This is a genomic window from Thiopseudomonas sp. SA1F2-1K (genome assembly GCF_057443035.1).
Window position 1 is genome coordinate 236629 of record NZ_CM172014.1, and the last position, 57671, is coordinate 294299.

General features: G+C 47.1%; 49 protein-coding genes and 1 tRNA gene (2 of these 50 only partly in view). 26 read left to right on the forward strand and 24 right to left on the reverse strand.

Annotated features, from left to right (window positions below; all coding sequences use genetic code 11):
• Positions 1-811, forward strand: the 3' portion of a protein-coding gene (gene mscK, locus AC2T15_RS01170) for a mechanosensitive channel MscK (RefSeq protein WP_486778514.1). 2582 nt of this gene lie to the left of the window's left edge; 811 of the gene's 3393 nt are visible here — the last part of the coding sequence; the start codon falls outside the window, past its left edge; its stop codon occupies positions 809-811.
• Here mscK and AC2T15_RS01175 read toward each other — a convergent pair.
• The 3 genes from AC2T15_RS01175 to AC2T15_RS01185 form a co-directional block, all read right to left on the reverse strand.
• Positions 808-1713: a D-hexose-6-phosphate mutarotase gene (locus tag AC2T15_RS01175; RefSeq protein ID WP_486778515.1), complete on the reverse strand. Its 906-nt coding sequence runs from the start codon at positions 1711-1713 to the stop codon at positions 808-810. The genes mscK and AC2T15_RS01175 overlap by 4 nt on opposite strands.
• A 94-nt stretch (positions 1714-1807) precedes the next feature.
• Positions 1808-3184, reverse strand: a complete 1377-nt coding sequence (locus AC2T15_RS01180) for a TRAP transporter large permease (RefSeq protein ID WP_053101013.1) — start codon at positions 3182-3184, stop codon at positions 1808-1810.
• Positions 3177-3722: a TRAP transporter small permease subunit gene (locus AC2T15_RS01185; protein ID WP_486778516.1), complete on the reverse strand. Its 546-nt coding sequence runs from the start codon at positions 3720-3722 to the stop codon at positions 3177-3179. The genes AC2T15_RS01180 and AC2T15_RS01185 overlap by 8 nt, the downstream gene beginning before the upstream one ends.
• Before the next feature lie 1018 nt (positions 3723-4740).
• Between AC2T15_RS01185 and AC2T15_RS01190 the strand changes: the two genes are divergently transcribed.
• The 3 genes from AC2T15_RS01190 to AC2T15_RS01200 all read left to right on the forward strand — a co-directional run bounded on the left by AC2T15_RS01190 (position 4741) and on the right by AC2T15_RS01200 (position 7629).
• Entirely contained in the window at positions 4741-5505 is a 765-nt protein-coding gene (locus AC2T15_RS01190) for an MBL fold metallo-hydrolase (RefSeq protein WP_486778996.1), read from the forward strand.
• A 101-nt stretch (positions 5506-5606) separates the two neighbouring features.
• Positions 5607-6110 carry a PaaI family thioesterase gene (locus tag AC2T15_RS01195; protein WP_486778517.1) on the forward strand — a complete coding sequence of 168 codons (504 nt, stop codon included), beginning with the start codon at positions 5607-5609 and terminating at the stop codon, positions 6108-6110.
• A 43-nt stretch (positions 6111-6153) separates the two neighbouring features.
• Positions 6154-7629 (forward strand): protein adenylyltransferase SelO, encoded by a 1476-nt coding sequence (locus AC2T15_RS01200; RefSeq protein WP_486778518.1) that lies wholly within the window; start codon positions 6154-6156, stop codon positions 7627-7629.
• Between the two features lie 33 nt (positions 7630-7662).
• Here AC2T15_RS01200 and AC2T15_RS01205 read toward each other — a convergent pair whose 3' ends face one another.
• The 3 genes from AC2T15_RS01205 to AC2T15_RS01215 form a co-directional block, all read right to left on the reverse strand.
• Positions 7663-8373 (reverse strand): 3'-5' exonuclease, encoded by a 711-nt coding sequence (locus AC2T15_RS01205; protein ID WP_486778519.1) that lies wholly within the window; start codon positions 8371-8373, stop codon positions 7663-7665.
• Complete coding sequence (locus tag AC2T15_RS01210) at positions 8370-10325, reverse strand: putative nucleotidyltransferase substrate binding domain-containing protein (RefSeq protein ID WP_486778520.1); 1956 nt, start codon at positions 10323-10325, stop codon at positions 8370-8372. The genes AC2T15_RS01205 and AC2T15_RS01210 overlap by 4 nt, the downstream gene beginning before the upstream one ends.
• A gap of 145 nt (positions 10326-10470) precedes the next feature.
• Positions 10471-12648, reverse strand: coding sequence for a malate synthase G (locus AC2T15_RS01215; protein WP_053103353.1), 2178 nt, complete (start codon positions 12646-12648; stop codon positions 10471-10473).
• A 429-nt stretch (positions 12649-13077) separates the two neighbouring features.
• Between AC2T15_RS01215 and AC2T15_RS01220 the strand changes: the two genes are divergently transcribed.
• From AC2T15_RS01220 to AC2T15_RS01250, 7 genes are all read left to right on the forward strand, one after another.
• Positions 13078-13701 carry a DUF937 domain-containing protein gene (locus AC2T15_RS01220; protein WP_486778521.1) on the forward strand — a complete coding sequence of 208 codons (624 nt, stop codon included), beginning with the start codon at positions 13078-13080 and terminating at the stop codon, positions 13699-13701.
• Between the two features lie 143 nt (positions 13702-13844).
• Complete coding sequence (locus AC2T15_RS01225; protein WP_486778522.1) at positions 13845-14321, forward strand: GspH/FimT family pseudopilin; 477 nt, start codon at positions 13845-13847, stop codon at positions 14319-14321.
• Positions 14322-14324: 3 nt separating this feature from the next.
• Positions 14325-14807 (forward strand): type IV pilus modification protein PilV, encoded by a 483-nt coding sequence (gene pilV / locus AC2T15_RS01230; protein ID WP_486778523.1) that lies wholly within the window; start codon positions 14325-14327, stop codon positions 14805-14807.
• The gene (locus AC2T15_RS01235) at positions 14804-15865 is read left to right on the forward strand and encodes a PilW family protein (RefSeq protein WP_486778524.1); all 1062 of its coding nucleotides are present in this window, start codon (positions 14804-14806) and stop codon (positions 15863-15865) included. The genes pilV and AC2T15_RS01235 overlap by 4 nt, the downstream gene beginning before the upstream one ends.
• Positions 15862-16350, forward strand: coding sequence for a pilus assembly PilX family protein (locus tag AC2T15_RS01240; protein WP_486778525.1), 489 nt, complete (start codon positions 15862-15864; stop codon positions 16348-16350). Before AC2T15_RS01235 ends, AC2T15_RS01240 begins: the two co-directional genes overlap by 4 nt.
• A 3-nt stretch (positions 16351-16353) precedes the next feature.
• Positions 16354-19986, forward strand: coding sequence for a pilus assembly protein (locus AC2T15_RS01245; RefSeq protein ID WP_486778526.1), 3633 nt, complete (start codon positions 16354-16356; stop codon positions 19984-19986).
• Position 19987: 1 nt separating this feature from the next.
• Positions 19988-20377: a type IV pilin protein gene (locus AC2T15_RS01250; protein WP_486778527.1), complete on the forward strand. Its 390-nt coding sequence runs from the start codon at positions 19988-19990 to the stop codon at positions 20375-20377.
• A gap of 64 nt (positions 20378-20441) precedes the next feature.
• Here the strand turns inward: AC2T15_RS01250 and AC2T15_RS01255 are convergent, their stop codons facing one another.
• The 5 genes from AC2T15_RS01255 to AC2T15_RS01275 all read right to left on the reverse strand — a co-directional run bounded on the left by AC2T15_RS01255 (position 20442) and on the right by AC2T15_RS01275 (position 25991).
• Positions 20442-21368 (reverse strand): ParB/Srx family N-terminal domain-containing protein, encoded by a 927-nt coding sequence (locus tag AC2T15_RS01255; protein ID WP_486778528.1) that lies wholly within the window; start codon positions 21366-21368, stop codon positions 20442-20444.
• 27 nt (positions 21369-21395) lie between these two features.
• Positions 21396-22655, reverse strand: a complete 1260-nt coding sequence (locus AC2T15_RS01260; RefSeq protein WP_486778529.1) for an OprO/OprP family phosphate-selective porin — start codon at positions 22653-22655, stop codon at positions 21396-21398.
• A gap of 154 nt (positions 22656-22809) precedes the next feature.
• Positions 22810-22941 carry a putative transporter small subunit gene (locus AC2T15_RS01265; protein WP_231692541.1) on the reverse strand — a complete coding sequence of 44 codons (132 nt, stop codon included), beginning with the start codon at positions 22939-22941 and terminating at the stop codon, positions 22810-22812.
• Positions 22942-22953: 12 nt separating this feature from the next.
• Positions 22954-24588, reverse strand: coding sequence for a sodium:solute symporter family transporter (locus AC2T15_RS01270; RefSeq protein WP_486778530.1), 1635 nt, complete (start codon positions 24586-24588; stop codon positions 22954-22956).
• Between the two features lie 521 nt (positions 24589-25109).
• Positions 25110-25991 carry a DMT family transporter gene (locus tag AC2T15_RS01275; RefSeq protein ID WP_486778531.1) on the reverse strand — a complete coding sequence of 294 codons (882 nt, stop codon included), beginning with the start codon at positions 25989-25991 and terminating at the stop codon, positions 25110-25112.
• 103 nt (positions 25992-26094) lie between these two features.
• Between AC2T15_RS01275 and AC2T15_RS01280 the strand changes: the two genes are divergently transcribed.
• Both AC2T15_RS01280 and hemB read left to right on the forward strand, forming a co-directional pair.
• Positions 26095-26874, forward strand: a complete 780-nt coding sequence (locus AC2T15_RS01280) for an AraC family transcriptional regulator (protein ID WP_486778532.1) — start codon at positions 26095-26097, stop codon at positions 26872-26874.
• 100 nt (positions 26875-26974) lie between these two features.
• Positions 26975-27958 carry a porphobilinogen synthase gene (hemB, locus tag AC2T15_RS01285; protein ID WP_053101026.1) on the forward strand — a complete coding sequence of 328 codons (984 nt, stop codon included), beginning with the start codon at positions 26975-26977 and terminating at the stop codon, positions 27956-27958.
• Positions 27959-28025: 67 nt separating this feature from the next.
• Here the strand turns inward: hemB and AC2T15_RS01290 are convergent, their stop codons facing one another.
• The 6 genes from AC2T15_RS01290 to AC2T15_RS01315 all read right to left on the reverse strand — a co-directional run bounded on the left by AC2T15_RS01290 (position 28026) and on the right by AC2T15_RS01315 (position 36345).
• Positions 28026-28655 carry a 7-cyano-7-deazaguanine/7-aminomethyl-7-deazaguanine transporter gene (locus AC2T15_RS01290; protein ID WP_486778533.1) on the reverse strand — a complete coding sequence of 210 codons (630 nt, stop codon included), beginning with the start codon at positions 28653-28655 and terminating at the stop codon, positions 28026-28028.
• 488 nt (positions 28656-29143) lie between these two features.
• Positions 29144-30562, reverse strand: coding sequence for an aspartate ammonia-lyase (locus tag AC2T15_RS01295; RefSeq protein ID WP_286593086.1), 1419 nt, complete (start codon positions 30560-30562; stop codon positions 29144-29146).
• Between the two features lie 182 nt (positions 30563-30744).
• Positions 30745-31290: a hydrolase gene (locus tag AC2T15_RS01300; protein ID WP_053105060.1), complete on the reverse strand. Its 546-nt coding sequence runs from the start codon at positions 31288-31290 to the stop codon at positions 30745-30747.
• A gap of 106 nt (positions 31291-31396) precedes the next feature.
• Positions 31397-33169, reverse strand: a complete 1773-nt coding sequence (locus tag AC2T15_RS01305; protein WP_053103361.1) for an acyl-CoA dehydrogenase C-terminal domain-containing protein — start codon at positions 33167-33169, stop codon at positions 31397-31399.
• An 83-nt stretch (positions 33170-33252) separates the two neighbouring features.
• The gene (locus tag AC2T15_RS01310; protein WP_053103362.1) at positions 33253-34626 is read right to left on the reverse strand and encodes a solute carrier family 23 protein; all 1374 of its coding nucleotides are present in this window, start codon (positions 34624-34626) and stop codon (positions 33253-33255) included.
• Positions 34627-34722: 96 nt separating this feature from the next.
• Positions 34723-36345, reverse strand: coding sequence for an acyl-CoA synthetase (locus AC2T15_RS01315; protein WP_053101032.1), 1623 nt, complete (start codon positions 36343-36345; stop codon positions 34723-34725).
• Between the two features lie 193 nt (positions 36346-36538).
• Between AC2T15_RS01315 and AC2T15_RS01320 the strand changes: the two genes are divergently transcribed.
• On the forward strand, positions 36539-38809 hold the full coding sequence (locus AC2T15_RS01320; RefSeq protein ID WP_486778534.1) for a PAS domain-containing sensor histidine kinase: 2271 nt from the start codon (positions 36539-36541) through the stop codon (positions 38807-38809).
• A 116-nt stretch (positions 38810-38925) separates the two neighbouring features.
• Positions 38926-39555 (forward strand): response regulator transcription factor, encoded by a 630-nt coding sequence (locus AC2T15_RS01325; protein WP_053103363.1) that lies wholly within the window; start codon positions 38926-38928, stop codon positions 39553-39555.
• Here the strand turns inward: AC2T15_RS01325 and AC2T15_RS01330 are convergent.
• The gene (locus AC2T15_RS01330) at positions 39552-40784 is read right to left on the reverse strand and encodes a multifunctional CCA addition/repair protein (RefSeq protein ID WP_486778535.1); all 1233 of its coding nucleotides are present in this window, start codon (positions 40782-40784) and stop codon (positions 39552-39554) included. The genes AC2T15_RS01325 and AC2T15_RS01330 overlap by 4 nt on opposite strands.
• A 239-nt stretch (positions 40785-41023) precedes the next feature.
• Here AC2T15_RS01330 and ahpC point away from each other — a divergent pair, with 239 nt between their 5' ends.
• The gene (gene ahpC / locus AC2T15_RS01335) at positions 41024-41587 is read left to right on the forward strand and encodes an alkyl hydroperoxide reductase subunit C (protein WP_053101035.1); all 564 of its coding nucleotides are present in this window, start codon (positions 41024-41026) and stop codon (positions 41585-41587) included.
• Between the two features lie 134 nt (positions 41588-41721).
• Positions 41722-43275, forward strand: coding sequence for an alkyl hydroperoxide reductase subunit F (ahpF, locus tag AC2T15_RS01340; RefSeq protein WP_286593079.1), 1554 nt, complete (start codon positions 41722-41724; stop codon positions 43273-43275).
• Positions 43276-43346: 71 nt separating this feature from the next.
• On the opposite strand, the gene AC2T15_RS01345 is transcribed toward ahpF, so the two are convergent.
• The 5 genes from AC2T15_RS01345 to rpsU all read right to left on the reverse strand — a co-directional run bounded on the left by AC2T15_RS01345 (position 43347) and on the right by rpsU (position 48852).
• Entirely contained in the window at positions 43347-44147 is an 801-nt protein-coding gene (locus tag AC2T15_RS01345) for a thioesterase family protein (RefSeq protein ID WP_486778536.1), read from the reverse strand.
• Between the two features lie 218 nt (positions 44148-44365).
• A tRNA-Ile gene (locus AC2T15_RS01350) sits at positions 44366-44442 on the reverse strand.
• A 130-nt stretch (positions 44443-44572) separates the two neighbouring features.
• On the reverse strand, positions 44573-46426 hold the full coding sequence (rpoD, locus tag AC2T15_RS01355) for an RNA polymerase sigma factor RpoD (RefSeq protein WP_486778537.1): 1854 nt from the start codon (positions 46424-46426) through the stop codon (positions 44573-44575).
• 61 nt (positions 46427-46487) lie between these two features.
• Entirely contained in the window at positions 46488-48407 is a 1920-nt protein-coding gene (gene dnaG / locus AC2T15_RS01360) for a DNA primase (RefSeq protein WP_286638609.1), read from the reverse strand.
• A gap of 229 nt (positions 48408-48636) precedes the next feature.
• Entirely contained in the window at positions 48637-48852 is a 216-nt protein-coding gene (rpsU, locus tag AC2T15_RS01365) for a 30S ribosomal protein S21 (protein WP_053101040.1), read from the reverse strand.
• Between the two features lie 199 nt (positions 48853-49051).
• Between rpsU and tsaD the strand changes: the two genes are divergently transcribed.
• On the forward strand, positions 49052-50077 hold the full coding sequence (gene tsaD, locus AC2T15_RS01370) for a tRNA (adenosine(37)-N6)-threonylcarbamoyltransferase complex transferase subunit TsaD (protein WP_486778538.1): 1026 nt from the start codon (positions 49052-49054) through the stop codon (positions 50075-50077).
• Here tsaD and plsY read toward each other — a convergent pair.
• Positions 50074-50643, reverse strand: a complete 570-nt coding sequence (gene plsY, locus AC2T15_RS01375; protein WP_053101042.1) for a glycerol-3-phosphate 1-O-acyltransferase PlsY — start codon at positions 50641-50643, stop codon at positions 50074-50076. The two genes, tsaD and plsY, sit on opposite strands and share 4 nt — an antisense overlap.
• 64 nt (positions 50644-50707) lie before the next feature.
• On the opposite strand from plsY, the gene folB reads away from it, so the two are divergent.
• From folB to AC2T15_RS01415, 8 genes are all read left to right on the forward strand, one after another.
• The gene (gene folB / locus AC2T15_RS01380; protein ID WP_053101043.1) at positions 50708-51061 is read left to right on the forward strand and encodes a dihydroneopterin aldolase; all 354 of its coding nucleotides are present in this window, start codon (positions 50708-50710) and stop codon (positions 51059-51061) included.
• Complete coding sequence (gene folK / locus AC2T15_RS01385; RefSeq protein WP_486778539.1) at positions 51052-51603, forward strand: 2-amino-4-hydroxy-6-hydroxymethyldihydropteridine diphosphokinase; 552 nt, start codon at positions 51052-51054, stop codon at positions 51601-51603. Before folB ends, folK begins: the two co-directional genes overlap by 10 nt.
• Before the next feature lie 14 nt (positions 51604-51617).
• Positions 51618-51989 carry a CidA/LrgA family protein gene (locus AC2T15_RS01390; protein WP_053101045.1) on the forward strand — a complete coding sequence of 124 codons (372 nt, stop codon included), beginning with the start codon at positions 51618-51620 and terminating at the stop codon, positions 51987-51989.
• On the forward strand, positions 51979-52695 hold the full coding sequence (locus AC2T15_RS01395) for an LrgB family protein (RefSeq protein WP_286638613.1): 717 nt from the start codon (positions 51979-51981) through the stop codon (positions 52693-52695). The genes AC2T15_RS01390 and AC2T15_RS01395 overlap by 11 nt, the downstream gene beginning before the upstream one ends.
• A gap of 32 nt (positions 52696-52727) precedes the next feature.
• Positions 52728-54149 carry a bifunctional D-glycero-beta-D-manno-heptose-7-phosphate kinase/D-glycero-beta-D-manno-heptose 1-phosphate adenylyltransferase HldE gene (gene hldE, locus AC2T15_RS01400; protein WP_486778540.1) on the forward strand — a complete coding sequence of 474 codons (1422 nt, stop codon included), beginning with the start codon at positions 52728-52730 and terminating at the stop codon, positions 54147-54149.
• A 483-nt stretch (positions 54150-54632) separates the two neighbouring features.
• On the forward strand, positions 54633-56021 hold the full coding sequence (locus AC2T15_RS01405; protein ID WP_286593072.1) for a GntP family permease: 1389 nt from the start codon (positions 54633-54635) through the stop codon (positions 56019-56021).
• Between the two features lie 37 nt (positions 56022-56058).
• Positions 56059-57219, forward strand: coding sequence for an iron-containing alcohol dehydrogenase (locus AC2T15_RS01410; protein WP_053101049.1), 1161 nt, complete (start codon positions 56059-56061; stop codon positions 57217-57219).
• A 30-nt stretch (positions 57220-57249) separates the two neighbouring features.
• Positions 57250-57671: the 5' end (the start) of a CoA-acylating methylmalonate-semialdehyde dehydrogenase gene (locus tag AC2T15_RS01415; protein ID WP_486778541.1), read on the forward strand. 1075 nt of this gene lie beyond the right edge of the window; the window shows 422 of its 1497 coding nt (coding positions 1-422); the start codon lies at positions 57250-57252; the stop codon falls past the right edge of the window.

The window sequence follows — 57671 nt, forward strand, 5'->3', positions numbered from 1 at the left end:
CTTGCCCGGTTTATTAGAAGTTATGCTGTTATCGCGGATGAAACTGGCCCAGGGCAGCTCCTATGCCACTACCACCTTACTGTCTTACTGTATTGTGGCCACCGGTACGGTAGCCACCTTAGCCTCTTTAGGCGTGAGCTGGGATAAGCTGCAATGGTTGGTAGCGGCTTTATCCTTAGGTTTGGGCTTTGGTTTACAAGAAATTTTTGCCAACTTTGTCTCGGGGATCATTATTTTATTCGAGCGTCCGGTACGTATTGGCGATTTGGTGACCATCCGTAATATTTCAGGCACGGTGAGTCGGATTCGGATTCGCGCCACCACCATTACCGACTTTGATCGCAAAGAGCTGATTATTCCCAACAAGGTGTTTGTGACTGACCAGCTGATGAACTGGTCATTAAGCGATACCGTGACCCGACTGGTGGTAAAAATTGGCTTGGCCTATGAAACAGACCTGGTGCTGGCGCGTAAGCTAATGCAGCAGGTGCTGCAAGAAAATCAGCGCGTATTACGCGACCCAGAGCCAGGAATTTATTTTACCGGGATTAGCGCCAGCACCTTTGATTATGAGCTGCGTTACTATGTGCGTGACCTAGGTGATCGTAGCTCGTCAATGGATGAAATTCTGACCCGTCTGGTATTAGCCTTTCGCGATAATAATATCGATATGGCATTTAATCAGCTGGATGTTTTTATTAAAAATCAGCACAGCGAGACAGAAACCCATCTTGCTAGCACCCAGCTAGCAACTGACGCCGCAGGTTCGCCTGCTAGCAAGCAGCCGAGAACCGGTCAGAGCAGGGCTTAGTTGGTGGCGGAGAGTGACTGGCACTCAATGATTAAGTCCAAGCTATGGCTGGCGCCGGGTGCCAGGCTTAGGCAATCGTCCCAGATATTAGCGGTTTCAATGCACAGCATCTGCGGCCAAGCCGCCGGATCAAATTGTGACAGCTGTTGTGCTTTATCGGGTCCTGGATTCCACACCACGGCCGAGTGACTATGCTGGCTATGCAGTCGAATACGGCGCTGCCATAACTTATCCACAATTTGTAGGGTGCTGGCGGGCTGTAAGTAAATGCGATCAGTTTCGCCATCTAAACGTAATACCCCTGTTTGCTGGCGGGTTTGCCAGTGCGCTAAGGTTTCAATGTAGTGGCAGTTTTCTAAGCCAGTAACTTCTACCTGCTGAATCGCACTGACCGCAAAATAGCTATGCAGCGCTTGGCTAAGGTGTAGTTGCTTTGGCCCTAGGTTATCGGTAGTGAGCTGCAGATTTAATTGCTCGGCAGTTAATATTACTTCTAGGGTTAAGCGTGCGGCGTGCGGCCAGTCGGTTAAGGGCGTAGCTTGGGTATCTAACTGCAACACTAAGCAGGCGCTATCTGCGGTGGTGGCTTGGCTGAGCAGTTGCCAGCGTTGCAAACGGGCTAAGCCATGAAACGGCGCTTGGGCATGGGTCATCTGTTGTACGGCTTGTGGATTGCGCTCAATAGCACCAAACCATGGCCAGCAGATCGGAATACCGCCGCGGGCACTGCTATTGGAGTGAAACTCGGCTAAATCACTTAGCCAAATAATCGGCGCTTGCTCGGCTAGTTGATAGGTTAAAATCTGTGCACCCTGTGCACTAATTTGTAGCCGGGCCGGGCCCACACTTAACTGCCAGCCAGGCTGCTGGGCAAAGTGGGTTGGGATTATGCGTGGGCTCATTCGCGAGTACTCATCAAACTGAATGGGGGGGGTGGATAAAAAAGCCGCAAACCCAAGGCTGGATTTACGGCTGTTAGTTAGCAAAGTTGAGGGCTTAAGAGCCGTACACTTTTTCTGGTAACCAGGTAATGATTTCAGGCCAAATATAGGCCACCACTAGCATGGTCAGCTGAATGGCAATAAAGGGTAAAACCCCTTTGTACATTTGAATGGTGGGTACTGAAGCAGGGGTTACTCCACGCAGATAGAACAGTGAAAAGCCAAACGGCGGGGTTAAGAAGGAGGTTTGCAGGTTCATTGCAATCATTACCCCCAGCCACACAGGATCTAGCCCCATGCCAAGCAATACTGGGCCGACAATCGGAATGACCACAAAGGTAATTTCAATAAAGTCGAGAATAAAGCCCAGTAAGAAAATCACCAGCATCACCAATAAGAAGGCGCCGAGCACACCACCAGGTAGGCTATTGAAAATATCGTGGATAATATCTTCACCGCCAAAGCCACGAAATACCAGCGAGAACAGCGAAGCACCAATCAGAATCAAGAACACCATGGCGCTGATTTCAGCGGTGCTAAAGCACACTTCTTTAATTCGCTCGAGGGATAAGCGGCGTTTCGCTAGGGCAAGTAAAATCGCTCCAATCGCACCCACTGAGGCTGCCTCAGTGGGCGTAGCAACACCGGCTAGAATCGAGCCTAATACCGCCACCATCAGGACCAGCGGGGGCAGTAAGGCTTTAAATAACTTGCCCCAGTCTAGGTGGCCCAACTCTTCTTGGCTGAGTGCCGGTAGTTTTTTCGGCTGAAAAATCGCCACCCCAATTAAGTACAGAATATACAGCGCAACCAGTAAAAAACCGGGAATTAACGAACCAATAAACAGATCACCCACCGACACTGTTTTCGGCGAGAAAATACCCATGTTGGTCTGTGCTTGTTGATAGGCGTTACCTAAGACATCGCCTAACAGCACTAAAATAATCGACGGTGGGATAATTTGCCCTAGGGTACCGGTGGCCGCGAGGGTACCGGTCGCGACCGCTGGATCATAGCCGCGGCGGAGCATGGTAGGTAACGCCAGTAAGCCCAAAGTGACCACGGTTGCCCCGACCACACCAGTACTGGCGGCGAGCAATGCGCCGACCACGCACACCGAAATCGCTAGACCACCGCGTAGGGTGCCAAATAAGCGCGACATTGATTCCAGTAAATCTTCGGCTACCCGAGACTTTTCCAACATCACACCCATAAACACAAACAAGGGTACCGCCAGCAGCGTTTGGTTATTCATGATGCCGTATAAACGACTAGGTAATGAGCCCATAAAGCCCATATCAAAAATACCCATCAGCATGCCAAGCATGGCAAACAATAGGGACACGCCGCCCAGCACGAAGGCTACGGGATAACCCGCCATCAGGGTTAAACAGATAGCAATAAATAACAGCAGCGCCATTAACTCAGTCATGTTGCACCTGCGCAAATGGCACGCGGCCAAAGAGTTGGAAAAGGTAACGAATAAAATCAGCTAAGCTTTGTAAAATCAGTGAGCTAACCAGCAAAATAATGATCGACTTTTGCAGGTAAACATAAGCAAGACCGCCCGCTTCGCCAGATTTTTCCATAATTGCCCAAGAGTGCACCACATACGACCAACTGTTCCAGGCTAAAAATAAGCACACCGGTAGCAGCAACAATAGATTACCGAGGGCATCAATGGTGGCCTTTTTACGGGGTGAAAAGTTTTGGTAAAAAATATCCACCCGCACGTGGGCATTACGTTGCAAAGCCCAGGCAGCTGTGCCCATAAAGGTGAGGGCATGGGCATACATCACCGCCTCTTGTAACGCGGTAGCGCCGATGCCAAAGGCATAGCGCAGCAACACCACAGTGGCGATGCCAAACACTAAAAACAATACAAGCCAAGCACAGGCTTGGCCTAGCCGGCGATTAAGCGCGGTGATTAGCTCGGAAATTGCGAGCAACCAGTGAGAAGGGGAACTCATAGTCAACCTTGTTCTAAATAACGACAAATAAGTCGACAATTCTAAGCTGTGTGGCAAAAAATAACCATGCTCAGACAAAATATCCGCAAAATAACTGCATCAGCCTGTGTATAAGCTGAGGATTTATTGGCTAAGCTCACTATTTTATGCGTTATAGCGAAATGGTTAAAAAATAGTCAGTCACTTTAATTGATACCCAATAATCGCTAATCAAGATGTGGATAACTTGGGAGCAAAATCAGCTAAGGCTGATACTATGTGGCTTTGTGTTCAGTGGTTAAAAAATCAGCAAAAGTGCCCCAGCGTTGCGGTCAAGCATCATCGCCAGTGGCTGCTTTAACCCTGGCGCAGACTATGCCCATTTTTTTGGCATCAAGGTGTGAATAAGATGGGGGAGAATGGCGCTAGCTTAGGTTTATCAAGGGCTACAGGCTATCGCTTAAAAAATGAGCAGAGGCTTAAATTGATGCCCAATTGCGCGGTATCAGCCTGTGTATAAGCTGCGGATACTGGGCGCAAAGCTAGAATAATACAGGTGTTGCTGCGTTTGTATAAATTTTAACCAGTTAACCTAACTCAGCTAGCAGCTTTGGATTGGGCTAAAACAGCTTGCCAAGTTTTACCCAATTGGCGGGGAAGCCTGTGTGGAAGCGGTGTGGATAAAGTGGGGGCAGTTAGCGCTAGCCCACAGCCAGTCTGGCGGCTAGCTAATTTGTTTATAAAATAGTCAATCACCGCTGGTCGCGTCTCATAACTTAGGAGCGCAGTGCATAGTGCAAAAGGGTTTAGGCGAGTGCTGGTGTCTGGCTAAACTTTCTTGCAGCCTAGGAATCCGAGCTTAAATCATTAGCTTATTGTTTATGGGGATGCCTAAATGCAAATTTTTTCTCAGGTTATTCAACAACTAAAATTGACTGGGGCTGCTTTAGTGGTGGCAGGCTCGGCTATGGCATTGACCGATGCGTTAGCTGCTTAACCTATCCAGTTAGAAACCTATAAGCCCACTGCTGCAGAGACGATTTTTCCCGTCACTAGTAATTTAATCTGGGCTGAAAATGAGGTGTTATTAATTGATGCTCAGTTTGCTGCGCGGGATGCTCAGGCCCTGGTGAAAAAAATTAAAGACAGCGGAAAATCGCTCAACACTATTTATATCAGCCACGGCGATCCAGACTTTTATTTTGGTCTGGCGGTGATTACTGATGCATTCCCTGAGGCTAAGGTAGTGGCCACCCCAGCAGTAGTGCAGCATATCCAGCAAACCCAAGCCGCTAAATTAGCCCATTGGGGGCCAGAATTAGGCACCCAAGCACCTGTACGAATTGTTACGCCAGAGCCCTTAACCGAAGATCATCTGCAGTTTGCCGGTCACCGCATTGATATTATTGGCTTAACTAGTGCTACTCCAGAGCGTACTAGTCTATGGTTGCCCGAGTTAAAAACCGTGCTGGGTGGGGTGCTGGTTGATGCTGGTGAACATGTTTGGCTGGCCGATACCCAAACCCTAGAGTCACGCAAAACCTGGGTACAATTATTAGATCAGCTACTGGCCTTGCAACCCGAGCAAGTGATTCCTGGGCATTACAGCGGCACTTTACCCCAAGGCGATGCCGCCTTACGCTTCACTAAAGAATATTTGACCACCTTTGAGCAAGAGCTGAGCCAAGCAAGCAATGCCGATCAATTAATCCAAGTAATGCAGCAGCATTATCCACAGCTACCTGGAACAGAGGCATTAGCGTTAAGCGCCAAGGTATTAAAAGGGGAGATGGAGTGGGAGTGATTTAGGCTTTGGTGGCTGAACTGCGACTATTTAACAGCTAGTAAAAAAGAGCAATCTGCTTTAGAAGGGATGCTCTTTTTTTATTGGTCGGAGAAATAACCATGAGTGAGTCAGCGGTAAACCAAGATAATGCAAAAACCGAACAGCTAGCCTTCCAAGACTGTTATGCCGAGGATTTTAGTCATTGTTATGGTTGTGGGCGCAATAATAGTGCTGGGCACCAGCTTAAAAGTTATTGGGATGGTGAAACCACTGTGGCCTACTTTACGCCTAAGCCTTATCACACAGGCGGTGTGCCAGATAAAGCCTATGGCGGATTAATTGCTTCGTTACTGGATTGCCACGGCACTGCCTCGGCGGCCGCCGCCGCTTATCGAGCAGAAGGGCGCGATATGCACAGCCTACCGGCTATGCGTTTTGTTACGGGTAACTTGAATGTTAGCTTTGTCGCGCCGACGCCTTTAGATACGCAGCTGGAAATACGGGGTGAAATTGTTGAGATCAAACCGCGTAAAGTAATTGTCGATTTAACCTTAAGTGCACAAGGCAAAGTCTGTGCTAAAGGCCAGATGATTGCCGTTAAGCTGCCTGATGGCGCTTGGTAACTGTTAAGCTGGCAGGGTTTTTTGACTAAAGGCGGCGATGGCTATGCGCGATGATCCAATATTAAACCTGAACTTGACCCAGCGTTATGCCCAGTTGGGCAGTCAGTTTTATGCTGAGCAGCCGCCTAAGCCGCTGGCTGATCCACAGCTGGTGGTTGCCAGTGAGTCGGCGTTAGCTTTATTAGGGCTAACTGTAGCCGAGGCCCAAACCCCAGCATTTTTAGCGCTGACAGCTGGACAGTGGTTGCCTAGTAATGCGCGCCCCTTAGCGATGGTTTACGCCGGGCATCAGTTTGGTGGTTACTCACCAAGATTGGGGGATGGGCGTGGATTATTGCTCGGTGAGATAGAACACCCCGCCGGCGAGGTGTGGGAGCTGCATTTAAAAGGTGCAGGGCTTACGCCGTTTTCCCGGATGGGCGATGGTCGTGCTGTGCTGCGCAGCTCAATTCGGGAGTTTTTAGCTAGTGAGTATTTATTTGCTTTAGCTATTCCCACTAGCCGCGCTGCGAGCGTCACCGCTTCAGCCACTCGGGTGTGGCGCGAACAACAAGAAACCGCAGCCACCCTGTTACGCCTAGCCCCAAGCCATATTCGCTTTGGTCACTTTGAGTATTTTTACTACACCCGGCAACTGGATGAATTGCAGCAGCTGCTGGATTTTACGATCCAGCAGCATTTTGCCGAGTGTTTAGCTGTTGATAATCCAGTGGCGGCCTTTTTTTCGGAGGTGGTGGTATCCACTGCGCGGCTGATCGCCGAGTGGCAGGCTTATGGCTTTTGTCATGGGGTGATGAATACCGATAACATGTCGATTCTCGGCTTGACCTTTGATTACGGGCCTTATGCCTTTTTAGAGCAGTATCGGCCTGAGTACATTTGTAATGCCTCTGATCATCAGGGCCGTTATCGCTTCAGCCAACAACCGGCGATTGCCGAGTGGAACCTGACCGCGTTAGCTGAAACCTTAACCGGACATATTCCATTAGCTACCTTGCGTCAGGAGTTAGCGCGCTTTATGCCGCTGCAGCAAGAGTTTTACCTGCAGCGGATGCGTCAACGCTTGGGCTGGCAGGGCGAGCAAGCGCAAGACAGTGCCCGTATTGAACAATTACTAGGGCTATTGGCGAAAACCGAGCTGGATTATTCTCGGTTTTTCCGCGCTTTAAGTGAGCAGCCTGCGGCGACTTATTTGGCCGACTTACAGAGACAGCTGGCGGCTAATCTGGGTTTTGATGTGGCGGGCTTTAGCCAGTGGTGCGATTACTATTTACAGCGCACCGCAACAGTTGATGAGCAGCAGCGCCAAGCCCAGATGCAGGCGGTTAATCCGTTGTATGTATTGCGTAATTATTTGGCCCAGTTAGCGATCGAAGCAGCAGAACAGGGAGACTATCAGCCAACTCAGCGGCTGCATCAGCTCTTAACCCAACCCTTTGTTCAGCAAGCAAATGCTGATGCCTATGCAGCACCGGCGCCTGCCTGGGGCCGAGCGTTGTCTATTAGTTGCTCGTCATAACGGCTAAACGCAAGTAGCGTCAGCAAGCTGGCGCTAAAAAGAAAAGTGTTGTTGCTGGCGCTGCTTAAGGCCACGGTACAGTCGGTCCCAATCGGCCAGGGTGTGGATCCCTTGTTGCTCAGCAAGATGCAGTAAAATCAAGCTGAGTTCGGCGGTGGCTAAGGCATCGGCACTGGCATTGTGGCGCTGTAAAATATTTAACTTAAAGTGGCTTAGGCACTGATCAAGACTGCATGGGTTGGCTTCTAACTGCGGGCTTAGCGCCGGCGCGAGTAACGCCAGATCATAAAATACATGTTCTAACTTATAGTTGAGCAGTTGTTTGGCTTCGCGCACCAAGAGCCGCTGATCAAAATCGGCATGAAAGGCTAAGATTGGGCTATCGCCAACAAACTCTAAAAAGCGCAGGACAGCGGTCGCAGGGGCGATCCCCTTGGCCAGTTTACTAGGCGCTAACTGGTGGATTAGCACACTTTCGGTTACCTGTTGATCAGCCCGTTGGAGAGTACAGGCAAACTGCTTGCCTAACGGAATCCCACCTTGCTCAATGGCTACTGCCCCAATTGATAAAATACAATCTTTTAAGGTGTTGAGGCCGCTGGCTTCTAAGTCAACAATCACCCAGCGTTGTTGTTTAAGTGGCGTTTGGTCAATGGCTTTGCCAGGAGTCAAATTGGCCACGCGCCGCTGTTTGGCAAGCGACAGTTCGACTTGGGTTTTGCGCCAGGGATTCCACCAACTCACAACTTATACCTAAAGGTTAGGCTGCTTTGCAGACGCTGCGCTTGGCGAAAGGATTCGCGTAAAATTCGCCGATCTAAATGGTTAAGTTCGTCAGGATAAATACGATTAGAGTAGGGCAATTGATGGCGCGATTGTTGCTGATGCTGCTGCATCCTAATCAGTTGAATAAAATGATAGGCCTCGGCGTAGGCATCGCCATCTAAGCGCTCTATGACTCGCTTTTGTACCAGCTCGCGAATCCGCTCGAGGGTATTGGCTGTTTCAATACCGTGGCTTAAGGCTAGCACCCGAATGCCATCGACAAAGGGCGTGAGCCCTTTGGTTTTTAAGTCGAGGGTATCTTTTTCAGCACCTCGTTTACTCAGCTCAAAGTCGCGGAACAGGCCACCTAAGGGAGGGCGATGTTGCAGTGCATTATTGGCTAATAAGCGCTGAAAGGCTTTGTTATGGCGAATGCTTTCCAGTAAGTCTTTGCGTAAGCGTTTAACCGCGCTGTCTTCGCCCCAAATCGCCCGAAAATCAAAGTAGATTGTGGAGTACAGTAAGTTTTCTGGCGTGGCATCGCGCACACATTTGCTAAAGCGAGTGGCCCACTCACTGGCCGATAAACACAGCTCAGGGTTGCCCGCCATGATATTGCCTTTGCATAGGGTGAAACCGCACTTATCTAAGGCCAGATTGATTTCTTTGGCCAGTGGCAGCAATTTGCCGCGTATCGCATTGGCTTGTTCTTGGTTATCAGCGGCAAATAAAATCCCGTTGTCTTGGTCAGTATACAGGGTTTGCTCTTTACGGCCTTCACTGCCAAATACCAGCCAGGTAAAGGGAATACCGGGATCGCCATATTGCTCAAGACACAGCTCAATAACCCGACAAACACTGTGATCATTGAGCAGGGTGATCAGGTGCGTGATTTGCTCGGGGCTGGCGCCATGGGCAATCATACGCTCGACCAGCACATTTACTTCTTGGCGTAGTTCAATCAGCTTATCTAGGCTGGAAGCATGGCGAATGGTGCGGGCCAGATGGACCAAATCCATACGTTGTAAGGCAAACAAATCACGCTCGGAAATAACCCCAACTAACTTCCTGTGATCGACTACACAAATATGTGCAATGTGTCGTTCAGTCATAGCCAGTGCCGCATCAAAGGCACTGGTAGCTGAGGGCAGATAAAAAGGATCGGGCGTCATGACTTGGCTAATGGGTTGCTGTAAATCAGCCTCGCCTGTGGCAATCACCCGGCGCAGATCACGTAAAGTAAAGATACCTATTGGGTAATCCTGTGCGTCGACAATGGCTAAGCTGCCAATTTGTTGCTCATGCATCCGCTGCACTGCACGATAGAGCGGAAAGTCAGGTGTACAACTAATGGGCGAACGCAAGGTAAGTTCGGCTAAGGTAGCCTCCATCGTGTGTTGCGCACCCAAACTTTCTACCGCTTTCAGTTGCACTTGCTGGGTTGCTTGATCAAGCAAGCTACTGATGCCGCGTACGCAAAACTCGCGAAACACCGTGCATTGTTTAACCAGCTCAACAAAGGCGGACTTTTCTAGAAGCAAACAAAAACTATCTTCTGCGGCTAGATGGGTGGTGCGGGTTGGACGCTCAGCGAGTAATGCGGCAATCGGAAAACATTCGCCAGTGGTAATTTCAAAGGTAGTTTCAATGGCTGCTGCAGCAGGGTCTTGATCTTTTTGTGGGATCGAGCGAGCGCCCACAATGCGTCCTTGTTTAACGATATAAAAGTGCTCAATTAAGCCATCTTCGGGGGCAATAATAGGTGCACCCTGGGCAAAAAAGCGTAACGTGCAGTGATTCACCAAGTAATTAAGGTGGGTGATATTCATCTGACTAAAAGGCGGATACTTGCGCAAAAACTCCAAAATACCTTGGATGTTTTGTTGCACTGCAGTAAGTCCTGTCTGAGTAAAGCTATCACTGCTAGTCATGCTGCGCTCCGGATTATTGTTATGGTTTTTCTGCAGCGCAAGAGTGTAACAGCCTTCAGCTTTGGGCTGAAATACGCCAAAAGAATAAGCAGCTGTAACAAAAACAGCCGCAAAAGCGGCTGTTTTTTAACACCTAGGTGAGAACTTAGAGACCGTTTTTCTCTTTGAACTCACGGCGGCGGCGATGCAATACTGGCTCGGTGTAGCCGTTAGGCTGCGCTTTACCTTGCAGAACCAGCTCTAAAGAAGCTTGGAACGCAATATTGTCATCGAAGTTAGGTGCCATTGGGCGATAGATTGGATCGTTGGCATTTTGACGGTCAACGACTTCAGCCATGCGCTTCATGGTCTCAACGATTTGCTCTTCAGTCACGATACCGTGGCGTAACCAGTTAGCCATGTGTTGGCTAGAGATACGCAGGGTGGCACGGTCTTCCATTAAGCCGACATCGTTAATATCAGGTACTTTCGAGCAGCCGACGCTTTGGTCGATCCAACGTACTACGTAACCTAAGATACCTTGGGCGTTGTTATCCAACTCTTGCTGAATTTCTTCGGCAGTCCAATCGGTATTGGGTGCTAACGGAATAGTTAAAATATCGTCTAAAGAAGCAAACTTACGGGCTTTTAACTCGTTCTGACGGGCAAATACGTCAACTTTGTGGTAGTGCAGAGCGTGCAGTACCGCTGCTGTAGGTGAAGGAACCCAAGCAGTGTTGGCACCAGCCATCGGGTGGCCAATTTTCTGCTCTAACATGGCGGCCATCAGATCAGGCATAGCCCACATACCTTTACCAATCTGCGCTTTGCCTTGTAAACCTACTGCCAGACCGGTATCAACGTTCCAGTCTTCGTAAGCGCCGATCCACTTCTCACCGCGCATTGCAGTTTTGCGTACCATTGGGCCCGCTTCCATGGAGGTATGGATTTCGTCACCAGTACGATCTAAGAAACCGGTGTTAATGAATACCACACGCTCTTTGGCAGCAGCGATACAGGCTTTGAGGTTAACTGTGGTGCGGCGTTCTTCATCCATGATGCCCATTTTCAGGGTGTTGCGCTGCATGCCTAATACGTCTTCGACGCGCTCGAATAGCTCGTTAGCAAAGGCCGCTTCTTCTGGGCCGTGCATTTTTGGCTTAACAATGTACACGCTACCGGTGCGGCTGTTGCCACGGCTGGTATTGCCATTGAGGTTATGCAGGGCAATTAAGCTGGTGAATAAGCCGTCCATGATGCCTTCAGGCATTTCGTTGCCTTGCTCATCGAGGATCGCAGGGTTAGTCATCAGGTGACCAACGTTACGTACGAACAGTAACGAACGACCATGCAGTTTAACTTCTTCACCGTTTAAACCGGTGTAGACACGGTCTTCATTCATGGTACGGGTAAAGGTTTTGCCACCTTTGCTGACTTCTTCAGCTAGGTCACCTTTCATCAGGCCTAACCAGTTGCTGTAAACCAGAGTTTTATCGTCAGCGTCTACTGCAGCAATGGAGTCTTCACAGTCCATAATGGTAGTGATCGCAGCTTCCATCAGGATATCTTTAACCCCAGCGGCATCGGTTTGACCGATTGGGCTGTTGGCATCAATTTGAATCTCAAAGTGCATGCCGTTATTTTTCAGCAGGATCGTCGTTGGAGCTGTGGCTTCGCCTTGGAATGCGATCAATTGTTGATCGTCGCGTAAACCGGTATTGCTGCCGCCTTTAAGGCTAACGATTAGCTTGCCATCTTCGATGCGATAGCTAGTGGCTTCAGCGTGTGAGCCTGCAGCTAAAGGTGCGGCTTCGTCTAAAAAGGCACGACCAAAAGCAATGACTTTGTCACCGCGTACTTTGTTATAGCCTTGACCTTTTTCAGCGCCGTCGGCTTCGCTGATTGCGTCAGTGCCGTACAGTGCATCATATAAAGAGCCCCAGCGCGCGTTGGCTGCGTTGAGCGCAAAACGTGCGTTAGTAATTGGCACCACCAGTTGTGGGCCAGCCATACGGGCAATTTCTTCATCTACGTTTTGCGTAGTGGCTTGGAAATCTTCGGCTTCGGGTAGTAAGTAGCCGATTTCCTCTAAGAATGCTTTGTAAGCAACAGGATCGTGTGCTTGACCTTTACGCGCGAGATGCCACTCGTCAATTTGTGCTTGTAGCGCATCACGCTTTTCTAAAAGAGCACGGTTTTTCGGTGCTAAGTCTTTTAAAACTTGGGTTGCACCTTCCCAGAACGCCTCGGCGGTTAGGCCGGTGCCAGGGATAGCTTGATTATTGATAAAGTCGTATAGGACTTTGGCGACTTGAAGGCCACCTACTTGAACGCGATCTGTCATTGTTGTCTCACTTTGCTGTGGAAACGCCGGAAAAAATAATTAACGACCCAAACAGGCCATGTAGTGACGTGAAAAGCATACTACAGGAAATAATATGAAAAAACAGCGACTAAGCAGGAAGCGCAACAAACTGACAGGGATTGTCAAAAAACAGGCAAAAAAAACTCCGAACTTCAAATTGGGGAGGAAAGTTCGGAGTTAAGCCGAACCACTAGGGGATTGGTTCGGTATCTGCCAACATTAAACACATCAAGGAGCTTAAGCGTTAATCCGTAACACTCAGGTAGTAAGAAAAGCAAAGCTAGAAAAGGTTCAGCAGCTTTATAAAAAGTTACATTTGTCCCGATTAACGGATTAAATGCAGCGATTTGGCCCTGTAGCTAAGCTAAAATGACATTAATTTAATTCGTATCTAATGGAGGTAGCGGTATGCAGAGCAGTCAATTAGTAGGTGCGCTGCTAGCGCAATTAAAAGGACAGCCACTGGCTGAAATGGCGCAAAGTTTAGGGATAAGTAGTGAGCAAACTGAATCTGCCGTTGCTACGGCGCTGCCGCTATTGGTGGCCGCTTTAGGACAAAATGCCAGTCAGCCGCAAGGAGCTGCAGAGTTATTTAGTGCGTTGACTAAAGACCATAGTCAAGTAGCTAGTGGTAATGGCTTAGGCGAGTTATTGGGTGGTTTAGCTCAGCAGCTATTAGCCGGTAACTCAGGACAGAACCAAGCAGCGGGCGGTATTTTAGGGCATATCTTTGGCAATAAACTACCCCAAGCTGAAGCCCAATTAGGCCAAGCCACAGGTTTGAGTACGGGCTTGGTTGATCAGTTATTGAAGCTGCTGGCGCCAGTGGTTATGGCATTTTTAGCCAAGCAGGTAATGTCGGGCGGCATGGATGCGAATGATCTAGGTAAAACCCTAGGCGCAGAGAAGGCGCAAATTCAACAACAGGGTGGTTTAGGCAGTGTATTGGGCGGCTTGTTGGATCAAGACGGTGATGGCCAGTTTGGTGTCAGTGATTTGCTGAAACTGGGGGCTGGGTGGTTGAGGCGTTAGTTTAGAGGGTTAGCTTGTTAAGTGAGCCGTTTATCTTATAAAAATGGCCACTTGTCTTACTGGGCTAGTACTCGAAAAAATAGCAAGAAACAATTACATGGCTAGTTAAAGTATGAGTTGCATGCAGTGGTGTTAATAAATATATGAAAATTAAATATAGTCAAGGGTTGACACTTATAGAGCTTATGGTAGGAGTTAGTGTCCTCGCTATTTTGCTTAGTTTGTCATTTCCATCTTTTCGCTCTTTGATAGATAAAAATAATGTTGATGCGGCCGTAAATGACTTACAGAGGTTGGTGCAATATGCGCGAACTGAAGCTGTTACTCAAAGAAAAAATGTTAAAGTGTGCTTAGCTGAGAAGGAGGGTAATACTTGCGTCAAAGCTCCTAGTTTAAGTAATAGGCTTATAGTGCTTGGTGAAAATAGTGAGCTTTTATATGAGACGGAGTTCAGTAAAACTCAGCTTGTATTAAGACCAGTAGAATTTAGCTTTGCTGTAAATGGTAAAACAAATAATAAAATTTGTTTTATTGTAAGTAGTCATTCTGCTCCAGAGAGCTATGTTGAGCTAAACGAGTATGGAATGCTTAAAATTAAAAAGCAAACATGCGCAGGATAAAATATGATTAATTATAAGCGACAGCATGGCATTACTTTAATTGAGGTAATGGTTTCTGTATTGGTTTTAAGTGTTGGGTTGCTTGGTTATGTTTCATTGCAGGCGCAAAGTATAAAAAGCAATAAAAGTGCTTATTATCGATCGCAAGCAAATATTTTGGCGCAAGATATTTCTGAGCGTATGCGTACGAATAGATTTGATGTAGAGCGTGGTTTGTACGATATTGCTAATGAGGCTGTAGGCACGTGTAAAAATACGCTTAGTGATAATCAATCTATAGCGAAGAAAGATATTTTAGATTGGAAGAATATGCTGGCTTGTTTGATTTCAGATGCAGATACAACACGTGTTTCTATTCAGCGACAGCATAGTGACTTAGGTAATACAGTTATAATTAAAATCACTTGGGATGACTCCTATGGTGAAATTGATTCTGTAAATGAATTAGAGAAAATGTATACAGTAGAGTATCGGACAGATATATGAAATTATGTTTTAAACAACAGTATGGTTTTAGTATTGTCGAGTTGATGGTTGCTATGCTGATAGGGCTTATTCTAATGTTAGGCGTTACCCAGCTATATGTATCAAGCAAGCAAACAGCAAGAACAAATACTGCTTTAGCGCGTGTGCAAGAAACAGGACGATTTGCGATTGAGACCCTAAGCTACAGTATCCGCAATGCTGGTTATAAAGGAAACTGCATTAGCCTTGCTCAGTATCGAGCTTTTCCTCTAGATAGTGCTGATAATCGGCTGAATATTAATGTGCCTATTACGGTGTATAAGAGTGGAACAACTTATTTAAAGGGTGATCAACAAGTTGAGGGTAGCGATGGGCTTTTAGTTAACTATACCATGCCAGGTGTGACTTATTATGGAGTGGAAACTAATGCGATGACGGGTGTAATTAAAATAGGTGAAGCACCCAGTGCTAAACTTGCAAAAGGCATCAATAATTACTCTAAAAGTTCTCCATTAATTGTTTCTAGTAGCGCAGGTTGTGATGTGTTTGTCAATGGAGCTGATAAAGGAAGTTATGAGTTTTATCAGTATGGTAAAGAGAGTGAGAGCCGCTGGAGTAATGATTATAGAATATATTTTGATGTATTACCACTCGTGAGTGAATACTATTATATAGCAGTAAATAGTGAGGGTAATCCAGCATTATTTCGAGATGAGTATAAAGTGATTGATAATTCTCTAGTCACTGAGCGTCAAGAGCTTTTAGAAGGCGTTGTCGAATTGAAGATGGAATATGGAATAGACGAAAATAGAGATCGTATTATTGATCGATATGTCAGTTTAGATGATATGAAACAGCCCGCAGACTGGGGAAATGTAGTTGCTGTACGTGTTTATATGGTCGTAACAGGTGACAAAAATACAGTGGATGAAAATATTACGTTAAAGTTGCCTGTGGATATTTTTCCAGATAAAGATAACAACTTTTTTAAAGTAGTGAATGGAGCTTTGACAGTAAAAGATAAGAGAATGGCACAGGTTTTTATTAGTACTATTGCAATCAGGAATAAACTGCCATGAGTTTTAAAAAACAACAAGGTGCTACCCTGTTAGTATTATTAATTTTTTTGTTGATCTTAACAACTATTGGGCTTAGTGGTGTTTCTAGTACAATATTACAAGAAAAAATGTCTAGCAATCACTTGCAAAGAGGTATTGCTTTCCAAATGGCAGAAAAAGGACTGCGCGATGGAGAGAAAGCAGCTTTAAAAATACCTTACACTCAATATGATAATAAGCAATTTGGGGATATTGTTAAAACGATACCTGCTAAGAAATGCGATGATATAAAGTGTTCGGCAGATATTGTAATTACTAAACTGGAGCACCCAGGGCAATTATCAATTCAAGACTTAGTTAACCCACAATTATCAGGTGGTGGCTCTTTAGCTGCAGGTGAAGAAATGGTTTTAGATTTTACTTTATTAAAAATAGAGAGCACAGCTACTAATACAGATGGTGCTGCAGAGGTAAAACTAATTTCTACTTTTTTTGTGGAAGAGTAAATTATGATTAATGTACGATTGTTTTTGATTTCAGCTTTAACATGCTGGTCTATTGGGCAAACTGCTGCTGCTAGTGTTGCACAAACACCTTTATTATTAGGTAGTGGTAATGTTCCAGGTAGTTTAGCTTTAGTTCCTTCAGTTGAGTATCCTACGGTGGTATCTATTGCTAATACGGGAGAGTTTGACCCCAAAAGAACTTATGCGGGATATTTTGACTCTTTAAAGTGCTATAAATATGAGCGTAATAAATATGAGCGTAATGAGATAGAGTATTTTAACCCTACGAAAAAACTAGCAGATGTAGCTAATACCTGCGGGGGCAGGCAGACAGAAGAGTTTCATGGTAATTTTTTAAACTGGGCCTTTACCCCAACTATTGACCCATTTCGTGCGGCTCTAACTGGTGGTAATAGACTAGTTGATACTGAGACCCTAACTATTTTGCAAAAAGCACGCAACCCGGGAGGCGGAGGCAATAGAGAATATAATAAAACTATTCCTGATGGCTATACGCCTTATGGTAGTAATGCGCGTTTGAAACGTATAAACGTATCGGGAAAACAATATAAGGCTGAGGTTCAGCTTAATAAGGTAAATTATAGTTATTTTGTTAGAGTTAAAGTATGTGACCCTAGGTTTCTAGAGGAGAATTGCCAGCCTTACCCCAATGGAGGATACAAGCCAGAGGGGCTGATACAGCAGTATGCAAGGGAACTGCGTTACAGTGCTTTTGGTTATCTTAATGACAGCAGTAATAATCCTTATCGTAAGGGTGGGGTGCTACGGGCTGAACAAAAATATGTCGGCCCTAAAAAGCCTGTGTTTGGTGGCGTTGGAGAAGAGGCAAACCCTCAGGCAGAGTGGCGAGAAGATACAGGCCAGTTAATCCAGCATCCAGATGAAGATGCAAATAAAGATAAAAGCTTTTGGCCCGATTATGGTAATAGTGGAGTAATTAACTATATTAATAAGTTTGGAGAGTGGGGAACTCACAGCTTAAAAAGTTATGATCCTGTGAGTGAACTTTATTACACAGCAATAAGATACTTTAAAAATCAGGGTAATGTCGCTGAATACACCGTTAGAAAAGAGAAAGAGAATGTTGAACAACAGGCCGATCGCTTCCCTGTGATTGAACGTAACTGGTCAGATCCCATTAATTACTCTTGCCAGAAAAATATTATTTTAGGTATTGGCGATGTTAATACTCACCAAGATAGGAACTTACCAGCCCAAGGTGATAACTTGCCATTGAATGCCTACACAAACAAGATACTTGGAGCTGAGGGGAGTCTTAAAACTGCAGAGCAAGAATTTACAGGTAGGAATAACTCTGCTTATATTGCAGGCTTAGCCTATTATGCTAATACAACCAATATAAGACCTAATCAAAATTTAGGGGATCAACGGATATCGACCTACTGGATTGATGTTCGTGAGAACGAACATTTGGCCGATCGCATTAAGAATCAATATTGGCTAGCTACTAAATATGGCGGGTTTACTGTACCTAAAGATTTTGATCCATTAAAGGATTTTATCAAGGAGAATTCCTGGTGGACAGATGAGGATAAACTGGAAAATGGTAATCTAAGGCCTAGAACTTTTTATGTGGCCAGTGACGCTAACTTAATGGTAAGGAGCTTGAAAGAAGCTTTTGCTAATATTGTACAAAGCTTAAGAAGTACTACCACCTCTTTAGCTGCAAATAGTACTTCTTATATTGAAGGTACCATTGCATATCAGACGCTATTAAGTACAGACCGCTGGAGTGGTGATATCATCGCAAAAGATATTGTCACTAATGTTAAATCATGGAGCGCTGCAGAAGAGCTTGATAAAGTTAAATACGATGATAGAAAAATATTTACGTTTGATGGTAAAGGCAAGCCTTTTAATACAGCTTCCTTATCTGCAGGTTATAAAAAATCTTTATCTGATTCGGCGAATATAGACTTGATAGTTAAATACCTGAGAGGTGATCGTGCAAATGAGCGCTCAGGAAAAAACCTAGAGGGTATATTTAGACAGCGAGATAGTGTGCTAGGAGATATTACTAATTCAGATCCACAGTATATGCAGCATCAAAACTTTGGTTATGCACAAATAACGGGTGGACTTTTTCATAGTAGCGATGTTGGTCAAAAATATATTGAGTATCGGTCATCAACTCCATATAAAAGCAAGCCGGGTATTTTAGCTGTAGGTGCTAATGATGGCATGCTGCATATTTTTAATGCAAAGAATGGAGAAGAGTTATTTGCCTATATTCCACGGAGTGTTGTACCTAAGCTAGAGCAGTTAGTTAAGCATGAGTATTCGCATCTGTATTATGTGGATGGTACCCCGCGTATAGGTGATGCCTATATTAATAATGAGTGGAAAACTATTCTGATAGGTAGCACGGGAGCTGGTGGAAACTCTATCTTTGCTTTAGATGTTAGTAATCCAGAAAAAATGGATGCTGGGAGTGTACTTTGGGAGTTTAATGGTGATGATCAAGATAAACTAGGATTAACGATTGCTCAGCCAACCCTGGTGCCGCTAAATAATGGAAAATTTGGTGTAGTTATTAGTAGCGGATATGAGCGTGAAACTAATACAAAGAACTATATATGGATACTTGATGCTGCAGATGGAAAAATTATTAAAAAAATTGAGCTTAATACCTCTGGAGATTTAGGCTCTGTTTTAGCTGTTGACTTAAGTAATAACAAAACTGCAGATCGGCTTTATGTTGCGGACACTGTAGGTAAGGTTTGGAGAATAGATGTAGCAGATTCTAAAGTAGATAAATGGCAAATACCGGCTAGCCTTAAAGGTAAAGAGTTATTTTCTGCAGTAGACCCGAAAGGACGTCCTCAGCCAATTACAGCACCATTAGATGCTGCTTATACTCAAGATAAGCGTTTAATGCTCTTAGTAGGTACAGGTAGTTATTATAAAATGAATGATGGTGTTATTGGTGAGGATCCAATTATTAACTCTCTTTATGGACTTGTAGATGAGGGAAAACCAATCTTAAAGAGTGGGCTTATCCAGCAGGAAATTTTGCAGGAAAGCATGATTAATGAGATGAGCGTACGGGTAGTTACTGATATTCCAATGCGGCCTGATTCTAATGGATGGTATCTTAATTTATTGTGGAGTGAAGCTAGAGGAGGTAATGGTGCAGAAGGTGAACGTATTATTGCGCGCCCTACTCTAGGAGGTAATCGAGTAACCTTTACTAGTTTAATTCCTTCAAGTGATCCTTGTTTAGCTGGTGGCCGTAGCTGGATTATGAGTTTAGATTTAGCAACGGGAAGCCGCCTTAACTATTCTTTCTTTGATTTAAATAAAGATGGGATTATCGATAGTAATGATTATGTAGTGCTTAAAGATAAAGACGGTAATGAGCTTAAAGATAGTAACGGAAATGTAATTAGAGTACCCTCTTCAGGTTTTAGTAACCCTAACAGTGGTGTTATTAAAAAGCCTTTAGTGCTTGATGCTAGAGACTCAGGTAAACGCTATCTATGTTACGCTAGCTCTGAAGGTGCGAAGAGTGAAGTGGGCGTAGACGCTAATTGTATTGAAATTTTAGGAGGGGTGAACTCTTCTAATCGTTTATCTTGGCATGAGGAAAACTAGTGTGAGAGGCTATCAATTAAATAACGGTTTTACTTTGATTGAACTGCTGATAGCTGTTGCCATAGTAGGGATACTATCTGCTATAGCTTATCCTTCGTATCAGCAACATGTAATGAAAACCAAAAGAGCTGAGGCGCAGGCACAACTTATGGAGCTGGTGCTATTTTTAGAGCGTGAAAGAAGTGCTAAAGGAATTTATCCTTCTAAAGAGAATTTACCTTTTAATAAAATTCCAAAAGAAGGTACGACTATAAACTATACTATTGATTATGAACCGAATAAAAGAAGTTTCACTTTATCAGCAGTGCCTACAGGTAGTATGGCAAGTGATAAATGCAAGACGCTGACAGTTAATAACTTGAATCAAAAAATACCATCTGACTGTTGGTGAGCTTTAATAAGTTCTTTTAGATAATTGACCCCAAAAAGTTGGACTGACTTTTTGGGGGTTTATTTTATAATTTTGCCTGGTACCTCAATGCTAAAGGCACTTTACTACTTAGATTCTTATTCAGTTTTTTGCGGTTTAGTCGTTGATAACCACCCAGTTGTTGGGGGGTGAGCCCTGTACTTGTGATTGGTTGATCGGCGGCCGCTTTAACCATCAATTGGCTGGCTGCTGTGACTGCCTGTTGATAGCTTTTTAGGTTATTTAAGTCGTATTGGTGCAGATCCAATTGCGCACGTAACCAGTTGCCCCAATAAAACTCTAAATACTCAATCGGCGTATTGCCTGAGCGAGGCTTTTCATAGGCGGCGCCTCGGGTGAAATACACTAAGGCGCGGTAGGGATCATTGTCTAGCTGTTGTAGCCCTAATTGTTTGGGTAACTGCTGGGGCTCAATCGCTTGATTGGTGCCTGAACGTAGCCAGACTTTATTGGCTTGCTGCATGCGCTGCCAAAAGTGCTCAAGGTCTGGGCTGTCGCTAAAGTCGGCACTGACCCTAACGTGCATCGTTAATTCAGGCCCTGCGCCTGGGTGCTCCCATAAACTAGTAAAGGTATGGTGGCCATCGGTCAGATAGAGGTGTTGCTGGGGGCCGATCACCACGGTTTTCATCGATTGCGGATCGCTACCTACCGCGGCCTGACAACTAAAGCTAGCCGGATCTTGTAGGCTGGCTTTGTTGCTGGCGTGGCTGAGTCCTAACTGGCCATTGGTTTCACAGTACTCCTCAAGTACTGCCTGCGGCGCTTGGGCAAAGCGAGCCAGTTTGTAATACACCTGATCGTAGCCAATCGCTGCTTGTGTGGGCCGCAACTGCTTAAGTTGCACCTGAATAATCGTTTCACTGGCCGAATGGCTTGAGTCAGTAACGCTGGCGTAAAGCGGTAACGTGCTTAAACTGCCGGTTAAGAGGATGGCAAACGTCAAACGCATGGAATGCTCCTTAGCTTAAGCGACCAATCAAAACACATACTGTGCACGTAAACTGAGGGCATCGCCGGTCTTATCTCCGACTTTATTACTAGGCTTAGAGGTTTTAACCTTGACGTAATCCGCCGAAATTTTAACCGCTTCATTGGCGTACCAGTTAACACCAAAGGTGTGACCTTTTACCTTGTTATCTAAGAAGTCGCTTTCTTTAACTTGGATTTGATCATGGCGATAGAATATCTCCCACGCGCCTAGGGATTTATCGTTGGGTTTTATTTTGTCAAATTTACCACCATCCAATTTATAGCCGCGCGACTCGCCGGTTAGGGTATAAGCGATTTGGCCATAGTAACCCTCTGCTTTGCGGTCATTGCGTTTAACTTTGTTGCTATTGTCGGCCTTTAGGTCACGGCGCAAGTACTCACCTTGGAGCGATAAAGGACCATGGGCCCAGGCTAACTCTAAGCCCCAGGCACGATCACTATCAAAGTTGGCGTTTTTAATTTTCGGTGCCAGCTCTAGGCGATTACCATTGGCACTGTCTTCAGAGGTGCCGCGTACCCCAAGACGGGTTCGGATGCGTCCGTCAAACTCATTGCCTTGGCTATTGGCGTAACTGGCGCCAAAGTGTAAGACATTGCCAGCACTAGCCAAGGGCGCATACACCACGCGCAAGCCATAATTATTTTTGTTTTTACCATGAGTGTCTTCTTGGTTTTTAGGGCGATTGACACTGGCTGAACCATAGAGCACTTGATTACTCGCACTGATTTGTAACCCCATGCCTTCTTGGTGGTCATTCACCCAAGGTGCTAGGTCATAGATCATTGAGCGCTCAATAGCGGTAATCCATTTGGAGCTGGTGGCCGACTCAAGACCAAAATCTGGATCAAAGCGGCCAAACTTGAGGGTCACCGGATCAAGGCCTAGGTAACTAATCGAGGCCTCTTTCCATGAGGTCTCACCATCGTCAGCAAAGCTCACACTAAAGTCATAGCCCCAAACACTATAAACTTTACCGGAGGCCTCAAGACGCGCCCGGCGAAGATAAGCTTCATCGGCCCGTTTACCATTTTTAGTCATGACTCCATTAAAGGAGTCCATGTCTAGTTGTAAGCGGCCACCGAGCTGAAAGCTAAAGGCATCATCGACTGTTTTTACTTCAAAACCGCCTTTCGTTTTAATCACTAAATCTACGCCATCGGTGCTTACTGTGCCAGCATAGAGTGGGCCAGCAATGGCGAGTGTCAGTAATGAAAGTGGTAGACGGCAATGGGCAAAGCGGAACATACAGCATCCTTAGAATAGTTATCAGGCAGATAAAATTTTAGATGCTGATGCTGTAGGGCAAAGATGACGCGAGGGTGACGTTTAGATGTCAGTTGAATGACAGTCCGCTATTGCCCCACCGCTAACAGCGCGGTGAGGCAAGTTAAGTTAAGCGTTAGACTAGGCTTTTACCTTTCTTTTTGGCTTTGCGGATATCTTTAATGAGTCCGGCGCACAAAACGATCAGAACGCCGGTGGCCAGCACCGGCCACATTAAGACGTAAATAGTTAATCCTAAAGTTGACATGTTAGCTACTCCTTATGCGTTGTTTTGCTCTTGGTGAAATTCAATGACTCTTTGATCAATGGTCGCAAAATCAAATGGCTCAGCTTTGCTGAGTAAGGTGATTAGCGTACAGACGACGGCACTGGCGCCATAGGCCGTAAGGGAGCTGAGCAGTACTGTGTATTCACGCAAAAAGCCAACTGCGTAAGGGGCAAAAATGGCCGCCGCGAGCACCCCGCAAATCAGGCCAACGGTTTTGCCGAAAAAGCCAAAGGTCATGAGGCCAATCACTACCCCACCGCCAATCGCTGCCATTAACTCAAAAAACATGCCCGTGGCACCGGTAATCGGTAGCCAGTTAAAGCGTACGATCAAAAACAGTAAGAAAGAGACCGCAACCGATAGGGTGAACGCTTTGTTAGTGACCTTGTTCCAGTACAGGCTCACAATCACTGGGAACACGATAGAACCCCAGAGGGCGCCAACAAAAATGAGCATGGATAAAATATCTAGTTTTAAGCTAGCAAACACCACGCCCAAGGTGGTGGCGATAATCATGGTCATGCGTCCAATCCAGAGCATTTTTTTCGGACACGGACGATTTTTGGTGATTTGCTTACCATAAATGTCGGTCATGACGATGGCTGACAAGGCTGATAGATCAGAGTCAGCAGTGGAGGACAGCGAACCAATTACCATGATAAACAGCAGGGCCACCATGAAGGGGGGTAAATAGGTGGCAGCCATTTGTGGAATTAGGTTGTTGAGGTCGCCATCTACTGGAATTACGCCAGCAAATAAGGCCAATAGCCCCAACATTCCAAGCCCAATGACAATCGCGCCATAGCCGATGGTGGCAGTAATAAAGCTGGGTTTAATTAGGTCTTCACGCACAGCAAATAGGCGCTGGGCGATGGTTTGGTTACCAATGGCATAGGCCAGAACGGCGACAAAAAATGGCGCGCCTTGTTCTAAAATAGCGGTGGTAGAGAAGAAGTTGGCTTGATCAGCGGTGAGGTTTGGCATACCGGCCTCAAATAGTGAGGGGCCACCTAGTTTAAAAAATAGCACCGGAATAATAATCACCGCTGCTGCAATCATCGCGACCAGTTGGCCAAAGTCGGTAAAAACAGAGGATCTAAAGCCAGACCATAGGGTATAAGACAATACGCCAAAGCCGGCAATCATAACGCCTTGGGTAAAGCTTAAGGGGGAAAGAATATCGACTAAGGCGCCGGCAGCAGTAAAGTTGACCATAAGGCTAATTACGCTACCGACAATGTTAGAGCCGGCGAGGACCATTTGGCTGGCCGTACCGTGGCGGGCGTGCATAATTTCAGCCAAGGTGTGGGCATCAGGGGCTAATTTACGAAAGCGCATGCCAAACGGGTAAATAAACAAAATCATTAGGGCACCCCAGAAACCGTAATGAATAGCGCCCGATAAGCCATATTTGTAGCCTGAACTAGCGGCAGCGTAGAACGAGGCGGCCCAGATCCAGGTGGCGGTCATACTGGCGGCGGACATACCAAAACCAACGGAACCATTGGAAACCATGTAGCCATCCACATTTTCTTCTTTTTTACCAATGCGTAGCGTGAGTAAAAAAGTTATGCCATAAAAGGCGAGTAACAACAGCAAAGCGCCGGTTGTAGAAAATTGAAACATTTTCCATCACTCCTTAAATACCGCGTTCATCCAAGCAGGATGTATTCTGCGTGCGGTAACACGTAGAGCTGTCCTAAAGCGCCAAGGCGCGCCAGGAAGCATAAAGAAGTTACAGAAAGCTGAAGCTGCAAGCGGTTAGCCTACGGATTCAGAAAGAGGCAGTAAAAAAGGCTTCACACCCAACTGTGAGCAAAATGGCTAACTAGCACTTAGCTAGTATTAGCAGGTGGTGGGCTTAAGGGATGTTATTGGTGGCGCCGCGGGCGACTTTATTAATCTCTCTTAAGCAAAAGTATTCCCTATCCATTTTACCGGTAGCTGCTAAGACCTTTTTTAGTATCTCTAAAACTACACAAAGGTAGGCAGTTTTCCTGTAACGGTTAGCTGGATTTAACCAGTAAACACGCGAGCCTTATTCGTCAGTTATTGAGTCGCGAAGTGAAAACTATACCAGCAAAAATCCGTGATGGCTAAAAAATGATCCTTGCTGGCAAGTTTTAGGTGGGAAAGTAACCCGTTAATTAAGCACTGTGCTGGCGCCAAGGGCGGGTCCAGCGTTCAGATAAAATGACGCCGAAAATGGTCATACCGCCGCCAATAAAGTGATATGTAGCCAGCTGCTCAGACAACATCAACCAAGCAATCACCGCCGTAATAATTGGGCCTAAATTAAAAAAACCGGCAGTGCTGCTTGGGCCTAAATGTTTAATCCCAGTCATCCATGCCAAGGGCGCGGCGATTGAGGCAAATACGCAGGCGTATAAAATCAGCGGCACGTTAGCGCTAGTTAATCCCACCTTAGGCGACCATAAAAACAGCGGGAATAAGATAATCACCGCCACTAACACCTGTAGGTAGAGCATGGTCATGGCTGACAGGGGAATTTGCCATTTTTTTAGCAAGGTGCTGTAGATCGCATAGGATAAAGTAGCGATTAACATCATTGCATCGCCCATGTTGATACCGTGGCTTAGCAGGGAGAGTAAGTCGCCTTCTGCAATAGCTAATAGCACCCCAAGAAACGACACAATTGAGCCAACTAATGCCCCCATCGTGAGTTTTTGACCAAGTGCCAAAATGGCTAAGGTTAAGGACATCATCGGCATTAACGAGAGGATAATTCCCATATTAGTCGCCGAGGTTTTAGGTGCGGCAAAATAGGCTAAGCTTTGATAAACCGCCATTCCCAGAAAGCCTAAAATAAAAATTTTGCCCATATACGGCTTGGCTGTGGACCAACTGCGTAGCGCGGGGCGCAGTAAAAAAGGGGTGAGCAACACGGCAGCAAATAACCAGCGATAAAATCCGATTTCCGCGGGATTAATCGCACCTACGGTGAGTTTGTTGACCACGGTGTTACCGGCCCAGAATAAGACCGCCAGCAAGGGAAATGCGTAATACATAGAGGCTCAGTTGTTATTAAAAGAAGAATGCCCGCTATTATGCGCCTGTCTTAATTAAAGCCTATACTGATTTTCAGACAGAGCAGCGTGAATTTAAGACAGTATGCAAAAAAAATACCTCAGCATCCCAGAAATCAGAGATTTACCCAGTACGGTGTATTTTCGCTATGACGAATTCGGTGCCGATACCCATGCCGCGCCCCATCAGCACAGTTGGGGGCAGCTTAATTATACGGCGCGGGGAGTCATGCAGCTGGAAGTGGAAGGCCAAGTGTATCTATCACCACCCAGTTATGCGGTCTGGGTGCCGCCGCATCATCAGCACAGCTGTTATAACCGTGAGGCGGTAATTTATCGCTCGGTATATATTGCAGCCAGCGCTTGTGAGCAGCTGCCGCTTCAGCCCTGTGCGGTCGCAATGAGCGATATTTTAAAAGCGATTTTGAATGACTTTGCCCAGCGCGATGTGAAACAGCCAATGACTTTAGCCGATCAAAATTTAGCACAGGTATTATTGGATCAACTGCAATTAGCGCCAATCGAACAGGCGTATTTACCCTATGGCAGCTCACCGCAGGTTAATCAGATTTTGCATAGCTTACGTTTGCAGCCAGCCAATAATGCCACCTTAGCTGACTGGGCTGAGCAAGTATTTGTCAGTGAGCGCACGCTGGCACGAACGTTTTTGCGTGAGCTGGGCATGAGTTTTGGTGAGTGGCGTCAACGTTTACGTTTTTTAGCCGCGTTAGAGGGTTTAGAGCAAGGGCAAAGCGTTAAAGCCTTAGCCTTTGACTTAGGCTATAGCAGCTCCTCAGCATTTATTAGTATGTTTCAGCGTCATGCAGGCTGTACTCCCGAGGCTTATCGGCGCCAACAAAACTAAGCGATGACTGCCGTCAGTGGACCAGAGGGTCTATACTGTTAGCGTTGTGTTGGGCGTTAATGCCTAACTGTTAAGTTGCCGTTAGCCCTTAGGAGTGAGTATGTCCTCAGAAATTTTATATCGCCCACGTCGATTAAGACGTACTGCGGCGATTCGTAACTTGGTGCGTGAGCAAAGTTTTAATCTGGATGATTTGATTCATCCCATTTTTATTGATGAAGGTTTAACTGAGCGTCAAGCAATTGACTCCTTGCCAGGTATTTGTCGCTTTCCTGAGTCTGAGTTAGCGGCCGAAGTCGATGAGCTGTATAACTTAGGCATTCGCTACATTATGCCGTTTGGTATTTCCCATAAAAAAGATGAAGTGGGCAGCGATACCTGGAATGACGATGGGTTGCTGGCACGAATGGTACGCACCATTAAACAACGGCATCCGGATATGGTGGTGATTCCGGATATTTGTTTTTGCGAATACACCAGTCATGGGCACTGTGGTGTGGTGTGTGATGGCGAAGTAGATAACGACGCCACGGTGGCTAACTTAGTTAAGCAATCAGTAGCAGCCGCGCGGGCCGGTGCCGATATGCTGGCGCCATCGGCAATGATGGATGGTCAGGTAGCGGCTATTCGTCAGGGCTTAGATGAGGCAGGTTTTAGTCATGTGGGAATTTTAGCTCACGCGATTAAGTTTGCTTCGGCCTTTTATGGTCCTTTCCGTACTGCGGTGGATTGTAATCTATCGGGCGATCGAAATGGTTATCAGGCGGACTTTGCCAATGGTCGTCAGGCAATGGTAGAAGCCGCGATTGATGAGGCCGAAGGTGCAGATATTTTAATGGTTAAACCAGGTACACCGTATTTGGATATTGTGGCGCAACTGCGTCAGCGTACCGACCTGCCGATTGCCTCGTATCAGGTGGGGGGAGAATACGCAGCGATTAAGTTTGCCGCCTTAGCTGGTGTACTAGATGAAAAACGTACGGTTTTTGAAACCTTAATTGGTTTCAAGCGCGCTGGGGCTGACATGGTGGTGAGTTATTACACCAAGCAAGTCGCCGAGTGGTTAAAACAAGACCAAGCGTAAGTTGACGTTTAAGCAGCAAAAAGGCATCCATGTGATGCCTTTTTTATTAATCTAAGATCAGCGTTGATTATCTACGCTTTAGATAATGGGTAATGCGATTGAGCAACATACCATACAGCGGTACAAATAAGGTCATACTGATCGCCAGCTTAATTACATAGTCGACTGCCGCGATTTCCACCCAGTGTTGCGCCATAAACGCATTGCTGCTTTGCCAAAAGGCGACCCAGAAGAACACAAAGGTATCAACTAAATTACCAATTAAAGTCGAAGCTGCAGGAGCAACCCACCATTGGGGCAGTTGCCGCAGTCGATCAAAAACCGTGATATCCAATAACTGGCCGACCACATACGCTGCGAAACTGGCCAGAGCGATACGGAACACAAAACTATTAAACTGCAACAAGGTGGCGGCTCCTTGAAAGCTGCCCTCATGAAACAGTGCCGAGACTAGGTAGGATGCCAAGAGAGCCGGCAGCATGGCCCAACCCACTATTTTGCGTGCGGGTTGTTTACCAATTAAACGCACTGTGAGATCAGTGGCAAGAAAAATAAAGGGAAAGCTAAACGCGCCCCAGGTGGTTTGCCAGCCCAGTAACTCCATGGGGAACTGCACCAAATAGTTGCTGGCAATAATAATGAGAATGTGCAGAGTAGCGAGTGCCAGAATTAACCGGCGTAAAGCAGCGTTATACATACCACAACCTTTTTAATGGGGGCGAGGGAACCCAGAATTGGCGCGCAGTATAACCAGTAACGGCTAAGTTGTTAATCGACAAAAATATAGACAGTTTATTTAAAGTTATTAACTAAGTTATCAACAGGGTTGCAACGCTGAAGTTTAGCTGGCTGAGCTGGCATTAGTGGGAGAAAACTAAAAGACTGTGTATAAGTGTGTTGTGTATAAAATGGTAAAACTATTTAACGGCCGCGACAATTATTCATTGAGTGTGATTAAAGCTATATTGATCAGCGACTTACTGGTTTTGTACACAGTGTAGTTAGCTAATTATAGGGCGGACTGGAGGCGAGTCTGCAAGCATTGCATGATTGGTTGTTTTTTGAGCGAATGCTAGGGAGGGCAGAGGATGTGGGCTGTTGCGATTTGTACTAAAGCTTTTAACAGAGTTACCCACAAAGAATAGGGATAACTCTGTTAGCCGGCTTAAGCGCTAGGTTGCGGCCTTATTTCTGTGGAATAGAGCGCGGCGCAATCATGTTTTCTGGGCGTAGAATTTCAGCCAGTAATTCTTCATCTAACAGGTTTTCTTCACGCACCAGTTCGAGAACACCGCGGCCAGTTTCTAAAGCGATTTTGGCGATGCGGGTAGAGTTTTCGTAACCAATATAGGGGTTAAGTGCGGTGACTAAGCCAATCGAGTGTTCTACGAGTTCACGGCAATGTTGCTCATTGGCGGTAATGCCTTCAATGCAATGCTCGCGCAGCATATCCATCGCACGTTTGAGTAAGCGAATCGAATCAAAGGTTTTCCACGCAATCAGCGGTTCCATCACGTTGAGCTGCAGTTGCCCTGCTTCGGCGGCCATGGTCAGCGATAAGTCATTGCCGATAATTTCATAGGCAACCTGATTTACAGCTTCTGGAATCACCGGGTTAACCTTGCCTGGCATAATAGAGCTGCCGGGTTGACGGGGCGGTAGGTTAATTTCGTTAATCCCAGTACGTGGGCCACTAGAGAGCAAGCGTAAGTCGTTACAGATCTTTGAAAGCTTCACTGCAGTGCGCTTGAGCATGCCGGATAACAGCACAAAGGCGCCCATGTCATAGGTGGCTTCAATTAAGTCTGTCGCGGCTTTTACCGGATGCCCACTGATGGCTGCAAGGCGTTGAACCGCTAAACCTTGATAGCGAGGATCGGCGTTGATTCCGGTACCGATGGCGGTACCGCCTAAGTTAACCCAGGTTAAAAGGTCAGGCACCAGCTTATCAAGGCGATTTAAGTCTTCCCCAAGGTTAGTGGCAAAGGCATTAAATTCTTGGCCAAGCGTCATAGGCACCGCATCTTGCAGTTGAGTGCGGCCCATTTTTAATACGCTGGAAAATTCTACGCCCTTGGCTTGAAAGGCATTCATTAGGGCTTTAAGGCTGATCAGCAAGTCTTGATAGCCAAGCAGTAACCCCACGCGAATGGCCGTTGGATAGGCATCGTTGGTGGATTGCGCCATGTTGACGTCATTATTGGGGTGTAAAAACTGGTACTCGCCTTTAGCTTTGCCCATGGCTTCCAGGGCTAAGTTAGCAATGACCTCGTTGGCATTCATGTTGGTGGAGGTGCCGGCGCCACCTTGGATCATATCGACAATAAACTGATCGTGATGCTGGCCATCAATGAGTTGCTTACAGGCGAGGGTAATGGCTTTGTGCTTATCGGCTGATAAGTAACCGAGCTGATGGTTGGCATCAGCTGCGGCTTGCTTAACCATAGCTAAGGCGATAACAAAGTTAGGGTAGTGGGCCAGAGGAACGCCTGATAAGTTAAAGTTATTGCAGGCACGTAAGGTCTGAATGCCGTAATAAGCATCCGCGGGTACTTCTAGGGTACCCAGTAAGTCTTTTTCTAAGCGAGTATTGGCAGAAGACATGAAGCAACCTATTTCACGGTTAATAAGTAAGCCGCTATTTTACGTGAGCTACCAGAGAAAGGCTAAGCAACTCAGCGGCGGGTTGGGGCGTAACGTGTGAGTGTCGACCTGTATCAATAGAAAAACAACAACTAGGCGAAAAGTGCGCTGGTATTAGTTTTTTATTCGTCAGGGGTAAAGGGCTAGCGTAAAAACTCTTGGCTAAAGGTTTTAAAGGTCGGGTGTTTAGCATCACGTAGCCATTCAAAACCGACCATTTCTTTGGTTACCAGTACTGCACCTTGTTGCTGCATACGCTGTAGTGCGTAGTGAGTGTCTTGCGGCTGGCGTGCTGAAATGGCATCCACCACTACAAAGACCTGTTTGTTTTGCGCCAACAGCTGTAAGGCGGTTTGTAAAATACAAGCGTGGGCTTCAATACCGCAGAGCACAAACTGTTGGTACTGCGCCAGTGGATAGTGTTGGCTAAAGTCAGCGCTGGCTAGGCAAGAAAATACCGTTTTATCAACCACAGTGACCTGCTCTAGATAAGGTTGCAGAGCCGCAACCGTAGGTCCAATGCCTTTGGCGTATTGCTCGGTAGCGGCAATCGGCACCTTGAGCAATTGGCTGAGTTTTAGCAGCCATTGGCAATTAGCCACTAACTGTTGGGGCTGATCAACTGCGGCCACTAGTTTGTCTTGCATATCAATTAAGAGCAGTAAGCTTTGTTCGGCTGTCATTAACATGGGGCAGTCTCCGTAGATGATGGCTTAAGCGCGCTAGACATAAAAAAAGCGGTACCGTTTAGCACAGTACCGCTTTTGAGTCGCTGGTTGTTACCTGAGCACGGGCTTAGAACTGCTCGGCAGCAAGTTCGTATAGGCTGGTGCTACCGGCACAAATGCTCGCCTCTAGACCTAGAGTACGTGGCATTAAGCGCTGGAAGTAGAAAGAAGCAGTTGCCAGTTTGCCACTGTAGAATGCTTCGTCTTCCGCAAGTTTAGCTTGAGCTGCAGTCGCCATACGTGACCACATCCAAGCATAGGCGGTGTAACCAAACAGGTGTAGGTATTCAACTGAGGCTGCACCTACTTCGTTCGGATTTTGCGCCGCTTCATTGATTAACCAGTTGGTTACTTTTTCTAGACGCTCAAGGGCTTCTAGGGTCTCTTTAGCGTACAGCGTGCCAGGTTGGGCAACGCTTTCACGAACCAAGTTAGCGAAGATTTTTACAAACGCGCCGCCATTGGAGACGACTTTACGACCGGCTAAGTCTAAGGCTTGGATACCGTTGGTACCTTCGTAGATTTGCGCAATACGTACGTCACGTACTAGCTGCTCTTGGCCCCACTCGCGGATATAGCCGTGACCGCCGAATACTTGCTGACCGTGAACACAGCTTTCTAAACCGTTATCGGTGAAGAAGGCTTTAGCAATTGGAGTTAACAAGGCAACCATGTCAGCTGCTTGTTTTTGCTCTTCTACGTCAGTGCTGAACTTAGAGATGTCTAATTGTTCGCCCACTAAGCAAGCAAAAGCCCGACCACCTTCAGTTAAGGCTTTCATGGTGAGCAGCATACGACGCACATCTGGGTGCACCATGATTGGGTCAGCGGCTTGATCTTTGTTCTGTGGGCCAGTTGGCGCACGGCTTTGGATACGCTCGTTGGCGTATTCCACAGCACTTTGGTAAGAGGCTTCAGCACAACCGATACCTTGAATACCGATTGATAGACGCTCGTAGTTCATCATCGTGAACATTGCAGCCAAACCTTTGTTTACTTCACCAACGAGGTAACCGGTGGCACCGTCAAAGTTCATCACACAGGTGGCAGAAGCTTTAATACCCATTTTGTGCTCAATCGAGCCACAGCTCACTGCGTTTTGCTCACCCAGTGAACCGTCTTCTTTGACCATCACTTTAGGTACTAGGAACAAGGAAATACCACGGGCACCTGCAGGTGCATCCGGTAGTTTAGCTAGCACTAAGTGAATAATGTTTTCGGTCAGGTCTTGCTCACCACCGGTGATGAAAATTTTGCTCCCGGTAATTTTGTAGGTGCCATCAGCATGGGGTTCTGCACGGGTGCGAATAATACCTAAGTCAGTACCAGCGTGTGCTTCGGTTAAGCACATAGAACCTGCCCAGCGGCCTTCGTATAACGGCGGTAAGAATTTTTCTTTTAATTCTTGGCTGGCGTGTGCATCAATGGCTAAGCACGCACCAGAACTTAGGGCTGAGTACAGCGCAAAGCTGGAGTTAGCAGAGTACAGCATTTCTTCAAACTGTACGGATAGCATTTTTGGCATACCCATACCGTTAAATTCTGGGTTACCACCTAAACCAACCCAGCCACCTTCAATGTAGGTTTGGTAAGCCTCTTTAAAGCCGGCTGGCGTGGTTACTACGCCATCATTCCACTGTGCGCCTTCTTCGTCACCACTACGGTTTAATGGCGCAATCAGTTGACCAGTAACCTTTGCTGCTTCTTCTAAGATCGCATCGGCCGTATCCACATCAACGGTTTCTGCTAAGGCAGGTAAGCGAGCCCAAAGTTTTGGCGCATCAAATACTTCATGAAGAACAAAGCGCATGTCGCGTAGCGGAGCATTATATTCAGCCATAAATCATCCTACTTTTTTTCAGGTGCTGGTTAGTAATGGCCAGCACGTGGTACATAAGGCGCAGCTCATCTGCGCCTTTCGTATTAGTCTAGTTTAGCATCATCGGTTTCAGTTTTTGGCGCCGTGCTAAATTTTAATAGGTGGGTGCGTTCAACTAAGATATACAGCACCGCACCGGTCGCCAAGCCCCAACCTGCACCATACACCGCCAATACCACACCCATGGTGCCGGCAATGCCGCGCTCGGTGTTATTGGTGAGCTGCTCAAAACCTACCATTAAACAGATGTAACCTGTTAGTAGCAAAGTCAATGATAAGGCGATAGGTAATACCGGTTGGAAGAAGGTGACCAAGGGCAGTAAAAACAGTGCAATAAAGCCAGAAATCCAGAACGTACCCGCGCCGCTGTAGATCGACTCCATTGCGTGACGGCCATGCTTATAGCGCTCAGCCATGGTTGCTGCAATGGCAGTCCAGATCGGGCCAGCTAAACCTGGATAAGGCGCAAAGAAGGCGTGCAGGGCGTTACGGATCGCAGTAACTAAGTGCACACGGTCAATATTGTTCTCGATTTTTTCATCGCTACGTAGTTCATCAGCCCGCTGCATCAGTGACTGTCCGACAATAATGTCACCAAACGCAATCACGTAAGAAATAATCGCGGTTGGAATTGCCAGCATAAATACTTTGGCGTCTGGGAAACCAACAGTAAAGGGCAAGTAGTTCCACATTTCTTTGAAGTTAGGGGAGGTAATGCCAAATTGGATATCGGGCATTTTGTACTCACCCACGGCGATACCGATAAAGATCGCAATCAACATGCCGGGAACCATGCCGTAGTTAACGATTTTTTTCGCAAATGGAAAGCGATCGGTTAAGCCACGGAAAGAGACCGAGAACATCAGGTACAGACACACCAAGCTACCAATCACCAAGGAAATGGGGGTATTAGCTAGGCGGCCGCCAGTTGAAATTTCACCCATGAGCGCGGCAATACCTGCGCCAATAATGATGCCACTTTTCATTGAGTTAGGAATAAACCGCACCAAGGCACTGCCGAGTCGGGTGACACCTAACACTAAAAATATAATGAAAACCAAAAATTGTAGTGCAAACAATGCCTGAATGGCTTCAGGGCCTGGCTCATAGTTACCTAAAAACAGTAGGACTACCGGAATTCCAGGCGTAACCCAGCCAGGCACGTAGGGGGTACCTAATAATGCCGGTAGCATAAAACCAATTCCGCAGACCACGACGTAAGCGAGGGCAACGTCATAGGGTAAGCCGAGGTATTTTTCCAATAGTGGAATCATCCCCAAGCTAACCACAAACATAATCAAAGCTTGGAACATTTCCGCGGTTTCCCAGCGGTAATGCACAAAGGGTAAGCGCACCTTAAATGGGCCAGCTTTCCAGTAGGGTTGCTCTTCCCCGTGTTTGCGTTGATATAACTGCATATTCATCTCCATTTCTGCCTAGGCTAGTGGGTTACTAGCACTTGAGCCTTTATTGCTTATTGTTGGTTTGTTATTGAAGAGCTCACACAGAATTGCTTAAAGCTCTTTTGCGATTTCTCGCAACAGATACTTTTTCGTTTTGCCTGTGGAGGTTTTAGGTAAATCATCAAAAATGATGGTTTTTGGAACCTTGAACGCAGCTAAGTGTTGGCTGCAAAACTGTTTAATATGCTCACTGGTAATATGCGAAAACCCAGCTTTTAAGGTAATAAAAGCGCAGGGGATTTCCCCCCATTGAGCGTTGGGTTGGGCTACTACCGCCGTTTCTAGTACTGCAGGATGGCGGTACAGCACGCTTTCTATTTCTAGGCTGGAGATGTTCTCTCCGCCAGAAATAATAATATCTTTGAGTCGATCTTTAATCTCGATATAGCCATCAGGGTGACGCACGGCTAAGTCGCCACTGTTAAGCCAGCCATTGGCCAGTACTTGTTGAGTGGCTTTAGGGTTTTTTAGATAGCCCTTCATCACTGTATTGCCGCGCATAAAAATCTCGCCAATAGTTACGCCATCAGCAGGAGTAGGGGCTAAAGTTTTTGAGTCCGCGACCATTAAGTTTTCCATAGTCGGATAGCGCACTCCTTGGCGAGCCTTGACTTCGGCACGTTGATCGGCGGGGAGTAAATCCCAGTCGTTATTCCAAGCACAATAAGTGGCAGGACCATAAACTTCAGTCAGCCCATAAACGTGGGTGACTTGAATGCCCATTTGCTCGGCATCATGAATAATTTTTGCCGCTGGTGCAGCGCCGGCCACCATCACACTCACTGGATGCTCAATCGCCGCTTTGGCGGATTCAGGCATGCTGATGAGGGCATTTAAAATAATCGGCGCTCCACAAAAGTGGGTCACTTTTTCTTGGCGAATGAGGTGTAAGATCTTTTGTGGATCAACGCGGCGTAAACAGACATGTACGCCGGCCAACGCGGTAATAGTCCAGGGGTAGCACCAACCATTGCAATGAAACATGGGCAAGGTCCAGAGATACACGGGGTGCGTACCTAGGCTCCAAGACATTTGATTGCCCGTGGCATTTAAAAAGGCGCCGCGGTGATGATAAACCACGCCTTTAGGGTTGCCGGTAGTGCCGGAGGTGTAGTTTAGCGAAATTGCCTGCCATTCATTTTCTGGCAGTGACCATTGAAAGAGAGGGTCGCCTTCGGCTAAAAAAGCTTCGTAATTAAGGTCGCTAACTGGTAAGCCATCGCCATATTCAGGGTCATTCACATCGATAATTAAGGGCGGGTGCTGTAATTTAGCGCATGCCGCTTTAACGGTGTGATGATATTCTCGGTCAGCAATCAGTACCTTCGACTCAGCGTGCTCTAGCATAAAGGCAATCGCATTGGCATCCAGTCTGACATTTAGAGGATTAAGCACTGCGCCAGCCATAGGAATTGCAAAATGAGCTTCGAGCATTTCTGGAATGTTCGGCAGTAATACTGAGACGGTATCGCCTAAGCCAATACCACGCTCAACTAAAGCCGAGGCCAGTTGTCGACAACGCTGATAGGTTTCAGACCAGGTACGGCGAAGCGCCCCGTGAACGACCGCAGGGTAGTGGGGGTAAATAGCAGCACTACGCTCAATAAAGCTGATCGGGCTTAATGCAAGGTAGTTGGCAGGGGTTTTCTCGAGACCTAGCTCGTACATCGACATAAAAAGCTCTAGGAACCTACTAGCAAAACAGCAGTTACTTCTATGGGATAACAGACTTAATACAGAGATTTCCGTAAAATCTATCTGGCCATAGGCTAAGAATAGGGTATTTATATGCTATTTTCGGTGCATTATGGTAGTTAAACCAAGGTTTTATAGGTGTTGTACTATAAGGTTTTTTAAGTGAGTAACCATGGATATTGAGTGCCCTGTAGCCGCTGAAAAACGCGCTGATAAGATGCTGGAATTTTTGCGTCTGCAACGCTCAGCCGCCGTGCCAACTCTATGTTTGGCCGCTTTAGAAAACTATTGTTTAGCCAGCCCAGCGGTGCAGCAGGCGGCGTATTATGTTTGGCAGCCAGAACAGAGTGACTATCTTCCAGTGACTAATCAGGCGCCACAATTACTTGAAGACTATGCCCCAGATTTATCTGCTGCCGAGCTTAGACAGCAGCTGCTAAATGCAGCGGCTACGAGCAATCAGGCGCCACAAAGTGAGTGCTTGGAGGCTAAAGGCTGGTTGTTACAGCGCTTTGAATTTGCCGCGTCTGGTGAAGGGTTGCTGGTGATTCAGTTAGTTAAGCCAGATCAGCGGCAATGGGTGCAAGGATTAGTCGCCAGTTTAGTCGCAGCTCAGCAAGCGAGTGAGCAGTTATTGCAGCAGCAGTGTGACTTGGTTAAAGATCCACAGCCAAGTTTGCGGGTGTTGGCTAATGGTGATCTGGCCGAGCAAAATGTGGCGCTGCAAGGCTTGTTAACACAAACCCAAGCCGAGTTAGCGCAGTTACTGCCCAGTAATCACCGCGCGTTAGTGCGCTCAAGTTTATTGCAAGAGCGCGCCATTGAAGAGGTGGAGTTCAGTTATCAAGATACAATACTGCACTGGACCTATATTCCAATCTTAGATCAGCAGCAGGTGCTGGTGCGGGGTAAGGATGTCAGCCAAACGGTCAAGGTGAATCGAGAGGCCGCCCAAGCTTGGCGTCTGTACCGATTGATTACTGAAAACAGTATGGACTTGATTTCGCGCCATGCGCCGGATGGTTGTTTTATTGATGCCTCACCTGCATCTTGGAGTTTACTTGGCTATTGGCCAGAAGAAATGCGCGGTATGCAAGGTTTATCGCTGTTTCACCCAGATGACGCGGCGCAGATGCACAGCGCCTATAACGCCTTAAGTCAGCAGGGCTATTACACCATGACTTGGCGTGCTCGGCATCGTGAGGGCCACTATGTCTGGTTTGAAACGGCAAGTCGGGCAATTCGCGAAACGTACACCGGCAGTGTGGTAGAAATTGTCAGCATTTCCCGTGATATTACGCGGCGAGTATTGATTGAAGAGCATCGTCAGCGGCTAGCTGAAGTGGTGCAGGCCAACACCGACTTAATTTTGTTTTTAGCCCCCGATGGTTGGGTCAGTGGGGCCAATCCCTCGGCGCAAAAAGCCTTGCAGGTTGCAGCCGAGCAAACCTTTGCCATTAAGCAGGTGTTAGCGGCGGAAGATTATCAGCGGCTACGCACCCTTGGCTGGCAGCAAGCAGAAACCACCGGGGTGTGGAGCGCTGAAGTGCGCTTACAGCCACTACAGGGGCGTACCAGTTTTCCTGCTTCCTTGGTGCTGTTGGCACATCGTGGACGGACCGGTGAGCGCTATTATTCGTTGGTGGCACGGGATATGACTGAGCGTGAGCGACATGAGGTGGCGCAGCGTAAACATCAAGAAGAACTGGCCCATACCGCGCGCTTAATTACTTTAGGTGAGCTGACCTCGGGGATTGCCCATGAGATGAATCAGCCGTTGGCAGCCATTATGAATTATGCCAATGCCAGCTTGCGTTATTTGCAGCAAGCGGCAGCAGATGAATCTTTAGCAAAAGTGACCCAAGGTTTACAGCGGATTAACGAACATGCGCAACATGCCGCCGAGGTAATCAAGCAGCTGCGCGCCTTATTGCGTAAAGAACCACGGCGACTGCAAGCGCTGTCGGTGCAACAGGTGGTGCATGAAGCAGTGCGCTTATGTCAGTGGCAAGCAGGAAGCTGGCTAATCAGTATCACCACCGAATTACCCGAGCAATTACCGGCTATCTATGCCGATCGAGTGTTATTGGAGCAAGTGCTGCTTAACTTAATTCGCAATGCCATGGAAGCGAACCATCAAGCCTTGCCCAATAGCGCCTCAGAGATTCAGGTGCGTGCCAGTTTAACTGAGCAGCAGCAAATTATGATTCAGGTCAGTGATCAAGGCGGTGGTGGGCAACAGGCGAATCTTGAGCAGTTATTTACTCCCTTTTATACGGAAAAAAAGGATGGATTAGGGCTTGGGTTATCAATGAGTCGTAGTATTGTTGAAGGCTTTGGCGGCGAGCTGAATGTGCGACGCTTGAACAGTGGCGGCTTAATGTTTAGTTGCTGTTTACCGCTACGTGAAAAGGCAACAACTGCGTCATTGCTGACAAAGTGACCTCTGTTGAAAATCAAGTACAATGGCAATAGATGTTATTTATCTCGCTGTCACTGGTCATAAGGACGCCGTAGGCTGGTACAGCGCTATCTTACTAATTGAGTAAAAGGTTAAGCATGACCCAACAAATAGTGTATGTCGTAGATGATGAGCAAGGAATGTTGGACTCCACCGTTTGGTTGTTAGAGTCCATCGGCCTAACAGTGCATGCTTTTACCAGTGGCCAAGAATTTTTGCAAAAGTGTGATCCTAACGCCTGTGCCTGTGTGATTTTAGATGTGCGGATGCCGGGGCTCGGCGGATTAAACGTACAAGAAAGCATGCGCCAACAAAATATTCACTTGCCGGTTATTTTTGTGAGCGGGCATGCGGATGTGCCGATAGTGGTACGCGCCTTTCGCGCCGGCGCTGTCGACTTTATTGAAAAACCCTATAACGAGCAATTATTGCTCGACAGTGTCCAGTCGGCTTTGACCGGTCAGGCCTATAGTTATACTGCCGATGCCCGTTTAGCAGTGATTCAGCAGCGTTTAGATAGCTTAACTCCAAGGGAGAAAGACGTCTTACTGCCCTTGGTTAAAGGTTTTACTAACCGGGAAATTGCTGAGCAGTTATCGGTCAGTGTGAAAACCATTGATCTTTACCGCTCACGGGTGATGAAGCATATGCAAGCCAGCACTCTGCCTGATTTAGTGGGCATGGTGATTGCAGCAGGCTTAGTTGATCCGCTTAATTTGCGCGGCTAAGCATCGGGCTGTGCTGCCTTAAAGTCTTTCAATGCTGCTAAACGCGCGGCCTGCAAAGCTTCACCTAAGGCTGCGCCTTGATAGCCCTGGGTTAATAAGGCTTGGGGGCTTACCGCTTTGACCGCTTGAGCTGCGGCTAATAAATACTGGGCTTGTGGATAGGCGCGATCTTCAAAGGTATAGCGGCCCCTGGCATCCATTTCACAAGCTGCAACAAATTGCGCTAGGCGCTCTGGACGACGGTAAACATCAAAGGCTTGCAGTAGCTTTAGCAAGGTCTGCGGGCGCAGTTCTAGGGCGCGATGACAGTGGGTATGGTACTCACTGACTAAAAGCGCCATCTGGGCAATTTCGCTGGGCACTTTAAGTCGTTGATTCACTTGTTTGATTAACGCTAAGCCACGGCTTTCATGGCCTAGATGGCGAGGCAGAATATCAGCTGGGGTTAAGCCTTTGCCTAGGTCATGCAGTAAGCAAGCCCAGCGTACAATCAATGGTTGCGCAAAGCGTGCGCACTGTTGTAACACCAAAAGCGTATGCAAGCCGGTATCCACTTCTGGATGAAACTCGGCTCGTTGCGGAACGCCAAACAGTTGATCAACTTCCGGGAGCAGCACCTTAAGTGCGCCGCAGTCACGTAGTACCTGTAGATACACGTCTGGGCGTGGTTCCATCAGTGCGCGTCGAGTTTCTTGCCAGACTCGTTCTGCGGTTAGGTGATTGAGCTCACCTGATTCAGCGAGTTGCTGCATCAGATGCAGGGTTTCTGGGGCCACTTGAAAGCCCAACTCGGCATAACGTGCAGCAAAGCGTGCTACCCGCAATACTCGCAAAGGGTCCTCAGTAAAGGCTGCGGAAACATGGCGTAATACACGCTGGGCTAAATCCTGCTGGCCATTGAAAGGATCAATAATGCTGCCATCGGCGGCTTGAGCCATGGCGTTAATGGTGAGGTCGCGGCGACTTAAATCTTGCTCTAGGCTAACATCGGGTGCGGCATGAAAGGTAAAACCGCCATAGCCATGCCCGGTTTTACGTTCGGTGCGGGCCAGGGCATATTCTTCTTGGGTGGTAGGGTGTAAAAACACAGGAAAATCACTGCCTACTGGCTTAAACCCCTGAGCTAGCATTTGTTCTGCACTGGCGCCGACCACCACCCAGTCAACATCTGTTACGGGGCGTTGCAATAAATAATCACGAACTGCGCCGCCCACCTTGAAAATTTGCATCCTCGCCCCCATATTGTGTGAACAGTCATCATAGAAAAAGATAATTTAAACCCAACTGTAGAAAAACTGTCATTGCAGGTTGTTATCTTGCTATAAATAGCTATGATGCTAAAAGTTTATCGATTGTTGGTTGTTGATAGTTTTAATCTATTAAAGCGATGCCAACATTCAATTATCCAAAGCACGTTAGGTTAAGTAGTATAACTGCCATAACGTTCTTAACCCCAAAGGAGTCAGAAATGTCCTACATCAATAGCGAAGTAAAACCATTTAAAGCACAGGCTTACCACAACGGTGACTTCATTGAAGTAACTGAAGCTGACCTAAAAGGTAAGTGGTCTGTAGTTTTCTTCTACCCAGCAGACTTCACCTTTGTTTGCCCAACTGAATTAGGCGACTTAGCGGACAACTACGAAGAGTTCAAAAAACTAGGCGTAGAAATTTACTCAGTATCTACTGATACCCACTTCACCCACAAAGCGTGGCACGACACTTCAGACACTATTGGCAAGATCCAATACCCAATGATTGGTGACCCAACTGGTCTGATTACTCGCAACTTCAACGTCATGATTGAAGAAGCAGGTCTAGCAGATCGTGGTACCTTCGTGATTGATCCAGAAGGCAAAATTCAGATCGTTGAAGTGAACGCAGGTGGTATCGGCCGTGACGCTAAAGAGCTTCTGCGTAAAATCAAGGCGGCTCAGTACGTTGCTGCTCACCCAGGTGAGGTTTGCCCTGCTAAGTGGCAAGAAGGCGAAGAAACACTAGCACCTTCTTTAGACCTTGTAGGTAAGATCTAAGTAGGTCAGGTTGAGCTTAACCTAGGTTAACTTAATCTAACTTACTGATTTTCAGTAAGTGTCCGAATGCCCGGGCATGAATGGCTCGGGCATTTTTGTATCAAAAATTTGTGGATTGAAGACGAGGAGTCATCATGTTGGACGCTAATTTAAAAACTCAATTAAAGGCCTACCTAGAGAAGGTGACGCAGCCCTTCGAGATCGTTGCGTCCCTTGATGAAGGTGCCAAGTCTGCTGAACTAAAAAGCTTGCTTGAGGAAATCGCGAGCTTAAGTGACAAAATTACTCTGCGTTTAGATGGGCAGGATGCGCGTAAGCCATCGTTTAACTTAAATCGCATTAATGGCGATATCAGCTTAACGTTTGCTGGTATTCCTATGGGTCATGAATTCACTTCTTTGGTTCTGGCGCTGTTACAAGTGGGCGGTCATCCCTCTAAGTTGGCGCAAGATGTGATTGAGCAAATCAAAAATTTAGACACTGAGATGCAGTTTGAAACTTACTTCTCATTGTCCTGCCAGAACTGCCCTGATGTGGTACAGGCACTGAACTTAATGGCGGTGCTTAACCCAAAAATTAAGCACGTAGCGATTGATGGGGCATTGTTCCAAGAAGAAGTCGAGCAGCGTCAAGTGATGTCGGTGCCTATGATTTTCCTAAATGGCGAGATGTTTGGCCAAGGCCGAATGGGCGTCGAAGAAATTTTAGCCAAAGTAGATACCGGTGCCGTGGCCCGTGAAGCGGAAAAAATCAGCCAAAAAGAAGCCTTCGATGTATTGGTCGTTGGTGGTGGTCCTGCTGGTGCTGCTGCAGCAATTTACGCTGCGCGTAAAGGCATTCGTACTGGTGTTGCGGCTGAACGCTTTGGTGGACAGGTGCTCGATACGATGTCGATTGAGAACTTTATCTCAGTTCAAGAAACTGAGGGGCCAAAGCTGGCGCGAGCAATGGAGGAGCATGTGCGTCAGTACGAAGTGGATATTATGAATCTACAGCGTGCCACACGTTTAGTTCCAGCGGCTGAGAAAGGTGGCTTGCACACCCTTGAGTTTGAGTCGGGCGCTCAGTTACAGGCTAAGTCAGTGATTTTGTCCACGGGTGCTCGCTGGCGCGAAATGAATGTGCCGGGTGAGCAAGAGTATCGTACCCGCGGTGTAGCTTACTGCCCGCACTGTGACGGTCCTTTGTATAAAGGGAAGCGTGTTGCGGTGATTGGTGGTGGTAACTCGGGCGTTGAAGCGGCGATTGATTTAGCGGGTATTGTGTCTGAGGTGACGCTGATTGAGTTTGATACCAAACTGCGGGCGGACGAAGTATTGCAGAAAAAACTTGCTACCTTGCCAAACGTGACTGTGATTAAGAATGCGCTGACCACGGAAGTAAAAGGCGATGGCAGTAAAGTGACTGCGTTGGTTTACAAAGACCGTGCAACTGAAGAGTTACACACCATTGAGCTAGAAGGTATCTTCGTGCAGATTGGTTTGCTGCCAAATAGTGAGTGGTTGAAAGATACCGTAGAGCTGACCAATCGGGGTGAAATTGTGGTGAATGACCGTGCTGAAACCAGCATTCCTGGCGTATTTGCTGCAGGTGACGTGACTACTGTACCTTACAAGCAGATTGTGATTGCGGTAGGCCAAGGTGCAACTGCTTCTTTGAGTGCTTTTGACTACTTAATTCGCTCGTAACTCAACTAGCGCACTAATTAATCCCGCTACCTTATTCGGTGGCGGGATTTTTTTTGTAAACAATAATCGGCTTATAGTTTACGCAGGGTAAGAATTTGTTCACTGCGGCCAAAAGGGCCCTGACAGTCATGCAGTACCGAGCTGGTTAAGCCTGTGCCATCAGTGCCATATTGCTGCACGGTTTCTAGTCCGAGCCACTGGCCTTGGGGTAAGCGGTGCAGATGAATTTGCAAGTCTAAGTTTGGAAAACCCCACACAAATTCACCTTCTTGGCGCGGAACTATGCCATTAGCGGTGTCAACTAGGCCCATTAGATGGCTAAAATCTGAGGTGTTTTGCCCAGCGACCATGGCCACGGGGGTGTTAATCCAAACAATACCTTTACCGGCACGGCGTTCAGGATTCGCACGTGTTTCTATCGACTGAATAAAACCACCTGCCCAGCGCTCCATCCCTTGCCATGCAGGATAATCTTCAGGCTGTAAAATAGCTGAATCCTCTAAGCCGGCTACGTCGCTGCTATCTTGAATCTGAATTCGCCAGGCGCGGGCGACAATACAGGTGCGGCCATTGGCGGCCATGGTCGATTCCAAGAGCTCAATGGTTTTACCTGGGCGAATCACCTCGGTAGTAATGGTAAATTCAGTGAAGGGAATTAAGCCAAAAATATCTAAGCTAATACGAGCAATCCGTAAGTCATGATTGCTCGAAAACTGCTCCAGTTCTGTGCATAAAATCCCGGTAGCCGGCGCCATATGTTGTTCGTGGGGATTCCATGCGCCTTGTGCATGTGTAGTCGGTTGATAGTGGGCAATCACTTGAGATTGGTCTGCATTGGTTTCACGCTGAATAAGCTGATAGTAAGCCGCCATCTAGTAGATCCTTATTGTTATTGGAAAAAGCCTATAAAAGGCTAGCAACTATCCTAGAGCTTAACCTTAACGTAAGCAGGGAGGTATTGGCGGAAAGTAAAAGCGCGGGTGCAAGCAGGCATGGCTGCAAGTAATGCTAAATTAGCTGGCGTGAAATATGATAAGAGATTAAAACAGGCGAGAGGTATCACTAAACATTGCCAGAATTGGCTTTGAGATGGTGGGCCCACACGGACTTGAACCGTGGACCAAGGGATTATGAGTCCCCTGCTCTAACCAACTGAGCTATAGGCCCAACTCAGGGCGTAGATTATACAGACTGCTAGAAAAGACGCAAATAAAAAACCCTCGAGGAGTCGAGGGTTTTGACACTGCAGAGGGTGGCTGCAGGCTAGCGCAGCAAAGGGCTGCCTACAGTTTAACTCTTAGCTTTCTTCAATGAAGGTACGTAGGTGTTCACTGCGTGAAGGGTGGCGCAATTTACGCAAGGCTTTAGCCTCAATTTGACGAATCCGCTCGCGGGTAACATCGAATTGCTTACCTACTTCCTCTAGGGTGTGGTCAGTATTCATGTCGATCCCAAAGCGCATGCGCAGCACCTTAGCTTCACGCTCGGTTAGGCCTTCTAATACGTCACGGGTGGCTTCTTTAAGGTTCTCAATGGTCGCCACATCAATTGGCGACTGCATGGTAACGTCTTCAATAAAGTCACCTAAGTGAGAGTCTTCATCATCACCAATCGGAGTTTCCATAGAAATGGGTTCTTTAGCGATTTTTAGGACTTTACGTACGCGATCTTCACTCATTTCCATACGTTCGCCTAACTCTTCAGGAGTAGGCTCGCGGCCCATCTCTTGTAGCATTTGGCGGGACACACGGTTGAGCTTATTGATTGTCTCAATCATGTGCACTGGAATTCGAATGGTGCGTGCTTGGTCCGCAATAGAGCGCGTAATGGCTTGGCGAATCCACCAGGTAGCGTAAGTTGAGAATTTGTAACCGCGACGGTATTCGAACTTATCCACTGCCTTCATCAGGCCGATGTTACCTTCTTGGATCAGGTCCAAGAACTGTAGGCCACGGTTGGTGTATTTTTTTGCAATCGAAATCACCAGACGTAAGTTGGCTTCCACCATGTCTTTTTTCGCTCGGCGAGCTTTGGCTTCACCAATGGACATGCGGCGGTTGATGTCTTTGATTTCCGCGATAGAAAGACCGGTTTCAGTTTCAATATCAATCAGTAACTGCTGATGGCGACGAATATCTTCTTGCAACTCAGCAATAGCTTCAGCGTATTTGGCTTTGCTATTGGCAAACTTGTCGCTCCACTCTAAGTTGGTTTCGTTATTAGGGAAACCTTTGAGGAAGTCAGCGCGTGGCATCCGAGCATCACGTACACACAGCTGAGCAATTGCACGCTCTTGGCTACGAATATTCGTCAGTGATTCGCGTACGGTTTCAACCAGTGCGTCGTATTGCTTAGGAACCAGCTTAATTGGCATAAATAGCTCGCCCAGCAAAGCTAAGGCTTCATTGGCCGCTTTCGTTCCGCGTTTGTGCTTTTTCAGCACTTTATAAACGTGTGCCAGTTGCTCTTCAATTGCACCAAAGCGCTCTTTGGCAACTTCAGGATCAGGACCGCCATCGGTGGCTTCTTCTTCCTCTTCGGCTTCTTCCTCTTCGTCCTCATCTTCATCATCGCTGTCAGCTTTTTCTTTGCTAGGCAACTTTTCAGCGGGCGCTTGGGTAGCAGGTTCAGGAATGCTATCGTCCGGATCGATATAGCCATTGAAGATATCGGTTAGCTTAGTGCCTTCTTCAATGGCGCGATTAAAGTCTGCGAGTACGCCATCAACGGTGCCGGGGAAGTGGGCAATGGCTGCCATCACTTCGCGAATGCCTTCTTCGATGCGTTTAGCGATTTCAATTTCGCCTTCGCGAGTTAGTAGGTCAACCGTACCCATTTCGCGCATATACATACGCACAGGGTCGGTGGTGCGGCCAAGCTCTGAATCTACAGCCGCTAACGCAGCCGCGGCTTCTTCAGCGGCTGCTTCATCAGTACTACCCTCAGCAAGGAGTAACGCATCGGCATCGGGTGCTGTTTCAAACACATTGATGCCCATGTCGTTAATCATGCGAATAATATCTTCAACCTGTTCTGGATCAGAGATATCTTCAGGTAAATGGTCATTCACCTCAGCGTAAGTCAGGTATCCCTGCTCACGACCACGGGCGATTAGTTCTTTAAGACGTGATTGTTGGGCTTGTGAGGACATATCACCCTATCCAAAGTCGGTTGGCCGATAAAAATGTATAAAAGCATTTTACCATAAAAGCTTATAAATTTCCATTTGGGCCAGCGTGAGTAAAAGAAGCGCGTCGCTCAAGTAGCGTGCGTAATTCATTTTTTTCATCAGCACTTAATTGGTTAAAAGATTTGAGCAAGAGCTGATTTAAACGTTGCTCTTCTTGTTTGCGTGATAACTGATTGATGGTGTCAAAAAAAAGTTGTTCAAGGCTTTCATCAGAAATTAACCATTCTTTTTCAGCTAAGTTTTTCAGTAGGCGGCCTTGTTCAGTGCCATGCCAGCGAGCAATGAGTTGAAAGCTGGTGAGTTCAGGCTTTTTCTGTAACGCGCTGAGCAGCGACAAGAGTAACTGCCCATAAAAATCATCAGCGTGAGTTGTGCGCTCTTGTTGCTCTAGCTTTTGTGCTAGTTCTGGGCGATGTAGTAGCGCACGTAAGGCCATAATTTCTGGCGGATCTACTAGCTTTTGTGAGGGGGCGCGATAATTAGAAGCCCGCGGGCGATAGTTGACTCTCTGTGGGGTTGTAGGCTCTGCTGGCAGCTCTTGGGATGCTTGCCAGTATTGACTGTAATCGTGATAGTCCGCGCTAGGTGGCAGCTCGTTCTGTGACGAGTCTGTGTGTTGATTGATTATCGATGAGCCAGTAGCAGGCAGAACCGATGACTCCATTGGTAGGCCGGTTAGCTGCTGCAGTTGTTGTTGCAGAAGAAGCTGTAAGTTAGGGCTGGCCACTTTAGCGATTAAAGGATTAGCCAGCGCTGCCAAGTGCGATTTTCCTTCGGGCGTGCTGGGGTCTGCTTCTTGTTGCAGGTGCTGAAAAAAATATTCCGAAAGTGATTGTGCCTGTAAGTTGAGTCGTTGCTTAAAACTGTCTAAGCCTTCTTGACGAATCATGGTGTCAGGATCTTGGCCTTCAGGTAAAAACAAAAAGCGTACATAGCGCCCATCAGTTAGGCTAGCTAAACTAGCTTCTAGTGCGCGCCATGCGGCTTTGCGACCGGCTTGATCGCCATCAAAACAGAAAATAATGGTCGGTACTAAGCGAAACAAACGCTTAATGTGTTCTTCGCTGGTGGCGGTGCCTAGTGTTGCCACTGCATTGCGTAATCCTTGCTGGGCGAGGGCAATGACATCCATATAGCCTTCAACCACAATAATTTCATTCAGGTTGCGGCTGTATTGGCGCGCCTCGTATAGCCCATAGAGTTCTTGATTTTTATGGAATACAGGGGTTTCAGGTGAGTTAAGGTATTTAGGCTTGTCGTCACCGAGAACTCGGCCACCAAAGCCAATAATCCGCCCGCGGCTGTCGCGGATCGGAAACATAATCCGGTCACGAAAGCGATCATAGCTGCGTTGGCTGTCAGGATTATGAACCACTAGTCCTGCTTCAATCAAAAGGCTGCGTTGGCTTTCATCGTTAGCCAGCGCTTTGCTTAAATTGTCCCAGCCAGGTGGTGCTAAACCAATGGCAAAGTCACGGGCAATCAGGCCTGACAGACCGCGCTGTTTTAAATAGTTAATCGCCGCTTGGCGTGCCGGGTGTTGGCGCAGGGCGGTTTTGTAAAATTCATTGGCTTGCTCTAAGAGGCCGTAGAGCGGTGAGGTTTTAGGCTGCCTTGGTGTTTGCGGTTGGCTGCCTGCGGCCTCACGCTCAACCTCTACGCCAGCACGGCGCGCCAGTTCTTCTACTGCTTCGGGAAACTCTAAGTGATCATGTTCCATCAAAAAAGTTAGGGCGTTTCCGCCTGCGCCGCAGCCAAAGCAGTGGTAAAACTGTTTGTCAGGGCTGACGCTAAAGGAGGGTGTTTTTTCTTGATGGAAGGGGCAGCAGGCGCTGTAGTTTTTCCCGGTTTTTTTTAGGGCTACGCGCGAATCAATAATCTCTACAATATCGGTGCGATTAAGAAGGTCATCAATAAAGCTTTGTGTGATTAAACCAGCCATAGCCCACCTAGATTGATAATGAATAGCCTGAGTTGCGAGAAAAATAACAAAAAATCGGGCAGTTGGGTTAGCCAATGGGTGGCGTGCAGCTGCTTGGTGTGTGCTGAATAGTAAAGGAGAAAGGAGGAAAAGCCATTGTCGAACTGGCGGTTCGTTGAGTTTATTAAGCGCTATAAACGCCAAAAACCCGGACTAAGCCGGGCCTTTAGTGTGTCTCGAGGACGCTCTATTAATAGAGGCGCTCGCGACGACGTTGTTCGCGCTGAACCTTTTTCGCGTGACGCTTAACTGCGGCGGCTGCTTTACGCTTGCGCTCTGCGGTTGGCTTCTCGTAAAACTCGCGGCTGCGTACTTCAGCAAGCACACCGGCTTTTTCGCAGGCGCGTTTGAAGCGACGCAGGGCTACGTCAAAGGGTTCGTTGTCTTTTAGTTTGACAGCTGGCATCCAGATCGTACCTTCATCTAATTTAACCGGTGGGAAGTGTAATGTTTTGTATAGAAAAACATACACCGTGTATTTAAGGATGCAAATTCTACCTAGCTTTTTTACTAAATGCAAAGAACTCGATAAATAAAGCGGTAGCTTGCAGCGCAGTGGCGGCTTATTATGCCTATTTATTTCATTGAGTAGGCAAAATAGAACCATGTTGGTTTTAGGTATCGAAACATCCTGTGATGAAACAGGGGTGGCGCTGTACGACAGTCAGCAAGGGTTATTGGCTGATGCGCTGTTTAGTCAAATTGATTTGCACCGCGTGTATGGCGGTGTCGTACCTGAATTGGCATCCCGTGATCATGTGAAGCGCTTGTTACCTTTAATTAAGCAGGTGTTAGCCGAGGCCAATAAACAAGCACAGCAAATAGACGCTATCGCTTATACCGCAGGCCCAGGTTTAGTGGGGGCGCTGTTGGTAGGGGCTTCTTGTGCTAAGGCTTTAGCTTTTGCTTGGCAGGTGCCAGTTTTGGGTGTGCATCATATGGAAGGTCATTTATTGGCCCCGATGCTGGAGTCTAAACCGCCGCAATTTCCGTTTATTGCCTTACTGGTTTCAGGTGGACATACCCAGTTAGTACGAGTAGATGGTATTGGTCAGTACCGCGTCCTAGGGGAGTCAATTGATGATGCAGCCGGTGAAGCCTTTGATAAAACCGCCAAAATGCTGGGATTACGTTATCCCGGAGGTCCTGAAATCGCCAAGCTCGCTGAACAAGGCCAGCCAGGACGCTTTAAGTTGCCGCGGCCAATGACGGATCGTCCGGGTTTGGATTTCAGCTTTAGTGGTTTAAAAACCTCAACGCTAACCGCCTGGTATAAGGCTGAGCAGTCAGGTATTGCTGATCAGCAAGCCAAGGCGGATCTAGCCTATGCTTTCCAAGAAGCCGTGGTGAAAACCTTAACCATTAAGTGTGAGCGCGCTTTAGAGCAAGAAGGATTAAAGCGCTTAGTAATTGCCGGTGGGGTCAGTGCTAATCAGGCGTTACGCCAAGAGTTAGATGCCATGCTTGCTGCCCGTCAAGGTGAAGTATTTTATGCCAGACCGCGTTTTTGTACCGATAATGGGGCGATGATTGCCTATGCTGGATGCCAGCGTTTATTGGCTGGACAAGTTGATGCACCGGGCACTAATGTGCGAGCCCGTTGGCCGATGGAAGAGTTGCCTGCGCTTTAAAAGCGTCGTTCAGCACCATGCAATAAATCTTTAAGGTTTTGTCGGTGTCGCCAGACAATCAGTAGACTGAGTAAGGTGACTGGCACTAAGGCTTCTGGTTGGCGCCAAGCCAGAAATGGCAAGCTTAAGGGCAGCGTTGACATGGAAGCCAGTGAGCTGGTGCGGGTTAAATGAAAGGTTAAAATCCAAGCCAGGATTGCAATCAACGCTGCGGGCGGATAAAGGCCAAGCAGCATACCAGCACCGGTTGAAATTCCTTTACCACCGCGAAAATTAAAAAATATTGGATAGAGATGGCCAACGACTGCGGCTAGTCCAACCCAAGCTTGGGCTTGAGTGGAATAGCCAGATAAATAAGCTAAAAATACCGGTAATAAACCTTTGCTGATATCACCAAGCAGGGTCAAAATAGCGATACGTTTACCAGAAACACGAAATACATTAGTGGCGCCTGGGTTGCCTGAGCCTTTGAGACGCGGATCAAAGCCGCCATAATGCTGACTCAGCAAAATAGCAAAGGACACAGATCCAAACAGATAGGCAAATACGATCAGTAGCCAGAACATGTATAACTCAGGGGTTAGCCCTCTACATTAATTAACCAATATATTTTAACGAGAACCTAGTGGCGTGGATATCATCTTTATTGAACGTTTAGCCGTAGATACCGTGATAGGTGTATATGACTGGGAGCGGACTGCAACCCAGAAATTGTATCTAGATGTACAGATGGCTTGGGATATTAAGCCAGCTGCTAGCAGCGATAATATTGCACTCACCTTAGATTACGCAGCTGTCAGTGAATATATTCAGCAGTTTGCACAAGCCAAACAGTATGAGCTGGTGGAAACTTTTGCTGAGGTGCTGACTCGCGAAATTATGGACCGTTTTAATGTGCCTTGGTTGCGTTTAAAGATCACCAAGCCGGCCGCAGTGCCTGCGGCAGCTGGCGTTGGGGTGGAGATCGAGCGCGGATGCCGATAAACCATAGTGTTTATTTGGGGCTAGGGAGCAATACTGATCCCCAGCAGCATCTTCCCCAAGGGCTTAGCTTATTACAGCAGCGAGTTGGCCCAGTTGAGTGCTCACCGGTGTTTGAAAGTGAAGCGATAGGGATCAATACGGCTAATTTTTACAACTTAGTGGTGAGGGTAATGACGCCACTATCACTAGTAGAATTGGTGGCAGAGCTAAAAGCAATCGAGCGGCGCGCAGGGCGTGAGGCCGCACAAAAACAGCGAATCCCCTTAGATATTGATATTCTACTGTTCGATCAGCAGATAACTCAGCAGCCAGTGGCGATACCCCATGCTGATATTATCACTCGGGCTTTTGTGTTATGGCCCTTAGCGTTATTGGCAGGTGAGGTTATGCATCCACTGTTGCAGCAATCCATGGCACAGCTTTGGGCAGAAAACCAACTTAAGCAACAGTTATGGCCCATTCAATTACATTGGCAAGGGCAGGCATTAACCCCAGAGACACTCTTGCAGCAGGGCAGAGCAGCTGTGACAGCAAACTCATAGAGGAAGCACAACAAATGTTATTACGCGGTTTAAGTATGTTGATTCTGTTTCAGTTACTGGGAACAGCGATAAATGTGTTGTTCTTACCGATGCTGCCGGGGCCGATCTTGGGTTTTGTCTTAATGTTTGTGTATCTCTTACTGCGCGGTGGGGTGAGTGAAAATATTAATCTTGCCAGTAGTAGCTTATTAAAATATTTGCCGTTGTTGCTGACGCCGCCAGCGGTTGGGATTATGGCGCACACCGATGCTGTGATGGCTGATTTTTGGGCAATTTTTGGCTCATTGGTGATTTCGGTACTGGTTTCTGTAGTGGTTATTGGCTTATTGATGCAGTTTTTGATCCGTCGCCAACAACAAAAACAGGAGCAATCCCATGACGCTTGATTGGAACGCCGCGTTACAAGCTGTAGTAGCGCACCCTTTATTTGGTGTGAGTTTAACGCTGTTGGCTTATCAAATTGCTTTAACCCTGTATGAAAAAACTAAGTGGATTATTTTCCAGCCGGTATTGGTGTCGTGCGTAATTATTATCAGTATTTTGGTCACCTTTAATATTGATTATGCGGCCTATAAAGAAGGCACCTTTTTGCTGTCGGTATTATTAGGGCCAGCCACTGTGGCCTTGGCGATTCCTTTGTATTTAAACCTAAAACGGATTCGCCAGGTGTTTTGGCCAACAATTTTCACCCTGTTAATTGGCGGGAGCTTAGCGACGGTCTTGGGTGTGGGGTTAGCCTGGTTATTTGGTGCTGAGCCTTTTATTTTAAGCACGATGGCGCCCAAGTCGGTGACCAGTCCGATTGCGATGTTGGTGGCCGATGAAATTGGTGGATCAGCCTCGTTGGCCGCAGTATTTGTGATGATTACCGGAATTGTCGGAGCCATGGTCGGGGTTGAGTTACTGCGTTTATTTAACGTGACGCACCCAGCAGCAGTTGGCTTAACCATGGGGATTACCGCGCACGCGGTAGGTACTGCACGCTCACTGCAAGAAGGTGAAGAGCAAGGAGCCTTTGCCGCGCTGGCCATGAGTATTATGGGCTTATTGACTGCGGTTTTAATGCCATTGGTTTATATGTTAATTAGTTAGTTATTAAATTATTTGCCTGTTTTGGAGTTTCTATGAGTCAGTCGTTACCGGCGTTTGCTAATGCACCTGTGCTGGTGGTGGGCGATGTCATGTTGGATCGTTACTGGTATGGCGCCACTTCCCGGATATCGCCTGAGGCGCCGGTACCGGTGGTGAAAGTCGGGCAAATTGAAGATCGCCCAGGTGGAGCGGCTAACGTAGCACTTAATATTGCCGCGCTTGGCGCTCCAGTTAAAGTGCTTGGCGTCACGGGCGCTGACGAGGCAGCTTCAGCACTCACCGAGCGTTTAAACTCATTTGGAGTAGAGACGCACTTTCAAGTCTGTACTGAACAGCCAACCATTGTTAAGTTGCGGGTAATGAGCCGCCATCAGCAGTTACTACGCATGGATTTTGAAGAGCCTTTTGCGACGGATCAGGCCGCTTTTTTAGCCGCCACTGAGACCTTGCTGCAGGGGGTAAAGGTGCTGATTTTGTCCGACTATGGCAAAGGGGCTGTAGCTAATCATCAGGCCCTGATCCAAGCAGCAAAGCAGCAAGGGGTAGCAGTGTTAGTGGATCCCAAAGGGACAGACTTCTCGATTTATCAGGGCGCTACCTTGCTAACACCCAACTTAGCAGAGTTTGAGGCAATTGTTGGACCTTGTCAGGATGAGCATCAGCTAGTGGCAAAAGGTGCTGAGTTGATGCAAGCGTTAGATCTCGAGGCGTTATTGGTGACTCGGGGAGAACAAGGGATGACCTTGCTACGTCCCCAATTACCGGCGCTACATTTACCGGCGAAAGCCCGTGAAGTGTTTGATGTGACGGGGGCTGGAGATACAGTCATTTCAACGATGGCCGCTGCCTTAGCCGCTGGTGAGTCCTTACCTAAGGCAATGGTATTGGCTAATATTGCAGCGGGTATTGTGGTGGCTAAACTGGGCACCGCCACCGTAAGTGCGCCTGAATTACGCCGCGCCTTACAGCGGGAAAATGGTGCCGGACGTGGAGTTTTAAGCTTGCAGCAACTACAAGCGGCAGTAGAAGACGCTAAAGCTCAAGGCGAAAAAGTGGTGTTTACCAATGGCTGCTTTGATATTTTGCATGCTGGGCATGTGACGTATTTAGAGCAAGCCAGAGCCCAAGGTGATCGCTTGGTGGTCGCGATTAACGGTGATGCCTCGGTAACCCGCCTCAAAGGACCTGGTCGGCCAATTAACGCCGTCGATCGCCGTATGGCCGTGCTGGCTGGTTTAGGTGCAGTGGATTGGGTCGTGAGCTTTAACGAAGACACGCCGGAAAATCTGTTGCGTTTACTAAAGCCCGATGTGCTGGTAAAAGGCGGCGATTATGCGGTTGATCAAGTGGTCGGTGCCGAGATCGTGCGAGCCAATGGTGGCGAGGTGAAGGTACTCGGTTTAGTTGAAAACAGCTCAACCACTGCGATTGTCGAAAAAATCCGCGCTGAATAACCAGCTTTTGATTGGAAATCTACTAGTTAAGGATTACAGCCAGCCTCTGCTGTAATCTTTAACTCTAACCTGTGTGCTTAATTTAAGCTGAAAGCTCTTTGAGCTAACTCAGCTAAATTATCATTTAGCTCTGTACTTTTCGAATAATATAAAAAATATTATCTTGCCATTTAGCGACAAATAGCTGCCTTTTGCGTAATTTAACGCTTTCTATGCTAAATCTGACTGCCTTCTGCTAACTCAATTAGCTGCCAAAATCAGCTATGGCTGGTAGATGAGTTTTTATTGCCTAATAGAAACCACTTAATCCTATAACCACTACTTTAGGTTAGTTATAGCGCTGGAAAATGCTTAATCGCTAGGACTGGTAAGGGCTGCAGAATGCTAAGACTAAAGTCAGGAAAGCAAGCATTGATCTATTTGCTTTTGTGAATAATGATATGAATCGTATCAAAATAAACAAAAATAATAAGGTGCTCGCTTATGATTGGTCTATTTGGAATTGTGCTATCGCTTGGGTTGCTGATGTATCTTGCTTATCGCGGCATCAGCGTTCTAGTCTTGGCGCCTATTCTGGCGCTGGTAGCAGTATTGTTTAGTGGTGAGGGTGCGGTACTGCTCGGCACCTACACGCAGATCTTTATGCAAAGCCTTGGCGGCTATGTCGTTAAGTACTTTCCGATTTTTTTACTCGGCGCATTATTTGGCAAGTTGATGGACGACTCCGGGGCCGCACGAACCATTGCCCGCTGGTTAGTCAGTAAGTTAGGTCAGCAGCAGTCATTACTATCAATTGTATTGGCGTGCGGAATTTTGACCTATGGTGGAGTTTCGCTATTTGTGGTGGGCTTTGCGGTTTATCCAATCGCTGCCGCCTTATTTAGAGAATCAAATTTACCTAAGCGTTTTATCCCAGGAGCGATTGCTTTAGGGGCTTTAACTTTCACCATGACCGCTTTACCAGGTACGCCTGCGATTCAAAATGCGATCCCAATGCCATTCTTTAGCACAGACGCCTTTGCTGCGCCGATTCTTGGCATTATCGGCGGCTTAATTATGCTGGTCGGTGGCATGTGGTGGTTGAGCTACCGTGTGAAGAACGCTGTTGCAGGAGGTGAGGGTTATGGCGAACACCATGAAGAGCAGGTTGAAATCAACGTTGAAAACGATCCAAGTATTACGTTTGCTTTGCTGCCAATTATCTTGGTAATTACCGCCAACTTTGCGCTCTCTAAATATTTACTGCCTTTACTGGATACCACTTATCTGGCTGATGCCAAGTACGGTGCGACTAGCTTAAATACAGTGCTGGGTACTTGGGCGATCATCTGTGCGCTCGTGCTGGCTTGCTTAGTGCTAATCGTGAGTAATTGGAAACGCTGGCAAGATTTAAAAAACACTATCAACAAAGGTGCATTCGGTTCTTTATTGCCGATTTTCAATACCGCATCTGAAGTGGGTTATGGCTCAGTAATTGCCTCACTAGGTGCCTTTATTGTGGTGCGCGATTTTCTAGTTGGCTTATCTCCGAGTAACCCGCTGATTTCTGAAGCAATCGTAGTCAATGTGCTGGCTGGGATTACTGGTTCTGCTTCAGGCGGACTGAGTATCGCGTTGAACACCATGGGCGAAACCTATTTGAATCTCGGTGCGCAATTCAACATTTCTCCAGAGCTATTACACCGTATCGCTTCTATGGCATCTGGTGGCTTAGATGCCCTGCCACATAACGGCGCGGTGATTAGTCTTTTAGCTATTTGTGGTTTAACCCATCGTCAGTCTTATCCTGATATTGGCATGGTAGCAGTGGTTATTCCGTTAATTGCACTAGTAGCTGTAATTGCCTTAGGTACCTTATTTGGATCGTTTTAATTAACCAGAAACTAGTCAGCTAGTTGAGGAGGACATTATGTCCGTAGCAGTTGTATTACCGAAAATTATGGAAATTGGTGCAGGTGCTCTTGCCAAATTACCGCAGATTGTACAAACCCTAGGTGGTGCTAAACCACTGATTATTACCGATAAAATGATGGTGCAACTGGGTTATATCCAGCAAGTGCAGGAGCTATTGGCTGCTGCTGGTATCATCGCTGAAGTGTTTGAAGACACTGAGCCAGAGCCGACCGCTGCCTCAATTGAAGCTGGAGTAGCGCGAGTTACAGCGAGTAATTTTGATGTAATTATTGCCCTCGGTGGTGGCAGTCCGATTGATAGCGCCAAGGCGATTGCGATTTTAGGCAAGCATGGCGGCAATATTCGTGATTATAAATTCCCACGCCAAGTAAATGAGCAGGGGATTCCGATTATTGCTATTCCTACCACCGCAGGTACTGGTACCGAAGTCACACGCTTCACGATTATTACCGATGAAACCAGTGATGAGAAAATGCTTTGTGTCGGCATTGGCTTTATGCCGCTAGCAGCGATTGTTGATGTCAATTTAACTCTGAGCTTACCGCCACGAATTACTGCGGATACTGGAATTGATGCATTAACCCATGCGATTGAAGCTTATGTTAGCCAAAAAGCCAGCCACTTTAGTGACGCTCAAGCTTTGTCAGCAATGCGTTTGATTGGTCCTAATCTGCGCCGCGTTTATGAAGACGGTACTGACTTAGTTGCACGTGAGGCGATGATGCTTGGCTCAACTTTGGCTGGAATTGCCTTTTCTACGGCTTCGGTCGCTTTAGTGCATGGTATGAGCCGTCCAATTGGTGCTTTCTTCCATGTGCCGCACGGTTTATCTAACGCCATGCTACTGCCAAGCGTGACTGCATTTTCCATTCCCGCTGCGCCAGAGCGTTATGCAGATTGTGCCAGAGCAATCGGTGTGGCCAGCGTTAGCGATAGCACCGAGCAAGCTAATCAGAAATTACTTGCTGCCTTAGAGACCTTTAATCGCGAACTAAAAGTGCCAACTCTTGCCGAGTTTGGTGCAGATAAAGCGCGCTTCGATAGCTTGCTAGAGACCATGGCTGAGCAAGCGTTAGCGTCTGGATCACCTAATAACAATCCTAAAGTGCCTAGTATTGCTGAAATGGTCGCTATTTATCAGCAGCTCTGGGCATAACTGAATTACATGATATAAGAGGAATTAATAATGAAGTTAGTCGGACATTTAATTAACGGTCAGATGGTTGATGATCATGTACGTACTCAACCTGTCTTTAATCCAGCTACAGGGCAAATCAGTAAAGAGGTGGCTTTGGCTGGCGCTAAAACCGTTGAGCAAGCGATTGATGCTGCGCAGCAAGCGTTTCCAGAATGGCGTAATACGCCCGTAATTAAACGTGCAAGAGTGATGTTTCGTTTTAAAGAATTGCTTGAACAGCATGCTGATGAAATCTGCCGTTTAATCGGTGAAGAGCACGGTAAAATTTTGCATGATGCGGCCGGCGAATTACAGCGTGGCATCGAAAACGTTGAGTATGCTTGTGGTGCACCTGAATTTTTGAAAGGCGAGTTTAGTAAAAATGCCGGCCCTGATATTGATTCTTGGAGTGAGTTTCAGCCGCTTGGTGT

Bases quoted from the DNA above. Each gene is read 5' to 3' on its own strand.
- AC2T15_RS01305 (WP_053103361.1), bottom strand. From the start codon at position 33,169: ATGGCTGAATATAATGCTCCGCTACGCGACATGCGCTTTGTTCTTCAT.
- tsaD (WP_486778538.1), top strand. From the start codon at position 49,052: ATGTTGGTTTTAGGTATCGAAACATCCTGTGATGAAACAGGGGTGGCG.
- AC2T15_RS01280 (WP_486778532.1), top strand. From the start codon at position 26,095: ATGCAAAAAAAATACCTCAGCATCCCAGAAATCAGAGATTTACCCAGT.
- AC2T15_RS01315 (WP_053101032.1), bottom strand. From the start codon at position 36,345: ATGTCGATGTACGAGCTAGGTCTCGAGAAAACCCCTGCCAACTACCTT.
- hldE (WP_486778540.1), top strand. From the start codon at position 52,728: ATGAGTCAGTCGTTACCGGCGTTTGCTAATGCACCTGTGCTGGTGGTG.
- hemB (WP_053101026.1), top strand. From the start codon at position 26,975: ATGTCCTCAGAAATTTTATATCGCCCACGTCGATTAAGACGTACTGCG.
- AC2T15_RS01295 (WP_286593086.1), bottom strand. From the start codon at position 30,562: ATGTCTTCTGCCAATACTCGCTTAGAAAAAGACTTACTGGGTACCCTA.
- AC2T15_RS01235 (WP_486778524.1), top strand. From the start codon at position 14,804: ATGAAATTATGTTTTAAACAACAGTATGGTTTTAGTATTGTCGAGTTG.
- AC2T15_RS01240 (WP_486778525.1), top strand. From the start codon at position 15,862: ATGAGTTTTAAAAAACAACAAGGTGCTACCCTGTTAGTATTATTAATT.
- AC2T15_RS01310 (WP_053103362.1), bottom strand. From the start codon at position 34,626: ATGCAGTTATATCAACGCAAACACGGGGAAGAGCAACCCTACTGGAAA.
- dnaG (WP_286638609.1), bottom strand. From the start codon at position 48,407: ATGGCTGGTTTAATCACACAAAGCTTTATTGATGACCTTCTTAATCGC.
- AC2T15_RS01255 (WP_486778528.1), bottom strand. From the start codon at position 21,368: ATGCGTTTGACGTTTGCCATCCTCTTAACCGGCAGTTTAAGCACGTTA.
- AC2T15_RS01325 (WP_053103363.1), top strand. From the start codon at position 38,926: ATGACCCAACAAATAGTGTATGTCGTAGATGATGAGCAAGGAATGTTG.
- plsY (WP_053101042.1), bottom strand. From the start codon at position 50,643: ATGTTCTGGCTACTGATCGTATTTGCCTATCTGTTTGGATCTGTGTCC.
- ahpF (WP_286593079.1), top strand. From the start codon at position 41,722: ATGTTGGACGCTAATTTAAAAACTCAATTAAAGGCCTACCTAGAGAAG.
- AC2T15_RS01320 (WP_486778534.1), top strand. From the start codon at position 36,539: ATGGATATTGAGTGCCCTGTAGCCGCTGAAAAACGCGCTGATAAGATG.
- AC2T15_RS01290 (WP_486778533.1), bottom strand. From the start codon at position 28,655: ATGTATAACGCTGCTTTACGCCGGTTAATTCTGGCACTCGCTACTCTG.
- AC2T15_RS01175 (WP_486778515.1), bottom strand. From the start codon at position 1,713: ATGAGCCCACGCATAATCCCAACCCACTTTGCCCAGCAGCCTGGCTGG.
- AC2T15_RS01195 (WP_486778517.1), top strand. From the start codon at position 5,607: ATGAGTGAGTCAGCGGTAAACCAAGATAATGCAAAAACCGAACAGCTA.
- folK (WP_486778539.1), top strand. From the start codon at position 51,052: ATGCCGATAAACCATAGTGTTTATTTGGGGCTAGGGAGCAATACTGAT.
- AC2T15_RS01215 (WP_053103353.1), bottom strand. From the start codon at position 12,648: ATGACAGATCGCGTTCAAGTAGGTGGCCTTCAAGTCGCCAAAGTCCTA.
- AC2T15_RS01345 (WP_486778536.1), bottom strand. From the start codon at position 44,147: ATGGCGGCTTACTATCAGCTTATTCAGCGTGAAACCAATGCAGACCAA.
- AC2T15_RS01265 (WP_231692541.1), bottom strand. From the start codon at position 22,941: ATGTCAACTTTAGGATTAACTATTTACGTCTTAATGTGGCCGGTGCTG.
- AC2T15_RS01180 (WP_053101013.1), bottom strand. From the start codon at position 3,184: ATGACTGAGTTAATGGCGCTGCTGTTATTTATTGCTATCTGTTTAACC.
- AC2T15_RS01185 (WP_486778516.1), bottom strand. From the start codon at position 3,722: ATGAGTTCCCCTTCTCACTGGTTGCTCGCAATTTCCGAGCTAATCACC.
- AC2T15_RS01220 (WP_486778521.1), top strand. From the start codon at position 13,078: ATGCAGAGCAGTCAATTAGTAGGTGCGCTGCTAGCGCAATTAAAAGGA.
- AC2T15_RS01275 (WP_486778531.1), bottom strand. From the start codon at position 25,991: ATGTATTACGCATTTCCCTTGCTGGCGGTCTTATTCTGGGCCGGTAAC.
- AC2T15_RS01245 (WP_486778526.1), top strand. From the start codon at position 16,354: ATGATTAATGTACGATTGTTTTTGATTTCAGCTTTAACATGCTGGTCT.
- pilV (WP_486778523.1), top strand. From the start codon at position 14,325: ATGATTAATTATAAGCGACAGCATGGCATTACTTTAATTGAGGTAATG.
- rpoD (WP_486778537.1), bottom strand. From the start codon at position 46,426: ATGTCCTCACAAGCCCAACAATCACGTCTTAAAGAACTAATCGCCCGT.
- rpsU (WP_053101040.1), bottom strand. From the start codon at position 48,852: ATGCCAGCTGTCAAACTAAAAGACAACGAACCCTTTGACGTAGCCCTG.
- AC2T15_RS01200 (WP_486778518.1), top strand. From the start codon at position 6,154: ATGCGCGATGATCCAATATTAAACCTGAACTTGACCCAGCGTTATGCC.
- AC2T15_RS01225 (WP_486778522.1), top strand. From the start codon at position 13,845: ATGAAAATTAAATATAGTCAAGGGTTGACACTTATAGAGCTTATGGTA.
- ahpC (WP_053101035.1), top strand. From the start codon at position 41,024: ATGTCCTACATCAATAGCGAAGTAAAACCATTTAAAGCACAGGCTTAC.
- AC2T15_RS01390 (WP_053101045.1), top strand. From the start codon at position 51,618: ATGTTATTACGCGGTTTAAGTATGTTGATTCTGTTTCAGTTACTGGGA.
- AC2T15_RS01260 (WP_486778529.1), bottom strand. From the start codon at position 22,655: ATGTTCCGCTTTGCCCATTGCCGTCTACCACTTTCATTACTGACACTC.
- AC2T15_RS01330 (WP_486778535.1), bottom strand. From the start codon at position 40,784: ATGCAAATTTTCAAGGTGGGCGGCGCAGTTCGTGATTATTTATTGCAA.
- AC2T15_RS01395 (WP_286638613.1), top strand. From the start codon at position 51,979: ATGACGCTTGATTGGAACGCCGCGTTACAAGCTGTAGTAGCGCACCCT.
- AC2T15_RS01410 (WP_053101049.1), top strand. From the start codon at position 56,059: ATGTCCGTAGCAGTTGTATTACCGAAAATTATGGAAATTGGTGCAGGT.
- AC2T15_RS01300 (WP_053105060.1), bottom strand. From the start codon at position 31,290: ATGTTAATGACAGCCGAACAAAGCTTACTGCTCTTAATTGATATGCAA.
- AC2T15_RS01270 (WP_486778530.1), bottom strand. From the start codon at position 24,588: ATGTTTCAATTTTCTACAACCGGCGCTTTGCTGTTGTTACTCGCCTTT.
- AC2T15_RS01405 (WP_286593072.1), top strand. From the start codon at position 54,633: ATGATTGGTCTATTTGGAATTGTGCTATCGCTTGGGTTGCTGATGTAT.
- AC2T15_RS01210 (WP_486778520.1), bottom strand. From the start codon at position 10,325: ATGACTAGCAGTGATAGCTTTACTCAGACAGGACTTACTGCAGTGCAA.